This window comes from Pseudomonas sp. ACM7 (genome assembly GCF_004136015.1).
In the GTDB taxonomy this organism is placed as follows: Bacteria; Pseudomonadota; Gammaproteobacteria; order Pseudomonadales; family Pseudomonadaceae; genus Aquipseudomonas; species Aquipseudomonas frigoris.
The window spans coordinates 5,477,418-5,535,088 of sequence record NZ_CP024866.1; the positions used below are offsets into that span (position 1 = coordinate 5,477,418).

The 57,671-nt window shown below is 56.5% G+C and carries 48 protein-coding genes and 5 pseudogenes (2 of these 53 cut by a window edge); 25 read left to right on the forward strand and 28 right to left on the reverse strand.

The window, feature by feature from the left end; genetic code table 11:
* The 12 genes from CUN63_RS26120 to CUN63_RS26180 all read right to left on the reverse strand — a co-directional run.
* Positions 1-305, reverse strand: partial view of an IS4 family transposase gene (locus CUN63_RS26120; protein WP_129443721.1) — the 5' portion only. It extends 865 nt beyond the left edge of the window; 305 of the gene's 1,170 nt are visible here — the first part of the coding sequence; the start codon lies at positions 303-305; the stop codon falls past the left edge of the window.
* A gap of 293 nt (positions 306-598) precedes the next feature.
* Complete coding sequence (locus tag CUN63_RS26125; protein ID WP_129443722.1) at positions 599-1,630, reverse strand: IS110 family transposase; 1,032 nt, start codon at positions 1,628-1,630, stop codon at positions 599-601.
* A 278-nt stretch (positions 1,631-1,908) separates the two neighbouring features.
* Positions 1,909-2,760 carry a hypothetical protein gene (locus CUN63_RS26130; RefSeq protein WP_178082674.1) on the reverse strand — a complete coding sequence of 284 codons (852 nt, stop codon included), beginning with the start codon at positions 2,758-2,760 and terminating at the stop codon, positions 1,909-1,911.
* Positions 2,761-2,844: 84 nt separating this feature from the next.
* A complete protein-coding gene (locus CUN63_RS26135) occupies positions 2,845-4,011 on the reverse strand; it encodes an XdhC family protein (protein WP_129443723.1) in 1,167 nt (388 codons plus the stop codon).
* Between the two features lie 134 nt (positions 4,012-4,145).
* A complete protein-coding gene (locus tag CUN63_RS26140) occupies positions 4,146-5,534 on the reverse strand; it encodes an amidohydrolase family protein (protein ID WP_129443724.1) in 1,389 nt (462 codons plus the stop codon).
* A gap of 12 nt (positions 5,535-5,546) precedes the next feature.
* Entirely contained in the window at positions 5,547-6,902 is a 1,356-nt protein-coding gene (locus CUN63_RS26145; RefSeq protein WP_129443725.1) for a nucleobase:cation symporter-2 family protein, read from the reverse strand.
* Positions 6,903-7,150: 248 nt separating this feature from the next.
* Positions 7,151-8,188 carry a GTP-binding protein gene (locus CUN63_RS26155; protein ID WP_129443726.1) on the reverse strand — a complete coding sequence of 346 codons (1,038 nt, stop codon included), beginning with the start codon at positions 8,186-8,188 and terminating at the stop codon, positions 7,151-7,153.
* The gene (locus CUN63_RS26160; protein ID WP_129443727.1) at positions 8,185-8,796 is read right to left on the reverse strand and encodes a UbiX family flavin prenyltransferase; all 612 of its coding nucleotides are present in this window, start codon (positions 8,794-8,796) and stop codon (positions 8,185-8,187) included. The genes CUN63_RS26155 and CUN63_RS26160 overlap by 4 nt, the downstream gene beginning before the upstream one ends.
* Positions 8,793-10,178, reverse strand: coding sequence for a UbiD family decarboxylase (locus CUN63_RS26165; protein ID WP_129443728.1), 1,386 nt, complete (start codon positions 10,176-10,178; stop codon positions 8,793-8,795). The genes CUN63_RS26160 and CUN63_RS26165 overlap by 4 nt, the downstream gene beginning before the upstream one ends.
* A 117-nt stretch (positions 10,179-10,295) precedes the next feature.
* Positions 10,296-11,201, reverse strand: coding sequence for an amidohydrolase family protein (locus CUN63_RS26170; RefSeq protein ID WP_129443729.1), 906 nt, complete (start codon positions 11,199-11,201; stop codon positions 10,296-10,298).
* A gap of 4 nt (positions 11,202-11,205) precedes the next feature.
* Positions 11,206-12,135: an amidohydrolase family protein gene (locus CUN63_RS26175; RefSeq protein ID WP_090183042.1), complete on the reverse strand. Its 930-nt coding sequence runs from the start codon at positions 12,133-12,135 to the stop codon at positions 11,206-11,208.
* 311 nt (positions 12,136-12,446) lie between these two features.
* On the reverse strand, positions 12,447-13,337 hold the full coding sequence (locus CUN63_RS26180; RefSeq protein ID WP_129443730.1) for a LysR substrate-binding domain-containing protein: 891 nt from the start codon (positions 13,335-13,337) through the stop codon (positions 12,447-12,449).
* Positions 13,338-13,455: 118 nt separating this feature from the next.
* Here CUN63_RS26180 and CUN63_RS26185 point away from each other — a divergent pair, with 118 nt between their 5' ends.
* Genes CUN63_RS26185 through CUN63_RS26195 form a run of 3 tightly spaced genes read left to right on the forward strand, consistent with a single transcriptional unit; the run spans position 13,456 to position 17,059 of the window.
* A complete protein-coding gene (locus CUN63_RS26185; protein WP_129443731.1) occupies positions 13,456-13,920 on the forward strand; it encodes a (2Fe-2S)-binding protein in 465 nt (154 codons plus the stop codon).
* The gene (locus tag CUN63_RS26190) at positions 13,920-16,133 is read left to right on the forward strand and encodes a molybdopterin cofactor-binding domain-containing protein (protein ID WP_129443732.1); all 2,214 of its coding nucleotides are present in this window, start codon (positions 13,920-13,922) and stop codon (positions 16,131-16,133) included. The genes CUN63_RS26185 and CUN63_RS26190 overlap by 1 nt, the downstream gene beginning before the upstream one ends.
* A gap of 5 nt (positions 16,134-16,138) precedes the next feature.
* The gene (locus CUN63_RS26195; protein WP_129443733.1) at positions 16,139-17,059 is read left to right on the forward strand and encodes a LysR substrate-binding domain-containing protein; all 921 of its coding nucleotides are present in this window, start codon (positions 16,139-16,141) and stop codon (positions 17,057-17,059) included.
* Between the two features lie 32 nt (positions 17,060-17,091).
* Here CUN63_RS26195 and CUN63_RS26200 read toward each other — a convergent pair.
* Positions 17,092-17,375 (reverse strand): annotated as a pseudogene (locus CUN63_RS26200) (IS5/IS1182 family transposase); the annotation flags it as partial.
* A gap of 159 nt (positions 17,376-17,534) precedes the next feature.
* On the opposite strand from CUN63_RS26200, the pseudogene CUN63_RS32405 reads away from it, so the two are divergent.
* The 5 genes and pseudogenes from CUN63_RS32405 to CUN63_RS26230 all read left to right on the forward strand — a co-directional run.
* Positions 17,535-17,609 (forward strand): annotated as a pseudogene (locus CUN63_RS32405) (VOC family protein); the annotation flags it as partial.
* 442 nt (positions 17,610-18,051) lie between these two features.
* On the forward strand, positions 18,052-19,176 hold the full coding sequence (locus CUN63_RS26210) for an HDOD domain-containing protein (RefSeq protein WP_129443734.1): 1,125 nt from the start codon (positions 18,052-18,054) through the stop codon (positions 19,174-19,176).
* A gap of 267 nt (positions 19,177-19,443) precedes the next feature.
* Positions 19,444-23,994: a PAS domain S-box protein gene (locus tag CUN63_RS26215; protein ID WP_129443735.1), complete on the forward strand. Its 4,551-nt coding sequence runs from the start codon at positions 19,444-19,446 to the stop codon at positions 23,992-23,994.
* Complete coding sequence (locus tag CUN63_RS26220; RefSeq protein WP_129443736.1) at positions 23,994-24,941, forward strand: diguanylate cyclase; 948 nt, start codon at positions 23,994-23,996, stop codon at positions 24,939-24,941. The genes CUN63_RS26215 and CUN63_RS26220 overlap by 1 nt, the downstream gene beginning before the upstream one ends.
* A gap of 341 nt (positions 24,942-25,282) precedes the next feature.
* A complete protein-coding gene (locus CUN63_RS26230) occupies positions 25,283-25,441 on the forward strand; it encodes a transposase (protein WP_256657595.1) in 159 nt (52 codons plus the stop codon).
* A gap of 174 nt (positions 25,442-25,615) precedes the next feature.
* Here CUN63_RS26230 and CUN63_RS32810 read toward each other — a convergent pair whose 3' ends face one another.
* From CUN63_RS32810 to CUN63_RS32420, 4 genes are all read right to left on the reverse strand, one after another.
* Positions 25,616-26,176 carry a hypothetical protein gene (locus CUN63_RS32810; protein WP_178082651.1) on the reverse strand — a complete coding sequence of 187 codons (561 nt, stop codon included), beginning with the start codon at positions 26,174-26,176 and terminating at the stop codon, positions 25,616-25,618.
* Positions 26,177-26,320: 144 nt separating this feature from the next.
* Positions 26,321-26,452: a hypothetical protein gene (locus CUN63_RS32415; RefSeq protein ID WP_256657596.1), complete on the reverse strand. Its 132-nt coding sequence runs from the start codon at positions 26,450-26,452 to the stop codon at positions 26,321-26,323.
* Between the two features lie 230 nt (positions 26,453-26,682).
* Positions 26,683-27,150 (reverse strand): PRC-barrel domain-containing protein, encoded by a 468-nt coding sequence (locus CUN63_RS26240; protein ID WP_129443738.1) that lies wholly within the window; start codon positions 27,148-27,150, stop codon positions 26,683-26,685.
* Between the two features lie 529 nt (positions 27,151-27,679).
* Positions 27,680-28,303 carry an MBL fold metallo-hydrolase gene (locus CUN63_RS32420; protein ID WP_256657597.1) on the reverse strand — a complete coding sequence of 208 codons (624 nt, stop codon included), beginning with the start codon at positions 28,301-28,303 and terminating at the stop codon, positions 27,680-27,682.
* A gap of 106 nt (positions 28,304-28,409) precedes the next feature.
* Between CUN63_RS32420 and mnmH the strand changes: the two are divergent.
* A pseudogene (gene mnmH / locus CUN63_RS26255) lies at positions 28,410-29,229 on the forward strand (tRNA 2-selenouridine(34) synthase MnmH); the annotation flags it as partial.
* 49 nt (positions 29,230-29,278) lie between these two features.
* Here mnmH and CUN63_RS26260 read toward each other — a convergent pair.
* Positions 29,279-29,824: a class I SAM-dependent methyltransferase gene (locus CUN63_RS26260; RefSeq protein ID WP_256657598.1), complete on the reverse strand. Its 546-nt coding sequence runs from the start codon at positions 29,822-29,824 to the stop codon at positions 29,279-29,281.
* Between the two features lie 678 nt (positions 29,825-30,502).
* On the opposite strand from CUN63_RS26260, the gene CUN63_RS26265 reads away from it, so the two are divergent.
* Positions 30,503-30,790 carry a metal-sensing transcriptional repressor gene (locus tag CUN63_RS26265; RefSeq protein ID WP_129443739.1) on the forward strand — a complete coding sequence of 96 codons (288 nt, stop codon included), beginning with the start codon at positions 30,503-30,505 and terminating at the stop codon, positions 30,788-30,790.
* 132 nt (positions 30,791-30,922) lie between these two features.
* Here CUN63_RS26265 and CUN63_RS26275 read toward each other — a convergent pair whose 3' ends face one another.
* The gene (locus CUN63_RS26275; protein ID WP_129445159.1) at positions 30,923-32,230 is read right to left on the reverse strand and encodes an MFS transporter; all 1,308 of its coding nucleotides are present in this window, start codon (positions 32,228-32,230) and stop codon (positions 30,923-30,925) included.
* Positions 32,231-32,590: 360 nt separating this feature from the next.
* Here CUN63_RS26275 and CUN63_RS26280 point away from each other — a divergent pair, with 360 nt between their 5' ends.
* The 3 genes from CUN63_RS26280 to CUN63_RS26290 are packed head-to-tail and all read left to right on the forward strand — an operon-like array spanning position 32,591 to position 34,063.
* The gene (locus tag CUN63_RS26280) at positions 32,591-32,866 is read left to right on the forward strand and encodes a metal/formaldehyde-sensitive transcriptional repressor (RefSeq protein ID WP_034139899.1); all 276 of its coding nucleotides are present in this window, start codon (positions 32,591-32,593) and stop codon (positions 32,864-32,866) included.
* Positions 32,867-32,877: 11 nt separating this feature from the next.
* Positions 32,878-33,837: a CDF family Co(II)/Ni(II) efflux transporter DmeF gene (gene dmeF, locus CUN63_RS26285; RefSeq protein ID WP_129443740.1), complete on the forward strand. Its 960-nt coding sequence runs from the start codon at positions 32,878-32,880 to the stop codon at positions 33,835-33,837.
* Between the two features lie 43 nt (positions 33,838-33,880).
* On the forward strand, positions 33,881-34,063 hold the full coding sequence (locus tag CUN63_RS26290) for a DUF1289 domain-containing protein (protein ID WP_129443741.1): 183 nt from the start codon (positions 33,881-33,883) through the stop codon (positions 34,061-34,063).
* A gap of 211 nt (positions 34,064-34,274) precedes the next feature.
* On the opposite strand, the gene CUN63_RS26295 is transcribed toward CUN63_RS26290, so the two are convergent.
* The 8 genes from CUN63_RS26295 to CUN63_RS26330 form a co-directional block, all read right to left on the reverse strand.
* Positions 34,275-34,742, reverse strand: coding sequence for a DUF411 domain-containing protein (locus CUN63_RS26295; RefSeq protein WP_129443742.1), 468 nt, complete (start codon positions 34,740-34,742; stop codon positions 34,275-34,277).
* Positions 34,743-34,907: 165 nt separating this feature from the next.
* Entirely contained in the window at positions 34,908-35,972 is a 1,065-nt protein-coding gene (locus CUN63_RS26300; protein WP_178082675.1) for a copper resistance protein B, read from the reverse strand.
* Positions 35,944-36,192 carry a hypothetical protein gene (locus tag CUN63_RS26305; protein ID WP_178082676.1) on the reverse strand — a complete coding sequence of 83 codons (249 nt, stop codon included), beginning with the start codon at positions 36,190-36,192 and terminating at the stop codon, positions 35,944-35,946. Before CUN63_RS26305 ends, CUN63_RS26300 begins: the two co-directional genes overlap by 29 nt.
* Before the next feature lie 12 nt (positions 36,193-36,204).
* Entirely contained in the window at positions 36,205-38,157 is a 1,953-nt protein-coding gene (locus tag CUN63_RS26310) for a copper resistance system multicopper oxidase (RefSeq protein ID WP_129443743.1), read from the reverse strand.
* A gap of 220 nt (positions 38,158-38,377) precedes the next feature.
* Positions 38,378-38,584: a co-regulatory protein PtrA N-terminal domain-containing protein gene (locus CUN63_RS26315; RefSeq protein ID WP_129443744.1), complete on the reverse strand. Its 207-nt coding sequence runs from the start codon at positions 38,582-38,584 to the stop codon at positions 38,378-38,380.
* A 336-nt stretch (positions 38,585-38,920) separates the two neighbouring features.
* Positions 38,921-39,121 carry a heavy-metal-associated domain-containing protein gene (locus CUN63_RS26320; RefSeq protein WP_129443745.1) on the reverse strand — a complete coding sequence of 67 codons (201 nt, stop codon included), beginning with the start codon at positions 39,119-39,121 and terminating at the stop codon, positions 38,921-38,923.
* Positions 39,122-39,233: 112 nt separating this feature from the next.
* Positions 39,234-41,588: a heavy metal translocating P-type ATPase gene (locus CUN63_RS26325; protein WP_129443746.1), complete on the reverse strand. Its 2,355-nt coding sequence runs from the start codon at positions 41,586-41,588 to the stop codon at positions 39,234-39,236.
* A gap of 2 nt (positions 41,589-41,590) precedes the next feature.
* A complete protein-coding gene (locus tag CUN63_RS26330) occupies positions 41,591-41,845 on the reverse strand; it encodes a DUF2933 domain-containing protein (RefSeq protein WP_129443748.1) in 255 nt (84 codons plus the stop codon).
* A 358-nt stretch (positions 41,846-42,203) separates the two neighbouring features.
* Between CUN63_RS26330 and CUN63_RS26335 the strand changes: the two genes are divergently transcribed.
* The 6 genes from CUN63_RS26335 (at position 42,204) to copD (ending at position 48,384) form a co-directional block, all read left to right on the forward strand.
* The gene (locus tag CUN63_RS26335; RefSeq protein ID WP_129445161.1) at positions 42,204-42,893 is read left to right on the forward strand and encodes a heavy metal response regulator transcription factor; all 690 of its coding nucleotides are present in this window, start codon (positions 42,204-42,206) and stop codon (positions 42,891-42,893) included.
* Positions 42,890-44,278, forward strand: a complete 1,389-nt coding sequence (locus tag CUN63_RS26340) for a heavy metal sensor histidine kinase (protein WP_129443749.1) — start codon at positions 42,890-42,892, stop codon at positions 44,276-44,278. Before CUN63_RS26335 ends, CUN63_RS26340 begins: the two co-directional genes overlap by 4 nt.
* Positions 44,279-44,408: 130 nt before the next feature.
* Positions 44,409-44,966 (forward strand): hypothetical protein, encoded by a 558-nt coding sequence (locus CUN63_RS26345; RefSeq protein ID WP_306108936.1) that lies wholly within the window; start codon positions 44,409-44,411, stop codon positions 44,964-44,966.
* Positions 44,967-44,977: 11 nt separating this feature from the next.
* A complete protein-coding gene (locus CUN63_RS26350; RefSeq protein WP_129443751.1) occupies positions 44,978-46,456 on the forward strand; it encodes a multicopper oxidase family protein in 1,479 nt (492 codons plus the stop codon).
* Between the two features lie 602 nt (positions 46,457-47,058).
* Positions 47,059-47,442 carry a copper homeostasis periplasmic binding protein CopC gene (copC, locus tag CUN63_RS26355; RefSeq protein ID WP_129443753.1) on the forward strand — a complete coding sequence of 128 codons (384 nt, stop codon included), beginning with the start codon at positions 47,059-47,061 and terminating at the stop codon, positions 47,440-47,442.
* Positions 47,443-47,445: 3 nt separating this feature from the next.
* On the forward strand, positions 47,446-48,384 hold the full coding sequence (gene copD / locus CUN63_RS26360) for a copper homeostasis membrane protein CopD (protein WP_129443755.1): 939 nt from the start codon (positions 47,446-47,448) through the stop codon (positions 48,382-48,384).
* A gap of 1,233 nt (positions 48,385-49,617) precedes the next feature.
* Here copD and CUN63_RS26385 read toward each other — a convergent pair.
* Positions 49,618-49,824, reverse strand: a pseudogene (locus tag CUN63_RS26385) (DUF5329 family protein); the annotation flags it as partial.
* 7 nt (positions 49,825-49,831) lie between these two features.
* Between CUN63_RS26385 and CUN63_RS26390 the strand changes: the two are divergent.
* The 6 genes and pseudogenes from CUN63_RS26390 to CUN63_RS26415 form a co-directional block, all read left to right on the forward strand.
* Positions 49,832-50,020, forward strand: a pseudogene (locus CUN63_RS26390) (DUF5329 family protein); the annotation flags it as partial.
* Positions 50,021-50,172: 152 nt separating this feature from the next.
* Entirely contained in the window at positions 50,173-52,317 is a 2,145-nt protein-coding gene (locus CUN63_RS26395; RefSeq protein ID WP_256657599.1) for a bifunctional DedA family/phosphatase PAP2 family protein, read from the forward strand.
* Between the two features lie 291 nt (positions 52,318-52,608).
* Positions 52,609-52,950: a hypothetical protein gene (locus tag CUN63_RS26400; protein WP_129443757.1), complete on the forward strand. Its 342-nt coding sequence runs from the start codon at positions 52,609-52,611 to the stop codon at positions 52,948-52,950.
* Between the two features lie 99 nt (positions 52,951-53,049).
* The gene (locus CUN63_RS26405; RefSeq protein ID WP_129443759.1) at positions 53,050-54,306 is read left to right on the forward strand and encodes a TolC family protein; all 1,257 of its coding nucleotides are present in this window, start codon (positions 53,050-53,052) and stop codon (positions 54,304-54,306) included.
* A complete protein-coding gene (locus CUN63_RS26410) occupies positions 54,303-55,787 on the forward strand; it encodes an efflux RND transporter periplasmic adaptor subunit (RefSeq protein ID WP_129443761.1) in 1,485 nt (494 codons plus the stop codon). The genes CUN63_RS26405 and CUN63_RS26410 overlap by 4 nt, the downstream gene beginning before the upstream one ends.
* Positions 55,784-57,671, forward strand: the 5' portion of a protein-coding gene (locus tag CUN63_RS26415) for an efflux RND transporter permease subunit (RefSeq protein WP_129443763.1). The gene runs 1,271 nt beyond the window's last position; 1,888 of the gene's 3,159 nt are visible here — the first part of the coding sequence; it begins with the start codon at positions 55,784-55,786; the stop codon falls past the right edge of the window. Before CUN63_RS26410 ends, CUN63_RS26415 begins: the two co-directional genes overlap by 4 nt.

Sequence of the window (57,671 nt, forward strand, 5' to 3'; positions counted from 1 at the left end):
ATCAGGTACCCGCAAAGGTCCTGTAATGGCCGGTAGTCACGTTTGTTCAAGGCATCGGACATTGTCGAGCGGGCAATAGGGTCGGCTTTAAGATGGTAGCTATGCGGGCCGAAATTTTCGGAGATGGTCGCCAAGGACCGCAGGCTTGAGGCTTGGGTCAAATGGCCGCGGATCAGTGTCACCAGCAATTGCCAGGTCGTGCAGCGTTTGACGTAGCGATCAGCTTGGTGTGTTTCGATGGATTGCTGGAAAAACTGGCGCGGGATCGCACTGAGTAGTTGGGTTAAACGGGTGCTGGAAAACATAAGTCAAAATCGAGTCTGAAAAGTCCGATTATGCCTCACAGCCGCCAACAGCAAGGGGGAGCAAGCTCCCCCCTCGTTTTTTACCGGACACTAGTGGGCGTTCTCACGGATCGTGTGAAGCGCGCCGCGGACATTGTCGCCAGTATCCGTCGCACCTTGGCTCTCAACCCTCAACGTCAACTCCATCAGGGCCGCCTCTAAGCAAGCTGGTTTTGGTATAAACGTTCGAGAACATCGGGTAGCGAGTATTCAGTGGGCATCGTTTCGAGGGGGGGGCTCCTGGGATGAATGGGTCAGGCCGCTGTCCGATCCGGTTGGTAATCAGTGCCGTTGCGCAGCATCGCCCAAGCCATGCGTGCGGTTTTATTGGCCAGTGCGATAGCGGCCACGTTGGGATGTGAGCGCTCGGCTAAACGGACAACCCACCGGCTGAGTCGATCGTCTTTGGACTTGGCCGTGCGCAGTACCGACCGCGCACCGTGGATCATCAGCGTTCGCAGATAAGCATCCCCACGTTTACTGATGCCAAGCAGTCGATCCTTGCCGCCAGAGCTGTGTTGCTTTGGCGTCAGCCTTAGCGAGGCGGCCAGTTGTCGGCCGTTAGCAAACTGACTGGTATCACCGATGGCAGCAACAAGCGCAGTGGCAATCATCGGGCCGACGCCACGCAGCTGTTGCAAACGGACGGCCGATGGCTCACTTGCAGCGATCGCAGATATCTCGCCATCGAGTTCGCTCACGCGCTCATCAAGTGCGCGCAGGTCATCCCACAAGCCATTCAGCAGACGACGAAAGCGTGCCGTCAAACTGTTATCTGCATCTTCTAGCCAGCACGGTATTGCGCGACGTAGCATCAGTAATTCCTTCGGCGCAACAAGATCGTACTCGGCGATCAGCCCACGAATCTGATTGGCTTTGGCCGTCCGCTGTTCGATTAAGCCGGCCCGAATGCGATGCGTCGCCTGAATATCCTGTTGTTCGATGGTTTTGATGGTGACGAAGCGCATGCTGCGACGGCTCATCGCCTCACAGATTGCCTCGGCATCGTTGGTGTCATTCCTGTTGCTCTGGACGTATGGCTTGACGAACTGCGGCGCGATCAGCCTCACCCGAAATCCACGTGCCTGTAGCTGCGGCGCCCAATAGTGCGCACCGCCACATCTTTCCATTCCGATCTCACAGCCGGGCTCGATCTTCTCCAGCACTGTTTGAAGCCAGCGATCACGAGGTAAACGCTGCTGCCAGACCGGCTGCTCATGACGATCCACGCCGTGAATCTGAAACACGTTCTTGGCCAAGCCGACCCCAAAGCGCATAAGCTTCATGTGTAGACTCCTACTCACGGTTGACTGCGGTTCGCACCTTCAGTCTGGCACTCAAGATGCCGAGGTGAGGAGGAGTTCCCACCGCTTATGGCCAGTAGCTGCCTGTCGCAGACCTCATTGAGGTTTAGCCGTATGAGTCCGGTCAGCACACCGCCCGGCTTCCGGCCCGAGGCTAAGTTGTAGGATCAACTCCCACGCATTAGTGCGGACATTATCCATGGAGTCGGTAAGCTCAATGCAACTGTCCGTGTAAGACGGTGTGCCTTCTGATTGGAGCATTACAGATGCCATTCCAGATTCAGAAACGGCGTATTGGCCTCGGTGCCAGGTGTGTTAGCTGAGTTGTTACCGAACTTGTTCTTCCAGTATTCGTAACCCACCCCGGCAAAGAAGGTATCTTTCTTGCCGAAAGTGAGCTCGCCCACGTCCACAAGTAATGTGGCGTGCACGAGCGTTTCGCTCACGGTGTCGTTACCGAAGCCGTCCTTGCCCTTGGGCGGCATGAAGTTGGCAAAGCCCTTGAACTTGAGCGGTACTGAGCCTAGCTGGAATGGAATCTCCCAGGCGGTTTCCAGGTAGTACGTGTCGTTGAAGCGAATATCGTGCTCCTGGGCGAACGGCAAGCCATTGTGGTTGCGCTCGGAGCGGTACATCAAACTGAAGTCCCGAAAACCTGTCACGTTGAAATTGATCGTCGGGCCGATGACGAGCATGCGTTTTGCCGGCGCGAAGGCAGTGTTTTTGGTGTTCCAGTCGACGCCACCCGAAAGTGACCAGTCCCGAATGGGTCCCCACTTGAAATCCTGGCCGGATATTTTATTCAGTGAAAGTTGATGGTGATATATCGCATACACCTCGGTAGCGCCGTCGCCGTCGGCTAGATCGTCTTTATCGGAAAACAACACCTGCACGTCGAGGAAGTTGCTGCTGTATTTGTATCCGTCAACGTGAGTGAACTCAACGATGTGCTTGGCGATCGGGCCATCGATGCCCGGCTCAGCGAAGTGGGTGCCATACCAGTAACTGATTGAGTTATCGCTCCAGTCGGCAGCTTGCAATGAAGTGGCCGTCGTCAATAACAGAGTACTGATGGCAAAGGTCTGCCGAACGAGAAACGTGCGGTTCTGCATCCTTCATTTTCTTGAGTAGTCGTCCACTTCAGCTTGAGGGACTTTTTTATAAGTGCCGAGAAACTGTCGCCGTTTGAAACCAGCTCAATCGACCGCTGCCGCTGCCTCCAACTTTTCACACACCAGCAAATCCACGTAATGAATCGGCTTGCTCCGATGCATGAGCATCCCGCCGTTACGCAGATTCAACGCCGCCGTCATTTCCGCCAGAATCGAGAGCGCGACGCTTTCGGGCGCATCGCCGCCAAGGTCCAGGCCCATTGGGTAGTGCAGCTGTAGCAATGCATTCGGGGCAGGATTATGTTGGCGAATGTCGGTCAACAAGCGCTCGGTCCGCTCGCGGGGGCCGAGTTGGCCGATGTAGGCCGGTGCGCTTTGCAGCAATTGGCCGAGCCAGTGTCGGTCCTGGCGGTAGCTGTGAGTCATGACGGCCACCGCGGCCCCCTCGATCAACGGTCCGAGGACGATGGAGGCGTCGAGGTTCGCGACGATGACCGCATCGGCCTGCGGAAAGCGTTCAGGGCGGGCAAAGTGGCTGCGGCTGTCGATCACGCTGACGTGCCAGCCCAGCAGTTTGCTCATGCGCACCAGTGGCTGGGCGTCGTGGCCGGCGCCGAAGATCACCAGGCGCGGGGGCGGAGCCACGTATTCGAAGAACACTTCGACTTCTCCACGGGCGTCGGTGTAGAGCCGCAGAGAGGATTTTTTCTCGGTGAGTGTTTTGCGCAGGTCTTTGCGGATGCTGCTGTCGAGTGCGGGATCGCGCAGCGCGGGGCTTGCGTGCGACAACACCCGATCGCCAACCCGCACTGACGTGTGGCGTGACGTGGCAATGATGGTCGCCATGGCCGCCGGTTGCAGGCTGTCACGCACCTGCCGCAACAGATCGATGGCCAATGACGGGGTTTTCGCGCGCAGGCGTTCGAGCATGACGAAAACCGTGCCGTTGCAGCCGAGGCCGAAGGTCAGGGCGCTTTGCTCGTCGTCTTCATCCTCGGTGGCTCCGGTGCTGTAGCGGCGCACCACCGGCTCGCCAGAATCGGTCAGCCACCAGGCTTTTTTTGCCAGGTCCTGTTCCAGGCATCCGCCGCTGACGGTGCCGATGGTTCGGCCGTGGAGGGGGATGAGCATGCGTGCGCCCGGACGGCGGTAGGCGGAACCTTCGACCTTGACCACGGTGGCGAGGATGGTTTCTTCGCCTTGCCGGGCGCTGGTTTCAATGGCTTGGAGGAGGTCGTTGAGGCCGGACATGGTGTGTTTCCCGAAGGTTGGTGTGTAACGTGTTGGAGCCGGCTTGCTGATGAGGGGCATTTGCACCTGGCACTGACCTTCAGGCCGTCATCGCTGGCAAACCAGCTCCAACATAGGGGGCGGGCGCGGTTAAATCAGTCGACGACATGCATCAACTGCTGCACCCCCTCCCACGCTTCAGCGCGCATGCGCTCCAGGTCCAGTCCCGGAATCACTCCGTCGTCAACCACCAGCCGCCCCCCGACCATGCTGTACCGCACGGCAATCGGCTCACCCGCGACCACCGGCGCCACCGCGATATCGTGGAAGCCAAAGAACCGTGGATGATCGAGGCCATAGATCACCAGATCCGCCGCCTGGCCTATTTCCAGCGTGCCGACCGAGCCCAGCCCCAACACCTGCGCGCCTCCGGCCGTACCCCAATGGATCACGTCCTCGGCCGTGGTGGCCGACGCACCTTGCTCCGCACGATGGATCAGCCACGCGGTATGCGCTTCACCGACCATACTCCCGGACTCGTTCGACGCCACGCCATCCACCCCAAGCGATATCGGCACCCCGGCCTCATACATTTGTGGTACCGGCGCGACGCCGCTGCCCAGCCGTGCGTTGCTCACCGGGCAATGAGAAATGCCGGTGCCGGTTTGCGCGAGCATGCGGATTTCCCCCGGCTGCAAATGCACCGCGTGGGCGAACCAGACGTCGGGGCCGAGCCATTCGTGTTCGGCGACGAATTCCACCGGGAGGCAGTTGTATTTCTCGCGACAAAAGTTGACGTAGTTCTGCGTCTCCGAAAGGTGTGTGTGCAAGCGCAATCCGAGGCCGCGAGCGGTGTGCGCAAGCTCGCGCAGCAAGGTGGGCGGCAGCGAGAACGTTGGCGTCGTCGGCGCCACCACCACTCGACGCATCGCATCCGGAGTGTCCTGGTGGTACAGCGATTTGAGCCGTTCGATGTCACCGACCATCTGCTCCAGCGTCTCCGGTTGCAGCGCCGTTTTCGAGAATCCCGGATGAGCGCTGGCGGACTCCAGTGCGCCGCCCCGGCACAGCACAAAACGCATCCCGAACGCGTCAGCCGTGTCGAACAGCAGGTCGCCGGTCTCGGTTGTGCCGTTGGCGTGATAGAGGTAATGGTGATCGGCGCAGGTTGTCACCCCCGACAACAGAAGTTCGGCCATGCCTAATTGCGCGGCGATCTGCGCCAGTTGTGGTGTAAAGCGGTTGAGGCGCGGGTAAGGCACGCTCGCCAGCCAGCCTTGCAAGTCTTGATTCAAACCTTCGGGCACGGCTTTGAGCAGGTTCTGGAACAGGTGATGGTGGGTGTTGATCCAGCCGGGATAGACCACCGAGTTTCGGGCGTCGATCACTCGCTCACCGGGTTGCGCAACCAAGCCCTCGGCCATTTCGGCAATGCGACCGTTGACGATGCGGATATCGACGCTACCGGCCCGTGCACGCGTGCCGCGCAGGCCGGTCATCACCGCCAGCGGATTCTTGATCAGGGTGTTTTGAAGTTGAGTCATGGGCTTCTCCAGTCAGAGGCTGTGGGACGCGGGCTTGGTGGCTGCGCTGTCGGGAACGCTGACGCCGTTGAGCGCCGCGTTGAGCAGCACCGACACCAGGCAGGCAATCACCACGCTGCTGTGCAGGAACGGCTGGGACCACTCAGGCATTTGCTTGAACAGGGCCGGCGCCAGCACCGGCACCAGGGCGGCGGCGATGGTGAACCCGACGATCAACACGTTGAAGCGGTTGCGCTCGTAATCGACTTTGGCCAGGGTCTGAATGCCCGCTGCGGCGACCACACCGAACATGGCAATTCCGGCACCCCCGAGGGCAGCGCTCGGCATCGACGCGATGATCGCCCCGGCCTTTGGCACCAGCGCCACGGAACACATCAACAAACCGCTGATCGCCACTACCCAGCGGCTGCGCACGCCAGTCAGAATCACCAGCCCGACGTTTTCCATGAAGGCAATGAACGGAAACGCTGCGAACATCCCGGCGATGGTGCTTGCCAGTCCGTTAGCCCGCAGGCCGTTGATCACCTGTTTTTCTTCCACCGGTTTGTCGACGATGTCGCCGATGGCCACGAACAGCCCCATGGACTCGACCATCTGCACAATCATCACCACCACCATGGTCGCGATCGGGATCAGGCTGAAGGTCGGCAGGCCGAAGTAGAACGGGTAGGGCACGGTAAGCCAGGGCGATTCCTGCACGCTGTGAAAACTGCCCATGCCCAGACCGTAAGCCAGTCCCGCACCCACCAGCATCCCGACCAGCACCGCCATGTTGCGCATCAGCGGGCTGCCATAGCGGTTGACCAGCAAAATGGTCGCGAGCACCACGGCGGCGACGGCCAAGTACGACGGCGCCCCGAAATCGCTGGCATTGCGGCCACCACCGACCCACTCATAGGCAATCGGGAACAGCTGTAAACCGATTACTGTGACAATGCAGCCGGTGACCACCGGCGGAAAAAACCGGCGCAATCGGCCCACGAACGGCGCGACGAGCATCGTAAAGATCCCCGCGCCGATCACCGCCCCGCAGACCCCGGCGAACCCCACCTCCGGGTTGGTGCCGATGGCGATGACCGGGCCGACGCTGCTGAACGCCACGCCTTGCAGAATTGGCAGGCGCACGCCGAATTTCCAGAAGCCGACAGTTTGCAACAGAGTGGCGATACCGGAGCAGAACAGCGTGGTGCTGATCAGCACCACGGTGTCGGCCTGGGACATTTTCAGGGCGCTGGCGACAATCAACGGCACGGCGATGGCGCCGATGTATGAGACGGCCATGTGTTGCAGGCCAAGGGTGAGCATTTGGCGGACCGGCAGAATCTGGTCGACCGGGTGGACCGTGGAAGGGGTAGTGGCTGACGACATGGAGAATCACCTCTTGCTGTTTTTATGCTGTAGAGAGGGGCATTCGTTCTGATGCCAGGCCGCGACGGATTGAACACTGCGGTCCACTGTGGGAGCGGGCTTGCTCGCGAAAGCGGTGGATCAGGCAACGATGATGTCGACTGACCCACCGCATTCGCGAGCAAGCCCGCTCCCACAGGTTTTGCACCTGGCCTCAGGCATTTCGTACTGTGTGCCCGGAGCCGCCATCCACCGACTCCGGGCCTTGTTCAGCCTGCCAGGCAGGCGGCAAAGCCTTGGTTCAACGCCGCGCGGTCCAGGTCGCGGCCGATGAACACAATCTTGCTGGAGCGTGGTTCGGTGCCCCATGAGGTGGAGGCACGGAACTCGACAAGACTGTGCACCCCTTGCAGCACGTAGCGCTGATCCTGATCCACGACCGCCAACACGCCTTTCATGCGGTAAAGGTTGTCGGCCTGCTCGGTGCGCAGCGTGCTTATCCAGCGGTGGAACGCGCCCAGGTTCACCGCGCCGTCCACGGCGATGCCGACTGAAGACACGCTGGGGTCGTGGTCATGATCCAAATCGTGATGATGTTCATCGGCGTGGTGATCGTGCTCCGAGCCGATTTCCATCAGTTTTTGCGTGGACTCGAAAGCACCGATACCAAGGATCTTCGACAGATCGATCTCGGCGTAGCTGGAGGTCACCAGATCTGCGGTGGCATTGAGACCCCGGATCTTGCCGCGCAGCACCTCCACCTCGTCCTCGCTGACCAGGTCGATCTTGTTTATGACGATCCGGTCGGCACAGACGATCTGGTCCACCGCCTGGTTATCGACGCCATCCAGTTGCAGGTCTTCCAGATGCTGGGCGATGTGCTTGGCGTCGACCATGGTCACGATGGCGTCCAGTTCCACTTCATCGGCAATCGGGTCGTTGATAAAAAAGCTCTGCGCCACCGGGTACGGATCGGCCAAACCACTGGTTTCGATCAAGATGTGATCCAGCCGCACCGGGCGTGCCACCAGTTCGCGGACGATGCGCACCAGGTCCTCGCGCACCTCGGCGGTGCAGCACACGCAACCGTTGACCATCTCGTAGATTTCTTCGGTCTCGGAGCTGAGCACCAGGTCGCCATCGATGCCGACTTCGCCGAATTCGTTTTCGATCACGGCAATCTTGCGGCCGTGGTTCTCCTTGAGGATGTAGTTGAGCAGGGTGGTTTTGCCGGCGCCGAGGAAACCGGTAAGGATGGTCACGGGAATTTTGCGGTTCGGGGCAGGGGCGTTGAATGGGCTGTTCATGCGAGCTCCTTTGTTGTTGCGAAATGGCCGGTGGCCGATGGGCCGGGTTCACCCCAGCGCAGCGCGGTCCCGGCGTCGAGGCCGAACAGGTCGAGGACACGGCCGAGGCTGTGATCGACCATGTGCGAAAGGGTTTGCGGGCGGGCGTAGAAGGCCGGCACCGGTGGGGCGATGATCCCGCCCATTTCGGTGACGGCGGTCATATTGCGCAGGTGGGCGAGTGTCAGCGGGGTTTCCCGGGCCATCAACACCAAGGTCCGGCGTTCTTTCAAGGTGACGTCGGCGGCGCGGCCGATCAGCCCCGAGGAGGTGCCGGTGGCAATCTCCGCCAATGTGCGCATGGAGCACGGCGCGACCACCATGCCCAGGCAGCGAAACGAACCGCTGGCGATTCCGGCGGCTACGTCGTCGGAGCGGTGATAGTGGCTCGCCAGCGCGGTGACGTCCGCCAGTTTGTAGTCGGTTTCATGGGCCATGGTCAGCAGCGCGGCGCGGCTAATGATCAGGTGGCTTTCGATGTTCAGTTCAGTCAGCAACTCCAGCAGGCGCACGCCGTAGATGAACCCCGACGCGCCGCTGATGCCGACCACCATGCGCTGGCGGTTCATGACGGATAACTCTTCAGCAGATTGAGTGCGCGCGCGACCACGTCCTGATCCAGTTGCGCCTTGATCCCGTCGAACCCCGAACCGCGTGTGGCATCGAGGCCCATGCGCGACGTGGTGCCGTTGACCGAGGACGACGGGTCCAGCGGACTGCCGGGCAAACCGTCAATAACGAACATATCCTGATGCGGCTGAAAGTGCGTGGCCAACGCCCACAGCACCTGGCTGTCATCGGTGATGTCTATGTCGCTGTCCACCGCGATCACGGTTTTCAGGTACGGATCCCAACCGAGCAAGGCCAGCATGATCTGCCGCGCCTCGCCGTCGCGGCTTTGATCCAGCGCCACGTAGCAATGAAAGTGCGTGCCGGAGTTGGGGTAGTGCACGGCGGTGACGGCGGGAAAGCGTGCCTTGAGTTTCTCGCTCATCTCCGCTTCCCGGGGCAGCCGCGCCAGGGTCAGGTGTTCGGCGTAACGCCCGCCGACCACGTCCACCAGCCAGGCGTCCTTGCGACGCATCAGGGTGTCGACCCGCAGCACATTATTGGTCGAACGGTCCGAGGAGTAACCGCTGAACTCGCCGAACGGACCTTCCTCGGCATAGGCCGCCGGGTCGATGGCGCCTTCCAGGACGAACTCGGCATAGGCCGGTACGCCGATGCCATAGCGCGGTGTTTTGACCAGCTCCAACGGTGCGCCGAACAGGCCGCCGGCCACTTCGCGTTCATCGCTGCCGAACGGTAAACGTGCTGCTGCGGCAAGCATAAACAGCGGGTGTGCGCCGACCACCATCGCCACGTGCAATTCTTCGCCGCGTTCGCGGGCGGTTTGCAGCATGCGCCACAGGTGACCGCGCGAATGCAGGCTGGTGGCGAGAGTCTGCCGGGCATGACGCATCGAGCGGTGATAGCTCATGTTGGCGATGCCGGTGACCGGGTCTTCGGCAATGATGATGGCGTTGGTGATGTACGGTCCGCGATCACTGTCGAAGTGCTTGAGCATCGGCAGCAGCGCCAGGTCCACGGCTTCGCCTTCGAAAATCTCATCCAGCACCGGACCGGTTTCCACGTAGCGGGGCGCAATCGGATGATTGGCGCGGGTCTGGAAAGTCTCGTGCAACTGCGCCGGGGGGACGCCGAAGATCCGCGCGATGCGGGTCCGGGAAGCGAACAAATTGGTGGCCACCGGCACGCCGAGCGTGCCGACATTTTCGCAGATCAGCAGCGGATCGCGACCTTGGGTGGCCAAGGCATCGACCAGTGCGGTGACGTCCTGGTCTGCCGAAAGCGATTGGTGAACGGTCAGCACATCGTCCGGGTATTGCCGGCGATAGGCGTCGATGAAATCGTGGAAGTCCTGGGTGTCGCCGAGCGTAGAGAGGGTCATGGTTTCACCTCGTAAAAAGCAGGCGCGCAGGGCTGAGGGCGACGCTCGATCGACAAGCCGTTGGCCTGCCGGTCGATCGAACGCCGGTTCTTCTGTACGCCTGAAAAGCTTCGGTTGTTACAGGTAAGTCGTGGTCAGACGAATGTCCGCCTCGATCAGGTCCTTGGGTGGCGGTGTCGGTTCGATGCCGCACAACCGGGCGATGTTGTTGCCCAGGTAGTCCTCAAGGTGATCCTCATCGATCCCCAAGCCCTGCGGTGCCGGCGAACACAGCACTTCCAGTTCCCGCAGCCACATGCCCGGTTCGTTCGGTGGCGAGTCGGTGCCGAAGACGATCTTGTTGCGCGGCAGCTCCTTGGCGAACTCGACGATCCGTGACTGGAAGCACCAGCCGGATTCGCAGTACACGTTCGGCGTGTCCATGGCCATCCAGAACGCTTCGAACGAGTAGTTGCCGCCGGTCTGGATGCCGAAGTGACCGATGATGAAGTTGACCATCGGGAACTCCCGGATGATCGGGTAGAACATCGTCGGGATGGTGTACGGGCCGTCGCCGGTATGGATCAGCACCACGATGTTGTACTTGGCGCAGACCTTCATTGCCGGACGCAGCCAATCGAGCGCGCGGTCCGGGCGATAGCCGTGCATGTTGGCGTGCAGCTTGAGCATCTTGAAGCCGTATTCCTTGATGTGGAACTCCAGCTCCGCCGCACCGTTTTCCGGTCCCCAGCGCGGGTTGAAGTTGAAGTTGCCGATAAAACGGTCTGGGTATTTCACGCAGAGTTCGGCGATGTACGACATGTAGTCGCGCACGCCTTCGCGGCCCCGGCGGTTGCCGTCGCGGTAACCGGTGTTGCCCGGTGGCGGCTGGATGAAACCCATGTCGATGCGGCGCGGTTTGCCGTTGATCATGTACGGGCCGTCCATCAGCTTGAGCATGCGCTCGCCGGTAAACGGTTCACCGGTGTGGCGCCAGGCCTCATCGACCAGGTTGGTGGGGTGCAGATGGGTATCGATAATCATCGGTTCAGCTCCTGGCCAATTGGGTGGTGACTGGGCGCTTGAGTTGCGCCTCGGCTTCGGACACGGAACGCGGCGGCGGGGTTGGCTCGAGGCCGATCATCCGTGCGGTGTTGTTGCCCAGGTATTCTTCGAGGGTGTCCTCGTCGAGGTTCAGTCCTTGGGGCGGCTCATGGCAGAGCACTTCAAGCAACCGCAGCCACATGCCCGGCTCGTTCGGCGGGGTGTCGGTGCCGAAGAGGATCTTGTGGGTCGGCAGGACCTTGGCGAACTCGACGATCCGCGATTGCAGGCACCAGCCCGATTCGCAGTAGACGTTGGGCAATTCCATCGCCCACTGCATTGGTTCGAACACATAGACGCCGCCGGTCTGCACCCCGAAGTGCGCCATGATGAAATCGACGTTGGGGAATTCCTTGATCATCGGCACCCATTCCGACGGGATGCTGTAAGGCCCGTCGCCGGTGTGCAGCTTGACCGGGATGCCCAGCTCGGCGCATTTCTCGAAGGCCGGACGGACCCAGTCCAGCGCGCGATCCGGGCGATAGGCGTGCATGTTGGCCTGCATCTGGACCATCTTGAAGCCGTGTTCCTTGACGTAGCGCTCGATTGCCTCGACGCCGTTTTCCACACCGCAGCGCGGGTTGTAGACGAAGCAGCCAATGAAGCGATCCGGGTAGGTCTGGACCATCTTCAGCGTGTAAGCCATGTAGGCATCGATGGACTCGCGTCCGGTGAGGTCGCCGTCGGTCCAGGTGTAAATGGTGTTGCCTTGTGGTGGCTGGATGAAGGCTTTGTCGATGCGGCGAGGTTTGCCGTTGACCATGTAGGGGCCATCCATCATCTCCAGCAGACGCTCGCCGGTGAACGGGTCACCGTCATGCCTCCAGGCGAGGTCCACCAGGTCGGTGGGATAGCAACTGATATCGATGATCATTGAAGTCGATCTCCTGATAGCGGGGAAGGGAACCTTGCGGTTCGCAGCAGCCATGTCCCGGGCAATCGGCCATTTCTATGCGCATTGCTGCGCATTCCCTCGCCTGGTCGCACCCGGCTCGGGACGCTGGCTGCTTGGGAAGGAGTATTGGAAGGGGGGATCGGATTCGTACAATATTAATTGGGCGAGGGGTTGATACGTGTTCGATATCGGGCAGGTTTTTGTGGTGGATGTTCGGACCTTTTTCGCGAGCAGGCTCGCCCACAGGGAAACGCATTCCAGATGTGGGAGCGGGCTTGCTCGCGAAGGCGTCAGATCAGTGTTTGCAGAGCCAGCGTCTTGATCACCTCAACCACCGGCGCCACCCGCTCGGCCTGTCCCGGCGGCCACACGGCGTAGAGGTTGTAATGCGCCGCAATCTTCGCGTCGTTCAGTTCCACCAACCGCCCCGAACGCAACGCATCCGCCGCCAGCAACCCGCGCACCAGTCCCGCGCCAACCCCAGCCTCGGCGGCAGCAATCAGGTTCGCCGCATTATCAAAAACCACTCGCGCCCCCGGCTCTGTCGGGGTCATTCCCGCGGCATCCAGCCAGGGAATCCACGACCGGCGCGTGTACCCCAACAAAGGTAATTCCAGCACCTGCGCGGGAGTAATCGGCACCTGCAAACCATGCCTTTCCAGCAACGCAGGCGATGCCACGGCCCGGACGCTATCGCCACAAATCTGCGACATCTCGCAGTCTTCCCAGTCGCCATATCCGTAGCGCAACGCCAGGTCCACCCGCTCGAACGAACTGCGATCCGACCGCGGCATCGACAGCAATACCACTTCATGGTCAGGCAATAAATCGAGCAGTTCCGGTAGCCGTGGATTGAGCCAGCTCTGGGCCAACTCGCTGTCCACATCGATCGTCAACCGTTGCGCGACGCTGCGGTTTTTCACCGAGGACAGGGCCCGATCAATCTGCGCCAACCCATCGGACAGCACGCTGGCGAACAGTTGCCCGGCATCGGTGAGGTTGCTGCCGCCGCCTTCGCGGACGAACAGCGGCTGGCCGATGAAGTCTTCCAGGCTGCGGATCTGCTGGCTGATCGCGCTGTGAGTCAGGTCGAGCTTGCGCGCGGCGCTAGAGAAGCTTCCGCTGCGAGCCGCCTGGATAAAGGCACTCATGGACTGCACCGACGGGTATCGCTTGTACATGCTGTTAGTCCTACTTACACAGGATGGCAGAAATCGTCGCTGGCCCGATTTCTCAAGGCTCCCAATAATCCGATCACCAGGCCCGCACAAAGACGGGCCGCTCTCTTGGAGCCTGACAATGATCGAATTCACGGTAAACGGCGAACGACACGAGTTGGTAGAGCCATCGCCCTCCATGCCCTTGTTATGGGTGTTGCGAGACCACTTGAAACTCACCGGCACCAAGTTTGGTTGCGGCATGGGCCTGTGCGGTGCCTGTACCGTGCACCTGGACGGTGTCGCGGTACGTTCCTGTCAACTGCCGGTCGCCGCCGTGGCGGGGCACAGCATCACCACCATCGAAGGCTTGTCGCCCACCGAACAGCATCCGCTGCAACTGGCCTGGGTTGCCGAAGATGTCCCGCAATGCGGTTACTGTCAATCCGGTCAGATCATGTCCGCCGCCGCGCTGCTCAACACCGGGGCGGCGGTCACCGATGACTCAATCCGTAACGCCATGTCCGGCAACCTGTGCCGCTGCGGCACTTACGGGCGAATCAACAAAGCCATCAAGCGCGCGGCTGCTGCGCCGAAGGAGGCGTGATGTCTTTTATCGACGACACTCAGGTCGAACTGCCGCGCCGCATTTTTCTCAAGCAAGCCGCCACCGTCGCGTCCGGTCTGGCGATTGCGTTTTATCTGCCCACGGGCTTAGCGGCGACGGATCCAAAAGTGCCTGCACCTGCGGCTGAATTCGAGCCTAACGCCTGGGTTCGCGTGCTGCCCGACGGCACGGTGAAACTGGTGGTGCACAAGCACGATTCCGGCACCGGCACCCAGACTGCATTGGCTGCTTGTGTGGCTGAGGAGCTGGATGTCAACCCGATGACGGTGCAGGTGATCACCCCGGAAAATCCGTTCTTCGAGGCCTACATTCATCCGATCTGGAAAGTCTATTCCACCGGTGGCAGCACCAGCGTGTCGCTGGAATACGATCGCTTGCGGATGGCCGGCGCGACGGCCCGCGCACTGTTGATTGCGGCGGCGGCCAAACAGTGGAAAGTCAGCCCGGACAGTTGCAACACAAAAGAGGGTCGCGTGGTGCATACCGCCAGTCGGCGCAGCCTTGGTTACGGTGAATTGGTGGGTGTCGCCGCGCATTTGCCGGCACCCGCCAAGGTCACTCTGAAGGACCCGGCGCAGTTCAAGTACATCGGCAAACTGCGGCACAAGCGCGATGCGTCGGCCAAGGTCTGCGGGCGCTTCAAGTACAGCATCGACGTGGAATTGCCGGAGATGCTGGTGGCGGTGATTCAGCGCACGCCAGTGGTTGGTGCGAAAGTGCTGGCGTTGGACTCCAGCGCTACCCTGCAAGTGCCGGGTGTGCGGAAAGTGATTGCGATTCCTGGCAGACCTGACGTGCTGGGCGGTAATCAGGAGGGGGTTGCCGTGCTGGCCGACAACTACTGGGCCGCCCATCAGGGCCGCGAATTGCTCAAGGTGCAATGGAGCGACTCGCCCCTGGCCGGATTCGACAGCGATAAACTGGCGACGGCCCAAGCGGCGGCCATTGACGACAAGACCACACAACGGGTGTCAGCCATGGCGGCGGGAGATGTAAGCGCTCAATGGCCGAAAGCCGCGAAGCTGCTCGAAGCCGACTATCGCATGCCGTACAAGGTGCAGAACCCGCTGGAGCCGATCTGCATTACAGCCGAGGTGAAGAATGACGCCATTACCTACTGGGGCGGCGTTCAGGTGCCATCCTCGGCGCTGGAAGCTGCGCAAACGGTGTGCAAGATCGCCAAGGACAAGGTCACCATCAACGAGTTGGTGTCCGGTGGCAGCTTCGGGGCGCGGGAGGCCAAGTACTGGTTGTTCGAAGTGGCATACCTGGCGCAGCAGGCCAAGGTGCCAGTCAAGTTGATGAACAGCCGTGAAGACGAAATGCGTGCGCTGTTCATGCACCCGGCGACTCTGCATCGAGTCAAAGGTGCGCTGGATGCTCAGGGTCGGTTGACCGCGTTGCAGCTCAATGCGGTGTCGCCCGCCTCGCCGGAGCAGTGGGAGCCGGGCTATTTCGAACGCCCCGACCACATGGACTACAGCACTACCGAGGCTATCACCGCGTGGGACTTTGCTTATCGTCCTGCGAATCTGGACCTGGTCTGGGTCAGGCACGAAAGCAACGTGCCCAGCGGCTGGTATCGCTCCGTGAGTTTCATTCCCAATGTGTTTGCCGTGGAAAGTTTCATGGACGAACTGGCCCACAGCTCGGGACAGGATTCGTTGGCCTTTCGCCTGGCCAACATGCAAGGCCGGCCCCGGCACGTCGCGGTGCTGAAGAACGCCGCCGAACGTGCCGGTTGGGGCCAGCCATTGCCGGAAGGGACAGCCTTGGGGATCGCCACCAATCAGGGTTACACCAGCTTCATCGCGGTGGTCGCCAGACTTTCGAAAAAAGACGGTGTGATCAAGGTCGATAAGCTCACCTGCGTGGTCGATTGCGGCTTGGCGGTGTCGCCGGGCGGTGTCGAAGAGCAGATCTACGGCGGCTTGATGTGGGGCCTCGGCCACGCGCTGTTCGACCGCATGGACATTAAACAGGGCAGGGTGGTGCAGAGTAACTTCCATGATTACCGGGTGCCCCGGATGTCGGACATGCCGGCGATAGATATTCTGGTACTGGACGGCGAGCCGAGCAAACCTGGAGGTGTCGGTGAACTGGGCAGCCCGTCGGTGGTCCCGGCCATCGCCAATGCGCTGTTCAGCTTGACTGGTGTGCGCCAGCGCTCGACGCCACTGACCCTGGGATAGCCGTCATGGACTTGCGATTGCTGCGGTATTTCATGGCCCTTGCCGAGGAGTTGCACTTTGGCCGGGCCGCCACGCGCTTGCACATCTGTCAGCCGCCGCTGAGCCAGCAGATTCGTCTGCTGGAAGAGGAACTGGGTACGCCGCTGTTCGAGCGTAGTCATCACCGGGTCGAGCTGACGGCAGCCGGACAGATGCTCAAGGAACAGGCGCCGCTGGTGTTCGAACAACTGAACCGCGCGCTGGACCTGACGCGTCAGACCGGTCGTGGTCAGTTGGGCGAGCTGGAAATCGGCATGATCAGTTCGGTGATGGTTGGCGTGCTGCCGCGGGCCTTACACCTCTTCCGCGAGCGCTATCCTCAGGTGTCCTGGCGGCTGCATGAAATGACGCCGGCGGCACAGGTCATAGCGTTGAAGGAGAAACGCATCGATGCCTGTGTGTTCCGGGTCGGCTATGACGATCCGCAGTTGCGCAATGAACTGCTGATCTACGAGCCGATTCGCGTGGTCATGCCTGTCGATCATCCTTTGGCTCGATGCGAAAGCCTGGCGCCGGCGGACTTGGCACAGGAGCCTTTTGTGGCGCTGGAACTCAAGCAGTCGCGATTTGCTGATTTTCTCTATCAGTGCTGCATCAAGGCCGGTTTTACCCCACAAATCCGCCAACAGGTGATCGAGGTTCAAACCTTGCTCAGCCTCGTGCAAGCCGGTTTCGGTGTGGCGTTATTGCCAGCGTCCATCGAGCAGCTGGCGCCAGCCGGCCTGGTGTTCCGCCGCCTGACCCCAGCGTTGCCGGAAGTGCCGTTGTACGTCACTTACCGCGCAGACGATGACTCGCCGGTGCTCAAACTGTTTCTCGATACGTTGCGCGAACGAGTTCTCGAAGAACGCCAGCAACCCCTTCTCAATTCCATAACGCGGATTTGATTTATTGTGAATATCGACATTGCCGTCAAAAAGACGCTGGAGAAACGCCAAATCAATGCCTGGCCAGCCGGACAAATGTATTCATTTTTTTGAAGCGTCGTAGATGAAGGCATCATTGTTAAAACGCCCGTCGGCTTGGCTGCTGAGGTCATTGGCTTGGGCACATAGGCGGTGATATTAGCGTCGTGACAAGCCAGGATTTCCCCGCTTTTGAAGTAACCGCGGTCAGCCACTACCGACAGCATTTCTGACGCCATCGCCTCGCGGGCCTGCTTGGCCATTGGGTGAGCTGATCGCGGTCGGAACGCGCTGAAGTCCTCAGAAATCATAGCAATGGTTCGCGAAGGTGCTTATACACACCTGACGAAGGAATTATCACGTCCAACCACCTCACCCGGATTGAGTACTTCCGCTACCTGCAAGGCCCCAAAGAAGCAAACGTGCTGCGCGTCGTGCTGCCTGACGGGGGTTCCAAATTGAATACGAAAGGCCTGAAGACAAATTCACTTTCCTGTCCTTTCAAGGGAGTCAATTGATGCTGGAGCAGGATGATTTGTGTCCATTCGACACGGCCCCCTCAGTAGGGGGCAGAACAATCCCTCGGGCGTTGAAATATAACCATTCGGAAAAAAATGGGTCGAGTGTCGCTCGGGCCGGTAGGCAATACCATTTGAATCCAGCATATTTTAGGGGCCGGGAGCAGGGAGCAGCAGGACGGAACCACTCGAGCAATTCCGCTATCGCAGCATTCATGAATCCCCGCCTGCCTATTTACCTGCGAGCTGTTTGCTTGCTTGTTTAGTTCGCCGGTGAGGAATAGATTCGGTTTTGAGCGTTTTCACACCCAAAATTGAAATGGATATCGCCGTGACTCAATTCCGATTGCTCGTTCAGAACTGCACTCCTGACGCCAGCGACCTCTACTTCGTCGTCCAACAAGCCCGGGCCGCTAAGCCTTGCGAAATGGTGCATCAATCCAGTGCGGTGACCGAATGCGCGTGATGATTCTGGATGATGACCCCTGGATAGCAAACCTTCTGGAACAGCTGGTTTTGAGCATCCGTCCGCTGGCGCAAGTCGATTGCTTTGGCGATGTTGCCAGTGCCTTGTATGCCTGGCAGCAGAGTGCCTACCAGATGGTCATGGCCGACTGGAATCTACCGGATGCCAGCGGTGTAAGCCTGTTGCAAACGATTCGTGCACAGGATCTGAAAATACCGCTGATTATGATCACCGGACGTTCCGATCGAGAAAGTGTCTTGGCAGTCAAGTCTCTCGGGATCAGCGCGTTTTTTACCAAGCCGTTTCAAGTGTCGCGTGTCGTTGATTGCCTCAAAGCGCTCCTTCCTGCCGATACGGCTGTGCAAGTGCCCGCTGTTATTGATGAAAACCTGATCGACTATCTTAGTGGATTATCCACCCATGGGCTGGATCTGCCGTTACTCGCTCAGGTGAAGGAAAAACTCCAGCGTGGATATGGGGGAGAGCAGCTGGATATTCGCGATTTGGTCCAGGATTGGCAGCATGATCCGGCGCTGTGCGCTCATCTGATTGCGGCAGCCAACAGCGCGGCGTATCACGGGGTGGGCCAACCCTGCACCAGTTTGATCGATGCCATTAAACGATTGGGCGGGCTTACCAGTGTGAATCTGGCGTTAAGCCAGGCCCTGCGACAGACCAATACCCAAACCAATGGGGTGCTGATGACCTGCATGCAGTCTTATCTGGATGATGCCGAGGGTCTGGCTGAACAGGTTGTTTTCCTGGCTCGACGATGCAAGCTGGATCCGACGCCACTACAGAGTGCTGCGTTGCTGCACCGGATGGGCGAGCTTTGTGTGCTTTACCAAATCCAGAAGTGGGAGGGCCAGGGGCATAGGGTGGATGAAGAACTGCTCACCCATGCCCTGCGTGATTTCGCCGCCCCCTTTGCCATCAAGTTGAAAGCCGCTTGGGGACTCCCTCAAGCACTGCGTGAGTTGATAGGTGCGATCTATGCGTTGCCTCCCATGCAGATACGCCGCGAACAAGTGGTCATGCGCCTTGGGTCTGCTATGAATAATGGAGAGCCTGAAGCGGACCTCAAAAGACTGCAACGATTGGCGGGCCTGGCCTGAGCGCATTCGGGGACACCAACAGGACATCTCACCGCCGAAAAGCCGGGCGAGGATTTTTTGTTATTAGATACAAGGGATTTGCGAGGGCCAAAGGAATGTGCGACAAGACGTTTATCTATATTTCCGTCCTATTCCCTTGGCTCAAATATGCACATTTTTATCCACGGGGTTCAGGGTTAATGTGATGCATACGAACTAAGTTGCAGACGCTCTCAACAGGGTTCTAATTTTAATATTGAAGGCTTGAAGGTCTTCTGTAATGGGACAATGCGGGTGAGAAAACATAAGTTTTTTGCATTGAGCTGGGGCGTAACCATCACTCTGGTGGTGGGGTTAGGGGTAAGCATTCTGGGTGGCTGGATCCTCGAACGCATCAACGAGCAGCAGGCTCAAGAAGCGATCGCCGCCGCCACCGAGGAAGCCGCGGAGTTGGTTTTAACTCGCCTCGGTCTTTACCAATACGGATTGCGTGGCGCTCGTGGCGCGGTGCTGACAGCGGGTGAGCATGGCATCAGCCGCGAAGTTTTTGACCAATATCACCAAACGCGCGACCTCGCTGCCGAGTTCCCCGGCGCAAGTGCTTTGGGCTTTATCAGGCGAGTACCGGAGCGCGATGAACGCGAGTTTCTCAAATACGCTCGGGCCGATGGCAAAGCCGATTTCTCCATTCGTCAACTCTCACCCCATTCAGGCGAGCGTTACGTTATCCAGTATGTCGCACCAGCTGAGGGAAACCAGGCTGCAATTGGTTTGGACATTGCGTCGGAAACCGCACGGCGAGAGGCTGCCCAATCCTCGATACAAAGCGGTAGGGTACGGATTACCGGGCCCATCACTCTAGTGCAGGACACAGGGAAACCGCAGCAGTCTTTCCTGGTGTTGATGCCCATCTTTCGCGGCGCAGAGACACCGGCGACCGCTGTTGAGCGAGAGGCCGCAGCGTTTGGCTGGAGCTATGTCGTGTTGCGGACAGAGCAGGTACTGAGGGGCCTGCGCATAGAAAATGAGGCGGTGCATCTGCGGCTGAGGGATATCACCGTCCCAGGGCGAGAGAAGCTGTTTTATGAAAGCACGGACGACTCGACTAGCCATGAAACGCTGATGACCCACCAGGTGGAGCGCGAGGTATACGGGAGGCAATGGCAAGTTGAACTCAGCGCGCACCCGTTGTTCATCCAGCGCCTGCATCAGGTTTCACCAAAGGTCGTCCTGTTGATGGGTGGTTTGCTTACTCTACTTCTGGCTACGCTGGCTAGTGTCGTGAGTGTCAGCCGTCAACGCCGGCGGCAGATATTCGCCGAGCAGGCAAGACTGGCTGCCATCGTCGAAAGTTCGGCCGACGGCATTATCGGAAAAACACTCGATGGCATCGTCACCAACTGGAACAAAGGGGCCGAGCACCTTTTTGGCTATACCGCCGAGGAGGCTGTGGGCCAGACACTGGTCAGTCTGGTTGTTCCTGAGGAGCGTGTCGCTGAGGAAGATCATATCCTTGCGCGCATAAGGGCCGGGGAGCGTATCGCCAGCTTTGATACTCAACGCCGTCGCAAAGATAGCCGGCTGATCGATGTCTCCGCCAGCATTTCACCGATTTATGGCGAGGGTGGTCGCGTCATTGGCGCCTCCAAGACGTTAAGGGATATCTCGGCAAAAAAAGCAGCAGAGGCCCGAATTCTCGAACTCAATTCCAACCTGGAGGAACAGGTTGCGCAACGAACTTCCGAGTTGCGGCATCTCAATCTGTTGTTGGGCACTGTGCTGCGCTCGGCCACCGAGGTTTCGATCATTGCGACGGATCTCGATGGCGTTATCCGTGTGTTCAACAAAGGTGCCGAGCATTTGTTGGGTTATGACGCCGATGAGTTGCTGGGTCAGCACACACCTGAATCGATCCATGTACCAGAGGAAGTCGCTGCTCGCGGCGTTGAACTGAGCGAGGAGTACGCTCAGGCCATCGACGGTTTCCGTGTGTTGACCCATAAACCTGAGCTTGAAGGTGCAGAAACCCGGGAGTGGACTTACATACGTAAGGACGGCTCGCGGTTTCCTGTCACGCTGGTGGTCACCTCCATGCGTGATGGCGACGGGAAATTGAGCGGCTACCTGGGCATCGCGGTGGACATCACAGAACGTAAAGCGGCGGAAAGGGAGCTGGCGGCGAGCCTGGAGACGACACAGAAACAACGTAGTGAACTGATGGCGATTCATGATCAGTTGCTGATGGCTGCTGAAGTAGCCGAACTGGGCGTCTGGTCCTGGACGTTGGCGGACAATGCCTTGCAGTGGAATGACCGCATGTTCGAGTTCTACGGTCAGCCACTGACGTTGCGCAATAATGGACTGAGTTATCAGCACTGGTATTCGCGAGTTCACCCCGACGATGCGGTGTCAGCGGCTGAAAAGCTGAGTGCCGCCGTCGAGGGGAGTGGTGTGTACGACACCATTTTCCGTGTCGTCCGCCCGGACGGCCAGATCCGCTTCATACAGGCAGGTGCGCAGGTCGAACGCAGTCCGAGCGGTGCGGCGCTGCGTGTGACGGGTATCAATCGGGACATCACCTCCCAACGCGAGCTGGAGTCACACCTGCTCTACGCCAAGGAACAGGCCGATACCGCGAGTGCGGCCAAGTCTGCCTTCTTGGCCAACATGAGCCATGAAATACGCACGCCGATGAACGCCGTGCTGGGCATGTTGCAGTTAGTGCAGAACACTGACCTGAATGGTCGTCAACTCGACTATGTGACCAAAGCACAGTCTGCTGCGAAATCCCTGCTGGGCTTGCTCAATGACATCCTTGATTACTCCAAGATTGAGGCCGGCAAGCTGCAACTCGACGTGCACCCGTTCGAACTCGAACCGCTCATGCGTGACCTCTCCGTAGTGCTGGCCGGCAACCAAGGTGAGAAAGAAGTCGAGGTCATGTTCGACTTGGACTCCAATCTACCCAACGACCTGATCGGCGATAGCCTGCGGCTGCAACAGGTGCTGATCAACCTGGCGGGTAACGCCCTCAAGTTCACCCTGGAAGGCCAGATCGTGGTCAGCGTCGAGCAACTGATGCGCACGGAAAACTCTGTGAGCTTGCGCATCGCCGTTTCTGATACCGGTATCGGTATCAGCCCGGAGCAACTTCAGCGCATTTTTGAAGGATTCACTCAGGCCGAGGCTTCAACCACCCGCCGCTTTGGCGGCACCGGTCTGGGCTTGGTAATCTGTAAGCGGTTGGTCAGCTTGATGGGCGGTGAACTTCAGGTGGAGAGCCAGCGGGGTATGGGAAGCCGCTTCTGGTTCGATATCACCCTGGATGTAGCGCCCAGTTCGCTGCTGAGATCTGACAGCCCTGGAGTCGATGTGTCCATACGGATACTGGTCGTCGACGACAACGCCATGGCGGGTGAATTGCTGTTGCGAACCGTTCATGCATTAGGGTGGCAGGCCGACCACGTGAGTGGTGGCACGCTAGCTGTGGAATGGGTGAAAAACGCCCAGGCGAGAGGCGAAGCCTACGACGTGGTACTGATGGACTGGCGGATGTCCGATATGGATGGGCTGAGCGCTGCGCAATTGATCCATCAGCAGGGCAACGGCGTACCTCCTCCAATGATCATTATGATTACCGCTTACGGCCGTGAAGTGTTGGCCGACGCAAGCGAGATGGGAGACGCTCCCTTCGTGGGGTTTCTCACCAAGCCTGTCACGCCTAAGCAGTTAGCCGACGCTGTTCAGCGAGCACTCAACGGCAAAGGCCTTGCGCAGCCCCTCCCGTCCAAGTCAACTGTTGGCAGGCCGCAGCGTCTGGCTGGGCTGCGGCTATTGGTGGTGGAAGACAACATGCTTAATCGGCAGGTTGCCGATGAGTTACTGACAGGGGAAGGCGCTCAGGTGATGCTGGCTGAAGGTGGGCTGGAAGGTGTGAGCAGGGTGATGGCTGAGAAGGTGCCCTTCGACGCCGTGTTGATGGATATTCAGATGCCGGATATTGATGGCTTGGAGGCGACCCGTCGCATTCGATCGAATCCACGCTTTGCAGCGCTGCCGATTGTGGCGATGACCGCCAATGCCTCCAATACCGACCGTGAGGCCTGTCTTGCTGGGGGGATGAACGAGCATGTCGGCAAGCCTATAGATCTGGAACAACTTGTCGCAACGCTGCTGTTTCAGGTGGGCCGCGAGGATAGCCAGGCATCTCTAGCCTTGAGGGAAGCCAAGATAGGAGAAGGCGTCATCGAGTCTCGTGCATCGATCATTGATCGTTTTGGCGGTGACCTCGAGTTGATCCGCAACGTACTGCGTAACTTTGGCCCGGAGCTAGAAAAACAGCTTGTCCGGTTGCACGATCAGATCCAGCGGCAAGACGCATCGGGGGCCGCTTTCGTGCTCCATTCCATTAAAGGCAGCAGCGGGACCATGGGTGCCAAGGCGGTGTCGCTACTGGCCGGCGACCTGGAGCACACACTAAAACACGGCGATGCAGAGTCTGTAGCGAGCCTCTTTGCTGACGCAACATGGTTTGACGAATTGAGCAGATTACTGCAACAAAGCCTTGAGCAGATGAATGTCGACTTTGGTCAGAGCCCGAGCGCAAAGGTCTGTGTTGACTCCGAATTGATGTCGCTCACGCAATGGCGAGAATCCCTTGAAGAGATTTTGCTATTGCTGGACGCGGGTAACCTTCAAGCCATAGAGCTGGCAGACGCATTGGCGTCAAAAACGCCGCCATCCCTGCGCCCACAGTTCGACGAACTGGTTGTCATGGTGCAGTCACTAGACTTTTCCGCTGCGATGCCGATTGGTCGTGACCTTTTGAGATCTGCCTGATGGAACAATCGATGGAAACCTGGTTACCACATCCCCATAACCGCCCAAAACTCCTCATTGTTGACGACCAAACGATTAATATCCGGGTACTCCATGAGTTGTTTCGTGAGGACTGTGATGTGTTCATGGCCACCAGCGGTGAGCAGGCGATCACGGTATGCCAGACCCAATCACCCGATCTGATTCTGTTGGACGTGGTTATGGAGGGCGTGGACGGGCATGAAGTATGCCGTCGACTCAAGGCTGACCCTGCGACCCAGGACATCCCCATCATTTTCATTACCGCACAGCAGCAGGAGTCGGATGAGGTACTAGGTCTGGAACTTGGCGCGGTGGACTTCATCAGCAAACCCATCAACCCAATCATTGTCAGAGCCCGTGTGCGAACACACCTGACTCTGAAACTACAGAACGATCTACTGCGTTCCATGGCATTAATGGATGGCCTTACTGGAGTGGCTAATCGACGCAAATTCAATGAGGACATATTGGCGGATTGGCGCCAGTGCTTTCGAGAGCAAAAGCCGCTGTCGCTCATCATGGTGGATGTTGACTTTTTCAAACGCTACAACGACCAATATGGGCACCAGGCTGGGGATGGCTGCTTGAAATCTGTTGCCCAAGCATTGTCTGAAACGGTTAGACGCCCCTACGACCTGGTCGCTCGGTATGGTGGCGAAGAGTTTGCCTGCATCCTACCCAATACAGATCTTTGCGGAGCGGTCCAACTGGCAGAAAAAATGCAAGAGCATATTCGGGCGCTGGGTATCGAGCATTCTGCATCTGATGTAGCTCGTGTGGTAACTCTTTCTCTAGGCGTCGCCACATTGACGCCCACTGACGACCATGAATTTCACACGTTGATAGAGGCTGCGGACAAGCAACTCTATGAAGCGAAGAAAGCTGGTAGGGCCCGGGTATGTTCATCTGCAATGTCGTCCAGTTAAGGATTTTTCCCTTTGCTGACCGCATTTTCAGCTCGGTGTACTGATCGTTGAGAGTGTTGGTGCGGTAGTGCCTACATGGGGGCTGTCGACTAACCTTCACCAGTCCTGACAGCGCGAAAAAGGTTTGAGCTGACTTTGTCTCTGACGGTGCCGCAGAGGTCACCTTGAGAATCCTGGTCAAGCGCACGTGCTACCTCACGGAAGCTTTTCCCAAAACCTCACCACTCTCGCGTAAAGCGTATCCGTCCGGCCAAGTCACCTTCCAAGCCCCGCAAAGCCAAGACATGGTGTGCACTTAAATTTAAGTGGGCACCAGTTCTAGCCTTTTAAGCGGGTATTTCATGCAGCCAACACGCCGTTCCTATTCCAAGTCCTTCAAGGCTCAGGTCATTCAAGAGTGTGCCCAGCCCGGCGCTTCGATTGCTAGCATTGCCCTTAGCCATAGCCATAGCCATAGCCTCAAGCTCAACGCGAACGCCCATTTCATAGTGTATTTCTGATGGCCGCTGAACTCCACGCCGGCCAGGCCACAAAGCAAGTAGGCAGAGGCCACAAGAGGGCTGAGCAAGTGGACAGGTTGGCCCACCAATGACGCTCGTCCGATTTCTGCAGCGGAGATGCCATAGGCCGCTGCAGCTTTGGCAAGAATTGGCAGGACACCATAGTAGAAGGCGTCATTGGACATGAAGAAGGTGTCCGGAATACTCGCCAACGCAGTGATCGGAGCCATGTATGGGCCCCAGGTCTCTGGCAGCATTGGCAGGAAGCTTGCTGGCATCGCATTGACCATGCCGGTTCCGGACAGGATGCCTGCCAGGATGCTGGCCGCGAGGAAGATCGCGATCTGATTCAAGGCCGTCGGCGCGTGGGCAGAAATTCGGCAACGTTGATCCTGCATGTGCAGTTAGTTGATCGGAGAATGCGACCATGAACAAAATGGAGAGTGGCAACACCTCTGTTACCAGACCAGCCATCAAGCCCACCGTCAGACAGGGGTTTAACCAGAACAGCTTTGGACGACGCAGTTCGGCACTTTCATCTGACATGGATGGCAGACCTTCGTCGTCAGCCTCATCGTCAAACACGGTGGCGGCAGCGCCCACCGATAAGCGCAGCGTGCCCAAGCGTTGACGCTCAAGAATACCGATGAAGTAAGCCAGCGCCATAACCCCCAGGAAGCCCACCACCATGACCGGAATCAGCGGGACAAACAGCTCGGAGGTATCAACCTGCAAGGACGCTGCGGCACGGGCCAGTGGACCGCCTCACGGCAACAGATTGGTCACGCTCGCCGCAAGTATCACCACACAGGTGAGTGATAACGGCGAGTCGCAGGCGCTTGAACAGCGGCAGCATCGCGGTGACGGTAATCATGTAGGTCATTGAACGTCACCATCCAGGAATACTAGACCTGCCAGCAGCGCGGCAAAAACCACGGCCTTCATCGGGTCGCCGTTGATCAGCTTGATGAATTTGCGAATGATCGGATCGAACAGACCGGTATCGAACATCTACGGCGCAAGGCGCGAGCACGCCAGTGGTGCGTTTTTTGAACTGGCGCTGGCTGGGACCGAGCCTTGGATTCGGCGGCGGTCAGCAGAATCCACCCTAACCCTTGCTGCCGCCGACACAGCCATTTGTCACCGCAATGCGCGCCTTAGGGTTTGGCACCCCCAACGCCAGCCTAAGCATGTCGTTGTTTTGCTCGGCGCGCATCACTCTTCGTTTTGGATAGGGACGGTTAGCTCCTGTCGATACTTTGTCTCTGGACAGTATCGTAATCGAAGGGTTTAGTTCCATAGAAAGAATGGATTTCTGTTGCCCAAGACTTGTCGGCCATATTAGGCCAACTGTCCTTGTCAAAGCCTGGTGCATTTTCCAAGCGCTCTTTCTCTATATTGAGTACGAAGCGCTTATTGAGTGTATCGAGTGACAATGCATTCCAAGGTACCGCAAACAGTTTTTCTCCCATGCCAAGAAAGCCACCAAAGGATAGAACGGCATAACTCACTCTACCGCTGCGAACATCCAGCATGATTTCCTTAATATCTCCCAAGTCCTCTTCATTATGGTTATAAACATCATTTCCAATGAGCGTGTCTGCACCCATCAGGTCGGGCCCAGGCCCAGGCCCCTGTTCCTCGGAGCCGGAATCTCGTAGGAGGTTGGTTTTGTACATGCCATAGGTATCGCGATCTTCATAGTTCATTGCTATCTCCTATCAACAATCAACAATCAATCAGAAAATGTATATGCAGCCTTTATGGCTGTATTATTGAGAGTCACCCGCTTTTGAAAAGTTTGAATTTTTTTTCGAGTGACGACGAATGGTAAGTTGGAAATAAAAATAATATTTAATCAGCTTTTAATTAGGATGCTTTGTGTTGTTTTATATATTGGCATTCACCTGCATTGCTTATCCTATAGACCTGAATAAAGCGATTTCCTGTTGTGGCAACTATGTCTCCAGCTTGCATATAACCTCATAAATATGACGATTAAGTTTTGCCCGCAACTGTAACCAAGCTCAGTCAGCGAAGCGAACTAATTGAGTGATAGTCCATATAGGGAACTCCAGTAAAGTCCGGAGCAGGACATCAAAGCGGCAGGCGAATGTCCGCTTCTGGTCGATTGTGTTGAAAAAGTCGGTCCATCCAGACTGCCTGCATACTGACCGCAGAAAACGCCTTTTTTGCGCGTTGCTACGCGAAATCTGAGCGCGGAATCCTCTGCTCAAATTAAAGATTTTCAATCTCAAACGCGTACTTTTCTGCCGTAGAAACCATGGCCGACTTTTTCAACAGAATCGGCCGATTGCTGCCTGTCGTGACGGGCAGTAACCCAAAGCAGTCAGTCATGAAGGGCAGAAAACGGCCGTTTTTGTTGATTCGACTGAGACATGGAACGGTTCTTTTCTGGTCAACGTCTGAGTCCAGGTGCCGTTGCGTGGTCTTCGTGTTGACGCTCACGCATTCGCCAAACACGGTCACGTCATATACCTTTTCGCGTCCGATAGTGGCCTGCTGGTGCATGAGCCGGATCGTGCCTTCGGTGGCATATACAGTGGCCCCTGGGAACCGCTCGAGGATCTGTTCAGTGCCGAACCAGTGATCGCCATGTCCGTGGGTCACGTAGATGTATTTCAAGTGCTTACCGGATTGCGCAACCCAGTCGCTGACCTTTTGCGTTTGCTCACGGCTCATTGGCGGATCGATCAGCACAGCGTCGGTTTTCCCGAAGATCAGGGTTGAGGTGATCGGCGATGAAACGATGCGATCACCATTGGGTAGGCGTTTATCGCTAGCCCTAGTTACCCCGTCAGTAACGAGTACTTCATAGGACAATGCCGAAGGGTGGGACATATCGTTCTCTCCTGTACTTTTCGCTGCTGTGGACTCGGCAGCGCCTGATAAACAGGAGGCCGTGACCAAGATAGTGGTGAGCAGTGCTCGAATGGAGTTGCTGGGCCTGCACTGTTTTCGGGGCGGGTTGCGCTCACAGATCGTCCAGCAGTGGCTCAAGGAAGCCGGTATCAAATACCCACGGGTGATCGGTGGCTACAAGGCCATGCGTACCTTCCTGCTGGAGACCATTGAGTCGGCAGTTGAGCAGTGTGAGTTCGTCGTCGGTGGCATGACCGGCACTGGCAAGACTGATGTACTTGCGCAATTGCCCAATGCTCTGGATCTGGAAAGTCATGCCAACCACCGAGGCTCTAGCTTCGGCAAGCGCGTCACCGACCAGCCAGCGCAGATTGATTTTGAGAACCTCGTGGCCCTAGACATATTCAAGAGGCGTGCGGCGGGTATCAAACAATTCGTAGTGGAAGACGAAAGCCGCCTTGTCGGCACCTGCAATGTGCCGCTGGAGTTGCACCACGGTATGCCAGCGCTACCCGTTGGTGTGGCTGGAGGACCGCTTCGACAACCGCGTCGAGCGTATCTTGCGCGATTATGTGGTGAATCTCTGCGCCGAGTTCGTCACGCTCCACGGGGAAGAGAGCGGTTTCAGCCTGTTCGCCGGGCGTTTGTTGCAAAGTCTGGACAAGATCAACAAGCGCTTGGGCGGTCAGCGCCATCAATGGTTACAGGCGATGATGCATTCCGCTCTTGATGTGCAGCAGCGCAGCGGGTGGAGATGCACCGTGGGTGGATCGAAGGTCTGCTGCGCGAGTACTACGACCCGATGTACGCCCACCAGCGCGAGAAGCAAAGCCGGTCGTATCGGATTTGCTGGCGAGCAAGACGCGGTCATCGCTTACCTGGCTGAACGTAAAGCCAGCCGTTAGGCCGTGGTTGATACTGCTAGTCATTCGGTGCTGGATGTCACTAGGGGTGTCAGTCGCGTTGGTACGCTTTGAGCTTTCCTAAGTCCTCTTGTGCTCGCTTGCGGAAGTAGCAATATAGAAATTTCTGAACAGCTCCGCTCGGAGTGTGGTGCTCTTCACTCGCATGGCCGAGCATCTCAAACTGGGCGCCAAATTCCGCGGCTAGGTGGTCAACATTGTAACGCTGGGCCGGAAGGCCGCTGCACCGATCCGGACCCTCTTCGGCAAATGTGCCAACGACTACGAAGCCTCCTGGTTTGAGCGCTCGGTCCAGCGCATGCAGGTAGCGCGCGCGATCTCCCGATTCGGTCAAGAAGTGAAAAACGGCGCGGTCATGCCACAAGTCATACTTATGCTTAGGAAAAATCGCTGTAGTAACATCAGCTTCCAGCCAGTGCACCGAGGCTGCATGTTCACCAAGTCGATTGCGTGTGACGTCCAGCCCGGAGACGGAAATATCTAGCACAGTCAAGTTCCGGTACCCGGCCTTGAGGAGGTCATCGATCAGGGTCGAAGCACCGCCACCGACATCGATAAGCACCGCATCAAGACTCAATCGCCGTCTGGCGAATTAACGCCAGCGACATGTCGGCATGCTCCTGGTACCAGCTAACAACGTCAGATGCCTTCTCGGTGTAAACATTTTCCCAATGTCTTTTACTTTGCATGTAAGTCCTCACTGGTGCTTTACGTTTATGGGGCCGCCACATATACCTGCTTAGGCGATCAGCTCAACGTCAGGGATTGCTGCTGTGGTCTCCTTAAGTAACGATAAGAACTCCACAGCGTACGGTTTATCACTTTCCGTGGGTGATGTGGCGGTCCAGATGTCTGAGATTAGTCCATCGTGTGTGATGGGTTTAGCAGTGACATATTGGCGATGGAGGTAACTTTGCACCGCCCAGCGCGGCAGAGCAGCAGCACCTATGAAGGTAGTCACCTGCCGCGACCGCCACGCCGACTGAATAGAATATTTTGAGCTACTGCCGGACGGACAAACTCGCAACGGAGCGAACTGTGGCCAATGCACCGAAACATGGCCTGTGCTTTTAACTTGGCCATGCATCTCGTCTCAAGCAATCAACATAGTCATCAAGTTCAAAGCCTCTTTTTCTCTGGGTTTTCTGGCCTGAGTGTTCGCATTTCGATTCGTTTTCATGATTGAAATACGTTTGGATGTATCCCCTAGGGGGGATATGATGTCGGCGTATTTATCGGGTCTGAGGCTCAAGTCATGAGTGAACACGATCATCCCCATACGCACCGAACCCATGAGGCGATTATCAAGCGCCTCAAGCGGGCCGACGGTCATCTGCGCAGCATCATCACCATGATCGAAGACGGTCGTGAGTGCGTCGACATTGCTCAGCAACTGCATGCCGTGGAAAAAGCGGTGTGTCAGGCCAAGCGAACGTTCATCCAGGATCACATTGATCACTGCCTGGAGGACACCGTCTCGGCGTTGAACAATGGCGAGCGCGCACCACTGGAAGCGTTCAAGCAAATCACTAAATACCTCTAGGTCTGTCATGACCTACAAGGTTTGGCCAGTGGGGCAGTGGGGCCACTGGTTCTATCCGGGCCATCTTGCCGCTCTGCAAGCTCTACGGTTTCTGATCTGAGGGTTGGCAAAATCTTAAGAACTAAAGCCCCCTCAACTTGGCCAGCGGCGATGCTGATCGTCAATCACATATGGGTGTTCGTGATCCGCCCCATCTTGGCCGTCGAGGTGAGTGTGATCGTCCGGCAGGTTCTCATGGGTATGTTTGATCGACTCTTGGTCATGAGCAGGACGCCAGATCACTATGCTGACCGCCAATGCGCTACCAGCCACGACAACGAGCCCAACAAACGATGCCGTGAGGCTGATGTTGGCACCCAGCCATCCCGCCAATGGGTAGGTAACCAACCAGCAGGCATGGGATAGAGCAAATTGGGCGGCAAACAGCGCCGGGCGATCTTCAGCATGTGCCGAGCGACGCAATAGCCGACCGCTTGGGGTCTGGGCCAAGGAATAGCCCATGCCCAGCAGTATCCACAGAGGCAGCAGGAAGTTGTAGGTCGTCAGGTTGATACCAAGGCCTAGGCCGACGACCAATATTGCTCCGCCGAATAGCATGGCCGTCCGGTCTTTGATGTTTTTCAACAGCCGGGGTAAGACCAAGGCTGCGATCATAGAGCCGCCACCAAACGCGGCCAGCGCCAATGCCGTAGAACTCTGAGGCAGAGCGAAGCGCGACTGCACCAGCACCACCGTATTAACGATGACCATGGCACTGGCGGCAGCTACTGTCAGATTAAGAGCCAGCAGCCCCCGTAGGCGAGGGGTGGCCAGGAATATGCGCATGCCACGGGTAGTTCGTTCGTAGATGCTGCGTCGCGGCGTCTCCTTCGCCTTTGGCAGCAGCACTGTGGCGACCAAGGCCGCTGAGGCAAGGAACCCGATGACAGTTCCGGCGAACAGGTTATGGAAGCTAATCACGGTCAGCAACGCGGCGGCGAGCATCGGGCTGGCGACACTTTCAAGATCGTAGGCAAGACGCGATAGCGACAAGGCGCGGGTGTAGTCGTCTTCATCCGGCAGTATGTCTGGAATGGTCGCCTGGAACGTGGGGGTGAACGCTGCCGAAGCGGACTGAAGGACGAAAATCAGCACGTAGATTTGCCAGACTTCCGTCACGAACGGCAGTGCGAGCGCGACCAGCGCTCGCACTAGATCCAGAGAGACCAGCATTGCCCGACGAGGTAGATGCGTTGCAAAAGCCGCTGCAATCGGCGCAACGCCGATGTAGGCCGTCATTTTGATCGCTAACGCCGTACCGAGGACGGCTCCCGCTTGGGCGCCTGCAAGGTCGAACGCCAGTAGGCCCAGCGCGAGAGTGGCAAGACCAGTACCTACGAGCGCAATCACTTGGGCGAGAAAGAGATGACGGTAGGTTCGGTTGGCTAGGATTTTCAGGATGAAATATCTCAAGTGGCGAAGTGCGTGACCAGGCGGCTACCGAACTTTTCACGAAGAGACGCAATCAGCTGGTTTCGTCTCTGTTGAGTGCGAATATCCCCCCTGGGGGGATATAGTTCGATCCTAAACCATAGACCATGGCAGCTCAAGAAATAGGCGCTACGCCATCTATCGAATTATTGAAGTGCGGGCCCGCCCATACGGCTTGTATTGGTTCTGCACGGCGAGGCGACGTGCTCAATGTTTCGATTGCAGCATTCAAATGCTGCGACGCTGCCGGTCGGATGTATTCCCTCCCTGGCTTGTATGGCTAGTTGGAACGTGTGATCATACTTTCATTATAGGTAGGGGGGGTATGGTATGGGTCATATGAGATCGAGCAAAGACAATCTTCTTAAACGCGTAAAGCGAATCGCTGGGCAAATCCAGGCGATTGAGCGAGCACTCGACTCTGATGATGACTGCTCGAAAACCTTGCTTTTGGTCGCTTCGACCCGTGGCGCTATCAATGGGCTGATGGATGAAATCATCGAAGACCACGCTCGTGAACACGTCGCGAATCCGACACTCAGCAACGAAGAAAGAGCGAAAGGTGTCGATGAACTTCTCGAAGCCATTCGCCGCTATTCCAAATAGGATTTGCTCAGATGAGTAATTCGTACACCGACTATTCCCACGACCATATGTTCCTTGGGAAATCACATGAAGAAAACGCCAAGCGAACCTTGTGGGTGGTGGCCCTGACCGTCGTAATGATGGTTGCTGAAATCACCGCAGGTTATCTCACTGGCTCAATGGCGTTGCTTGCTGATGGTTTTCACATGGCAACGCACGCTGGAGCACTTGGCATAGCCGCAGCTGCTTACGGTTACGCAAAAAGACATGCCTCAAGTGCTCGCTACAGTTTTGGAACTGGCAAGGTGGGAGACTTGGGTGGCTTCGCCTCTGCTCTGATATTGGGACTGGTCTCCTTGGGAATTGCCGGAGAGTCGCTATTCCGTCTCTTTCAACCGACTCAAGTGCAATTCCAGACAGCGACTCTTATCGCAATTGTCGGATTAGCAGTGAATGTGGTGAGCGCGCTTTTGCTGTCTGGCGGTCATGATCATCACCATGGGCATGACCACGATGAATCTCACCATGCGCATGGTCAGGACAATAATTTGCGCTCTGCTTACGTTCACGTCATTGCAGATGCACTGACTTCGGTTCTGGCCATCGCAGCACTGCTTGCTGGTCGATACCTTGGTTGGGTATGGCTCGACCCTGCAATGGGGATTGTGGGTGCAGTTGTCATTGCACGCTGGGCTTGGTCGTTGATGCGGGTGACTGCGGGTGTATTGCTCGACCAGACAGATGATCATGTCGCTGAAGAGATTCGTGAACTGGTTGAGCGACCGGGAGATGCTTCGATCATTGATCTTCATGTCTGGCAGGTGGGGCCGCAAGCCCGTGCCGCGATTGTGAGTGTTCTGGGCAGCCCAGCAGTGAATGCAGAAAACATACGAGAACGGCTTGCGACGGTTCATGAGATCACTCATCTGACAGTTGAGTACCGCACGAAGTTGGGCGCTGATTCACCCGATCAGGTCGCCGTTCTGGCTTAGCCATGAACCCGTAGCACGCGTAAGTTCGACGAGGAATTGAACAATGGCCAAGGACATCGAAAATCCCTGTATTTCTGTTTGCCAGCTGAACAGCGAACTGTGCGTCAGCTGCGGTCGCACCAAGGAAGACATCAGAAAATGGAAGCGAATGAAGCGTCCAGAAAAAATGGGCGCTGTACAACGCGCGACCCTGCGTCTGAAAAGCCTGCAAAAAAAGAACTCTTAAACCACCGTCATTTACGTTTTCTACTTTTTCAGCCGAAACACAAATTGTTATTGAGGACAGCGGTACGGGGTTATCCGATGCGGTGCAAGCGCGCCTGTACAACTGTTGCTGATCGTCCTTGGCGAATTGCTTGAGAATGAAATCGACAGAGCATGTCCCGCTGCATGGCCATGAACGGTGACCATGCCGTGATGGGATGGATGGGGCGGGATTAGTTTTCGGGGTATTCAGCAATGGCCTGATCTGTGCCGGCTTTGGTCAGGCCGATTATCTGATAAGCCTCATGTACTCCATCGACTTCCATTCCTGGAGAGCCTAGCGGCATGCCAGGAGCGGCGATCCCGAGAAGGTCGTCACGTTTACTCATCGCAATTATTTGCTCAGCGGGAACGTGGCCCTCAACAAACTTCCCGTTGATCATCGCGGTGTGACAAGACGAGAGTCGTGGAGCGACACCGAGGTCCTGTTTGACAGCACTCATGTTGGTTTCTACATGATCAATGACGTTGAAGCCATTGGCCTCAAGATGCTGAATCCATTTCTTGCAGCATCCGCAGTTTGCATCTCGATGAACATCGATGGTCAGGGCCTGTGCCGCTTGAGCGGTTGAAACGATGAACAGCGCGGCGAATGTTGCGATACGCATAAATCGATTTGAGAGTCGGAAGCTACCTTTCATGAATATTTCCTTTTACCTTGGCCGCGTTGGGATATCCCGCGAAAAAGCAGAGCTCTCACCCGAGCTTTCAGTACGGCTGCTTAGGTTTGGTTGATGGTCTCACCCTTGAGTCGGGGAGGTGGTTCCCCGATCATTCAAAGTTCTTGATGGTGTTGCTAGATAGAATCAGAACCACATCCGAATACCTGCTACAAATCGAGCCTCGTTGGTCTTTTCTCCTTCATCGCTGGCCAGGTCGGCGGTCTTGCCGTAGGAGCGATTCCAGGTAACCCCGACATAAGGGGCAAATTGGCGAACAATCTCGTAACGCAATCGGAAACCTACTTCGGTGTTGGCCAGTCCAGACCCAATGCCGCGCTGAGGATCATTTTTTCCGTATAAATTTACTTCGGCTGTTGGCTGCAAGATCAAGCGATTGGTCAGCAGAATGTCGTAGTCACCCTCAAGTCGAGCAGCGGTTTGACCATTCTCACCGATGTAAGCAGTTGCTTCGGCTTCAAAGTTATAGAGGGCCATGCCCTGAATACCGAGCGCTCCCCATGTTTGGGGCGACCCAGGCTTGAAGTCTTGTCGAACTCCGGTGACGACATCCCACCATGGACCGATGGCGTGCCCCCAAAGTGCTTGGAGTTCAGCGTTTTCCGTTACGCCATTGGTACGCTCACCTTCCGAGCGCAACCACAGACGATCAACGTCACCACCGATCCATCCTTTTGCATCCCAGGCCAACGCACTACCGTTGTCAGCATCCTGGTACTCAAATTTATCCAGTAACATGAAGGAATTGAGTTTTTTGTCGTGGACACCATGACCAGCCACATCTGGAAAGGCGGCGGCACGGTCAGCGTCGGTAAGTACGGGCACCGGGGTTCGGCTCGTGGTAGTCGCCCCTCCATCCATGCTTTCCATGCCGTCCATTTGCCCGTCGTCCATGCTCATCTTGCTGTGATCCATAGCCCCCATCTTGCTATGGTCCATGGTTCCCGTTGAGCTGTGGTCCATCTTGGAGTGATCCATCGCGCCATCTTTCGCTGTGGTTGGCTTGGATTTTTGCGCAGTCGAAGGCTTTGAGTCCGCACTTGATGGCATCGCCATCGACGGATCCATCTCTTCAGCGGCTTGGGCCATGACAAAGAATGCAGGACTGGTAGAGACTGCCAGTGCCATCAGCATTGAGCGTAGAAAACTACTGGTCATGATCTCAATCTGCCTTTTTGGTTTTTTGGTCATGATCCATCGACTCATGGCTCATCTTGCTGTGGTCCATTGACCCGTGATCGGGCTTCGAATCGTTCGCCATAGTCGCAGGCTTGTCCGTTGCTGTAGCAGGAATAGTAGGTGAATGATCGCTACCATTTTCCCCTGCCAGCACCGTGGACGAAAGTCCACCCAGCAGGCCAACGGCAAAGAGGCAACCCACCAGCGATTTACGATTTAGGTATGTGCTCACAGATCGTCTCCTTTACTCATCAACCCGAACTTCACGGAACATGCCCATTTCCATATGGAAAAGCAGGTGGCAGTGATAGGCCCAGCGACCTAGGGCATCAGCGGTGACTCGATAGCTGCGCTTGGTACCTGGCGGCATGTCAATCGTGTGCTTGCGCACCATGAACTTGCCGTTCTCATCCTCAAGGTCACTCCACATGCCGTGAAGATGGATTGGGTGGGTCATCATGGTGTCGTTCACCAGGGTGATGCGCAGGCGCTCGCCATACTTCAGGCGAAGCGGCTCGGCGTCAGAGAATTTAATACCGTTGAATGACCACGAAAACTTCTCCATGTGACCGGTCAGATGAAGCTCGATGGTGCGATTGGGCTCACGACCGTCAGGGTCCTGAAATGTGCTTTTCAGGTCAGAGTAGGTGAGCACTCGACGACCATTGTTTCGTAACCCGATGCCAGGATCGTTTAGCTTTGGCGTGGGGTTCATGGCTTGCATGTCGACCAAGGGGTTGTTGGTTTCAGAGGCTGGGTGAGTCTGCATTTCTCCACCCATGCCGCCCATGCCAGCCATTCCCGACATATCGCCATGATCCATCCCTGCCATCTTGCTGTGATCCATGCCGGCCATGTTGGACATGTCGCCTTTGTCCATGCTCGCCATCTTGCTGTGATCCATACCTGCCATGTTAGTCATGTCACCGCTGTCCATGCCGGTCATCCCGGTCATGTCACTTTGGTCCATGCCAGTCATCTTGCTATGGTCCATGCCGGCCATGGTGGACATGTCACCTTGTTTCATATCACCGCCGCCCATACCAGCCATGCTGCCATGGTCCATGCCCGCCATACCGCCCATTCCCATGTCATCCATGGTCAAAAGAGGCCGAGGGTCGAGGGCAGGCACCTGTGCCTTTAATCCTTCGCGAACTGCCAGGGTTCCCCGTGCATAACCGGTTCTATCCATAGACTGGGCGAAGATGGTGTAGGCCTCTTCATTGGCAGGTTCTACGATTACATCGTAGGTTTCTGCTACGGCGATGCGGAATTCGTCGACGCTGACCGGGTTGACGTGCTGGCCATCGGCGGCGACAACCGTCATTTTCAAACCAGGGATACGAACGTCGAAGTAGCTCATGGCCGAGCCGTTGATAAAGCGTAGGCGCAGCTTCTCACCCGGTTTGAAAATCCCGGTCCAGTTACCGTTAGGAGCCTGGCCATTCATGAGATAGGTGTAAGTATCCCCACTGACGTCTGCGAGATCGGTGGGGTTCATTTTCATTTCAGCCCACATCTTTCGGTCGGCTACGGCAGCAGACCAACCTTGCTTGCTGACATCGTCGATGAAGTCTCCCACGGTACGTTTGTGGTGGTTGTAGTAGTCCGATTGTTTCTTGAGCTTGGCCATGACGCGACTAGGATCCTCATCGGTCCAGTCGGTCAGCATCACCACGTAATCGCGGTTGTATTGAAAAGGTTCAGGCTCTTGTGAGTCGATCACGATTGGACCGTAAACGCCTGCCTGTTCCTGTAATCCAGAGTGGCTGTGGTACCAGTACGTACCGTTTTGATGAACCTTGAACTTGTACTCATACATGCCATCGGGTGCGATGCCATGGAAACTCAAGCCCGGTACACCATCCATGTTGGCGGGCAGAATGATCCCGTGCCAATGAATGGAGGTGTCTTGATCCAAGCGATTTTTCACACGCAGGGTGACCGTTTCCCCTTCACGCCAGCGCAGCAGTGGTCCCGGCAAAGAGCCATTGATGGTCATGGCTGTGCGCGGCGAGCCGGTGATGTTTACAGGGGTTTCACCAATAAACAGATCAAATTCGTTGCCGGTGAGTACGCTCGGCAGACCAGGACTGCTCACTGCCCACACAGGAGTGCGCCACAGACCAAGACCACCGAGAATGCCGCCTGCGGCCAGGCCTTTAACGAATGTCCGCCTAGAGGTTTTGGAGTGCATGCCGTTTATGTCCAATCAGTCAAAAGGGAAGCCGTGATAAACAACTAATGAGTTGCTCATACAGGTTGAAGGCAATATCTCGGGAAATCGTGCTTAGCCCGGATGAGCTTCGCACACCGTTGCCAAAGACGAATGGATACGGCAAGCGGACTCAGAAATTGCCACATCTGGACCATCACGGTGATTACATTTCTGTCAGCTTGGGAACACTCCAAGCTACTCAGCAACTGGCGTGGTCGTCACCTTTGTCTTTGCTCTCTGCTACCGGGGTTTGAGTGCCTTGCTTTTGGGCTACCTGGTACGCTTCCATGGAGTTCTGTCTGGCTGCTTCCATGCGTGCGAATACGCGATCACTGCCACCTTCGGCCAATGCCAGAGAAGAAACGGCCAAGGCTGCGATGACAAATAGGGTTTTCATGGATTTCATATGGGTATCCTCGGATAAGATTTGGCTACCCCCGTTGAACCTACATCAAGACGTAATTCGTGGGGGCTAAGCTCAAGACGCGACGCAATCTTAAAACCCGCAACCTGTCAGAAGCCTTAAGTGAGTATTACGGTTGTGTCAGGTTGTGATTTCCTTACGGAATAGCCTCCTGACTGCACTCGGAGTAGGCATCTCGTCTTGGTGGTCTGAAGGTTTCCATACAAAGCTAATTGATCAGAGTTGGATCAAGCCATCTCCGTTGCGCGCTGGTATATGAAATGAACGCTAGAAAAAAGTGTTCATGAGAAACGTGAGCGCGCAGGTCGACCGGGGCTCTCAGATGCCGATTTTGGAAGGGAAGCCAAGTGCCTCAACAATTGAACGCAAGCGCTCTGGGCTTTCGTTGCTTTCGACGTTGACCTTGCCGGCGGCACGATCCACCGAAACGGTTGCCTGGTTATCCAGCGACTGAATGGCTTTGGTAATTTTACTGACGCAGCCTCCACAACCAATGCCTGAAACTTCTAAGACGAACATAGGTATTCCTCTTGTGTTGAGCAGCCCCATTTAGCCGCAACCACAGCATCAACGCTGACATGATGGGAAGGTCAAGAGTTGTCTACGTTGTGGCTTAAATAAGGCATTGATCTCAATCTACTTGAGTGTTCCTCAGCCTCAGTGCATTGAAAACGACGGATGCGGAGCTAACGCTCATGGCAATGGCCGCGATCATCGGCGATAAGAGATGTCCAGTCAGGGGATACAGCAGACCCGCGGCGAGTGGGATACCCATCGAGTTGTAGATAAAGGCGAAACCCAGATTCTGCCGCATGTTTTTTACCGTCGCGACAGAAAGGGCCCGCGCCCGGAGAATCCCCATCAAGTCACCCTTTACGAGAGTAAGCTGCGCACTGTTCATCGCGACGTCTGTCCCTGTCCCCATCGCGATGCCTACATCTGCTCGGGCCAGAGCAGGAGCATCATTGATACCGTCGCCCGCCATGGCAACGCGTCGCCCCGTTTTTTGGAGGTCTGCGACCAGACGCTCCTTGTCTTGGGGTTTCACCTCACCGTGTACCTCGTCAATACCCATTTCCTTGGCGACAGCCCGTGCCGTGGTGAGGCCATCTCCGGTGGCCATGATGATCTTTATATGGTCGGCTTTGAGTTTGGTGACAGCCTCCTTGGAGGTCGGCTTGATCGGATCTGACACCGCCAGCAACCCCGCCAGTATTCCATCGACCGCCAGGTAGATGATGCTGATGCCCTCAAGGCGCAATTGCTCGGCGCGGTTCTTGAGGGGGCTGATGTTCACACCTGCCTCTTCCATCAAGGCGGTATTGCCCAACTGGATTTTCTTGCCATCGACCATGCCACTGACCCCGATCCCGGAACCGGACTCGAACGACTCAGGTTTGGTTAGGACCAGATTCTCAGCAAGGGCATGATCAACAATGGCGTGAGCCAGCGGATGCTCACTGCCTTGATCAAGGCTAGCGGCCAGTTGAAGTACATCATTGGCAACGAACTTCTGTGTGGCTTCCACACTGTGAAACACCGGACGACCCTCTGTCAGGGTTCCGGTCTTATCCACAATCAGCGTGTCGATCTTGCAAAGGTTCTCGATGGCGCCGGCATCTCTGAACAGAACCCCCATGCTGGCCGCTTTACCGGTGGAAACCATGATTGACATGGGTGTCGCAAGCCCAAGAGCGCAGGGGCAAGCAATGATAAGCACAGCGACAGCGTTGATTAGGCCGAAGACCCAGCCAGGCTCTGGGCCAAACAGCCCCCATCCCAACAGAGTCAGTAGGGCAATCGCGATTACGCCCATCACAAAGTAACCCGCGACGACGTCGGCCATGCGCTGCATGGGGGCTTTAGAGCGTTGGGCACGGGCAACCATCTGAACGATTTGCGACAGCACGGTTTCAGCACCAATTTTCTGCGCTTCCATCACCAGGCTGCCATGGGTATTGAGCGTGGCACCGATCAGGCTATCACCGCTTCTTTTCATCACAGGGACTGGCTCGCCGGTCAGCATCGACTCATCGACCGCGCTTTCGCCTTCCAGCACTGAGCCATCGACAGGAACCTTTTCACCCGGTCTGACCCTGAGGTGATCGCCCTTGTGTACATGCGTTAGAGGGATGTCTTCCTCTTTGCCATCGGCATTGATCCTGCGTGCGGTTTTCGGAGACAGGCCAAGTAGCGACTTAATAGCCAAAGACGTTTGTGATCGAGCTTTGAGTTCAAGCATCTGACCGAACAAGGTCAGCGAGATGATTACGGCTGCGGCTTCGAAGTAGACGCCGATGCGACCCTCTTGGATGAAGGTGGTGGGAAAACTCTGGGGAAACAGCGTGGCTACGACGCTGTAAAGATACGCAGCTGCTGTGCCCAGGCCAATCAAGGTCCACATATTGGGGCTGCGATGACGAATCGAATCGATGCCCCTCACAAAAAACGGCCAACCAGCCCATAAGGTTACAGGGGTTGCGAGGATAAGCTCGATCCAGTTCTGGATAGCCCCATGGAAGAGTTGCAACGAGTGTCCCGCCATGGCGAGTACCGTCACGATCACAGTTAATGGCAACGACCACCAAAAGCGACGGGTGAAATCCTTGAACTCGGGGTTTTCTTCCTCTTCCAGCACTGGCATGACCGGTTCCAATGTCATGCCGCATTTAGGGCAGGTACCGGGGCCAGGCCGACGTATCTCTGGATGCATAGGGCAGGTGTACTCAGTAGCTTCCTGCGTTTCAGCTGCTGTTGAGGTATTGCTGGAGTGATCGGTATTGAAAGGTGGAGCGGTAAAACGCTGCGGTTCTGCTCGAAATTTCTCTTGGCACTTCAGGCTGCAAAACTTATACGTCTGCCCCTGGTAAATCTCGCTGAACTTGATTGGTGGGGTAACTGCCATGCCGCACACCGGATCGCGTAGACCTTCATCCAGGACCTTCGCAGGATGGGTGTGGTCTAGGTGACTTGTGGCGTTGGGCATGACTAGTTTCCTTTCTCATCTTTGTTGGTTTTTGCCGAGTCGGCATGTCCACCATGGTGCCCATGGCCGTGTCCAAAAAAATGCATCAAGGGGCAGAGCAAAAGGATCAGATAGGGCAGATAAGGCGAAACATGGCCGAAGTGTTCCCGAACCAGGTAGAAGGCGCCAATCGCAATCAGCATGATGAGTACGACACCCATTTTGCTCCTCCAAAATGGAGGGTCCGCGTTTTCAACAGAATGCTGATGAGGGGTCATGATGTAGCTCCCACTGTTATGGCAAGAGTTGCCGTGAGTCTGATACTTGAGCGTAGTCAATGCTCGTTTTAAAACTGTGACCTCGATCAAGTCACGCGTACTACACATTACGCTGAGTGACCATTCAGACCGGTGGTGGCTCCGAAGGGCCGGTGCTTGTGTGGAAAGGGCTCGATGGGCTCTTGATCAGAACTTGGTCGCGGACGTTGCGGACGAGTGTATGCAAGTATTCATGCTCGTCACGAGGCAACGCTCGGCCGACATCCACCTGAAGCCAAGATTACTTTTCTGTCAGTTTCTGATGGAGCAGGCTTATTCGTTGCAAACTCAGCCTAGTTATCAATTTGAGATCCGTCCCATGAGACTTTTGGTTGCTGAAGACGAACCGACATTAGGTATCTATTTACAGCAGGGGCTGACGGAGGCTGGATTTAGTGTTGATCGATTCACCGACGGCGCGGAGGCCCTTCAGCACGCCTTGAACGAGGGATATGACCTGCTGATTCTTGACGTCATGATGCCGGGTTTGGACGGATGGGAAGTCCTACAGAGGGTGCGTGCATCAGGTAAGGATGTTCCTGTACTTTTTCTGACTGCGCGAGACCGTGTTGAAGATCGGGTCAAGGGGCTTGAGCTTGGAGCAGATGATTATCTGATTAAGCCCTTTGCGTTTTCTGAGTTGCTGGCTCGGGTGCGAACTCTGCTGCGTCGAGGGAGTGGCGCGCCATCGCAAACCCATATGAAACTGGCCGATCTTGAGGTTGACCTGCTCAAGCGCCGGGCTATCAGAGGAGGCAAGCGTATCGATCTCACGGCCAAGGAGTTTGCGCTGCTGGAGTTGCTCCTCCGTCGTCGGGGCGAAGTACTCTCGAAATCACTCATTGCCTCGCAAGTCTGGGACATGAACTTCGACAGCGATACCAACGTGATTGAGGTTGCGGTGAGGCGACTCAGGGCGAAGATTGATGACGACTTTGAGGTCAAACTCATTCAAACCGCTCGCGGCATGGGCTACATGCTCGATTCACCAGACACGGAACTTGAATGAACCGCCTATCCCTGACAACACGCCTGAGCTTGATGTTCATGCTTTCGGTGACGGTTGTCCTCACCGTTGCCGGAGTCAGTTTCAATCACCTCAGTCAACGTCATTTCGAAATGCTGGATCAGCAAACCCTGGACGAAAAACTAAGCTCGGCCCAAAGGATTTTGGGTGAGATGCGCAGCATCGATAAATTCAGTGAGCTAAAGCCGCAGTTGGAGGCTTTGCTAGGGGCTCACCGTGATTTGACCGCGATCATTCTGAACCGCGACGGAAAGCTGTTTTTCTCTGGCCCAGGGCCGGTTGATGTCCCAGAGCAATTCCGCACACGGTTAGGTAACACGATGTGGGAGTGGCGGGACGAAGATCATATTTACCGAGGTGTCACGGCCCAGGCAATGGTTTTCGGGCAGGACCAACCACTGACGGTGATCTTGATCTTTGATGTTACGCAGCACATGTTTTTCTTTGAGACCCTTCAGCGATGGTTCTGGATAGGGCTCGTGATCAGCGCACTCGTTAGTGCGGGGCTGGGATGGATGGTTGCCCGCAGCGGTATGCGTCCTATTCGTCAGGTAACCATGGTCGCCGCATCCATGTCTGCTAAATCACTTAAAGAGCGCATCCCATTGGCGCCCGTTCCAAAGGAGCTTCAACAGATGGTGTCGTCATTCAATGCGATGCTGTCACGTCTGGACGATGCTTTTGTGCGACTGTCGAATTTTTCCGCAGACATTGCTCACGAACTGCGGACCCCGGTCAGCAATCTTATGACCCACACTGAGGTGGTGCTCTCAAGAAAAAGGAACATCGAGGACTACGAAGACAATCTGTACTCGAACCTGGATGATTTGAAGCGAATGTCTCGCATGATCGATGACATGCTTTTCTTGGCTAAGTCCGATAATAGATTGCTCATGCCAGAGAACGATCAGATAGACCTACAGGAGGAGGTGGGGAAGCTGCTTGAATACTACCGTCTGGTGGCTGATGAGCGCAGCATTGAGCTTAGCGTTTCGGGGGCAGGAAGTGTCCGGGGTGACGTATTGATGTTACGCAGGGCGATCTCGAACTTGCTTTCAAATGCGCTACGGTACACGCCAGAGGGGCAAACCATCCGTGTGGATATCCGTCAGAAAAATACGTCGACATTGGTGACGGTGCAAAACCCCGGGAAGACCATTGCGCCTGAACACCTTGAGAAACTATTTGACCGTTTCTACCGCGTAGATCCTGCACGACGTGAAGGAAGTCCTAGCAACGCTGGGCTGGGTCTCTCGATCACTCGATCAATCATTGAAGCTCATGAGGGCAGGATCTGGTGCACCTCGTCCAATGGAACAACTGGCTTTCATATTGAACTCCCTAGTGCCGGACTGAAACGCGCCTGAATTTGGAGACGCCTCTTAAGTCGGCTCCACGCCCAAGAACTCCATCCAACATGGACGTTAGTTTTGCAGGATGTGCGCTTCTGTTTGACCTATATCAACGCTCCGAAAACAGGCGAGAGCTATTCTTAAATTGGCAGAGAGCCAATTTTTAGATTCGAAGCATTCATTCTGGCAGACGCCCTTGAGGCTGATCTTTGGTTTGTTTCTGGTGTCTGCCTTTTTTGCGTTCCACGGTAACCATGCGAGCTTTCCCCTCTTACCCTTGGAGATCGTCATGCAAGCACCACTGAAGTTTGTTCTAGCGCTCCTACTCACTAGCGCTGCTGTACTCGCTAACGCCACTGACACTCATCATCCAGACGACGCTCAAACGCCCTCAGCCCAGGCAAGCGGGCAGACCAAGCCTGCCACGGACAAAGCCGTGGCTGAGCAAATGCAGAAAATGCAGGCCGCCCACGACAAGGTCGCCGCAGCCAAGACTCCGACAGAGCGCCGGGCTGCCATGCAAGAGAGCATGCAAACGATGAAGGGGTCCATGGCCATGATGCGGGACATGCACTCAGGTGACCACTGCAAGGGTATGGGTATGTCTAAGTCAGAAAACGGCAGTGGCACGGGGATGATGGACATGATGATGCAAATGATGGATCAGCAGTCCAGCATGATGAACATGCAGATGTCCAAATGAAGGCGTACCCAATGCAGCGCCGAACCTTCCTCGGCGGGGTGGCAGTTGCAGGGTTGGCGGCGCCTTGGCTGCAAGCGTGGTCAGCCGTAGATATGGCCTCGGCGCCTGTTGGATTACCATTGCTTGCATCAGATCTACTACCGGCTGGTGCCACACTGCGCGAATTACCCAAACTGGCTAATTCGAGCAGCACTCCAGGCCATTTTCAAGCCACTCTGACCGCTGCGCCGCTCACGCTGCCCTTGATCCCCGGACATGCATCGACCGAGTTCTGGGCCTATAACGACAGTTTACCTGGTCCGCTGATTGAGCTTTTTGAGGGTGACATGGTGGAGATCACCTTCATCAACAACCTCAAGCAACCCTCTACTATTCATTGGCACGGTCTGCCAATTCCGCCCGAGCAAGACGGTAATCCCCATGATCCGGTGCCACCTGGCGGACGCCATACTTACCGTTTCAATCTGCCGCAGGGGAGTGCGGGCACCTATTGGTACCACCCCCACCCACATCAGTACACGGCTGAACAAGCCTACCGTGGATTAGCCGGGCCACTGTTGGTGCGGTCGCGAAAGGATCCACTGGCCGAACTGCCGGAGCGATTGTTGGTGGTCTCCGACCTCAAACTCGACCGCTACGCCGCCATCGCCCCGAACGATTCCAATGATTGGATGAATGGCCGCGAAGGGCAGTTCGCCTTGGTCAACGCTCAGCGTCAACCAGTCTTGCCGTTTGACGCGGGAGGTCGTGAGCGTTGGCGCGTTTGGAATGCTTGTAGTGCCCGCTATCTGCAACTCACATTACCCGGTAGCACGCTGACCCTGGTCGGTACCGACGGCGGTTTGCTTGAAGCCCCTCAACCTGTACAGGCGGAATACCTATTGGCACCTGCCCAGCGGATCGAACTGATCGTCGATGCTGGCAGCCTTCGTGATCGCATAGAGCTGAACGCGAATATCTACTCACGCGGCAAAATGGGCGACGTCGAGCCTGACAAGGTCATGTCTCTGCTAACGGTCGATTTCACGGCGGTCAGAACAACAGCTCTGGCTGCCTTGCCTGGTAGGCTTGGTTCAGTAGCCGATCTCGGTCCGGTCGTAGCACACAAACAGGTGGTGTTCAGCGAAAAAATGAACATGGCCAATGGTACTCATCGCATGCAATTCCTGATCAACGATCAGGAGTACGACATGGGGCGGGTCGACCTCGTAAGCAAAATCAACGAGGTGGAACTATGGGAACTCGTCAATCGCTCTGATATGGATCATCCTTTCCATTTGCATGGCACCCAGTTCCAAGTAGTTGAGCGAGAGCTGGGTGGGGTGATCACGCCTGCTCCATTCCGTGCCTGGCAGGACACGGTCAACCTGCGTTCGAATGAGATCGTACGGATTAAAACTGTCCAGCGATGGTCCGGATTGCGTATGTTCCACTGTCACATTCTAGAACATGAAGCGACGGGAATGATGGGGCAGCTCAAAGTGGTTTGAACAATAGCTGCGCGTCGCTATGGACCACAGGACTGGCTGTAAGGGCAGGGAGTTGCTCGGGGTTGGCGAGGCCGAGGTAGCTGGTTCTGATCGATTGGTGCGCACATTACCTATCCCATGAAAAACGGATAGCTTTGAAGCTAGCATCATGTGGCTCGTTCACTCACCCTAATCGCGAGTCCTGTTCCAAACCTCAGCTCAGACTTCGGTGTAGAGACAAATCACGAGGCTTTCGATAGATACCCGTCCAGTTTCATTGGCTGTAGTATCCAATCGATGGAGTAACAGGTAACGCGACGCATCTCTTATTAGCCATTACCGTCCGTCCCGGTTGGGGTCGTCCGAGTCGATTGTCACCACAATGCTGAGGCAGAGATCTGGGCACCAAGCTTACTGAATTGTAATCGACCAGTCGGCTGCAATGTGGCATCGTGGCTCAGCTCTAAGACACAAGAGTCTTTGATCAATTACCTAAGTTCAGTTAATACCATGACGGTTTATGCATTTGGCTGTGTTATGTGGTTTTAGCCTGATCGAAAATATAAAACTAGATCTTCCCCGCCAAACCTCGAATCTACAGCTTATGCTGTGAGGAGTCTTGCATGTCACCTTTTAAAACTACCACCGTGATGGTTGCACTAACCGCAGGGTTGCTTTTGAGTGCTGTGGCACAAGCGCATCCAAAGTTGGTGTCTTCTAGCCCTTTGGAGGGCTCGACCGCCGGAGCACCTTCCAAGATCGAACTGCACTTCTCGGAGAACCTCACGACTCAGTTCTCAGGAGCGAAACTGATCATGACCGACATGCCGGGCATGCCGAACTCGCCGATGGGAGTTAAGGCTGGCGTCTCAGGCGGCGACGATCCAAAAACGATGGTCATCACGCCCGCTGCACCATTGACCACTGGTACTTACAAGGTCGAATGGCGTGCTGTTTCTTCAGACACTCATCCCATTACAGGCAACGTTACATTTAAAGTGAAATGATTTATGAGCGACTCAATCAACATCGCCCTTCGTTTCGCTCTTTATTTGGATCTAATGCTGCTGTTTGGATTGGCAATTTTTGGATTGTACAGCCTCAAGGGAAAAGAGCGAGTATCCGGCGCTGTCTTGAATTTTGAGTCGCTCCTTTTAGGTGCGGTAGTTATTGGTACCGTTTTATCCCTTGCTGCTATGTTGTTTCTTGCGAAAGCGATGAGCGGTGTTTCAGAGCTAATGGAGCTGCATCACCATATATTTGAAATGGTTCTTATGGGAACCGACGTCGGTTTGACGTGGATGGTGCGAATAGTTTCCCTTGTGATGGCCGGTATAGCCGTTACACTTAACAAGCGTTTCCCAAGTATCAGCCTATGGGCTGTCACCGTCTTTTCTGCGATTGCTTTGGCGACTTTGGCATGGACAGGACATGGCGCGATGGACGAGGGCGGCAGTCGTTATATGCATTTCACCAGCGACATATTTCACCTTTTGGCCGCAGGGGGCTGGATGGGGGCTCTCGCTGCATTCGCTTTACTGCTGCGTGAGAAGATACTTAACGGTGAACAAGAAATACGAGTTCTTTCCCGGGTTCTGACTGGATTTGAATCAGCGGGAGCGCTAATTGTCGTAACTCTAGGTGTTACCGGCATAGTAAATTACCTTTTTATTGTAGGTCCGGCCTTGGACGAGGTGATGCTTAGCACTTATGGTATATTGCTGCTCTTGAAGGTTTTGCTATTTGCAGGGATGGTTATATTGGCGTCTCTAAACCGCTTCCATTTGAGCCCCCTGTTAGAGCGCTCAATCAAGAGAGGAGACCATGCCGTCGCCGTTAATGCCTTACGACGTAGTATGATCTTTGAGTTCTCCGTTGCAGTGATTATCGTGTGTCTTGTCGCTTGGCTAGGAACCTTGAGTCCGGAGATGGATATGAGTTCGGTATAGACCTGAAAGTTTAGAGTTGCTTTCTTCTACGCGTCTATCTCGCGTTGTTTGTATGAAATAAACTCATCGCGTAATTGGCTGTTTTCTCCCGATTATCATGCCGGTAGAGGAGGGGCGCATCAAATGTTCTCTACGTCTGAAGAGGGCTATCTAAGCTGCTGCCAAGTACTCCCACCATCACTGCTCTTTATTAAATCGACAGGATTGAATAGGGCTCTACCACTGGCCGGATGACCAATGGTATAGATGGCTTAGCCGGACGCATAGTGCGCCAGTTAAAGCTGGCGGAGGTGCACATCGGGAAGTCCTTCGCACAGAAACTGGGAGATCTCAGCGGTGCCCGGTGCGCAAGCACCGGGCGGAGCAGGAAAGGCCAAAAGCCGTAACCCTGCTGTCCACGTTGCTGAGAAGTCGAATACGTCCGTAGTACCTGAGAAGCCATCGAACAAAGGGTCTAGCCCTGCGGAGATAGTGGAGGAAAGGGACGTAGCCAAGGGAAACACTGACATGCCCCCCGCGCCCCGGACACTGAGCCGGATCAGTTGCGCGTCGATGGGACTTGAAGGTGTACGTGAAGTAGCCCGAAGGAACAAGGGCATGCAGTTCACGGCATTGCTGCACCACATCACACCGCAGTTATTAGCGCAGAGCTTTTATGCGCTCCGCCGCGATGCGGCGGTGGGGGGGACGGCATGTCGTGGCGAGAATATGAGGAAGGCATTCTCCAGCGGGTTAGCCAGTTGCACGCAAGGCACCATAGCCGGGCCTAACCACTACTCCATCAGGATGCCGTCGCCTACCTGGAGCAGAGTCTGAGTAATGCTCAGGAGTGGGCGATGGCGACGATCAAGCGTGATGTCTATCTGCCGCAGAACGAAGGCAAGATCTGGAAAGCTATCGCGCAGGCGCGGGGTAGAAATTGGAATAACCGGCGAACCTTCAGGGTGTGAAAACCGGTTGTTCCGAGTTGAGCCCACCCCGCAGTAAAGTGATGCGATAGAGTTAGTCTCAGCCATACACCATCAGTTTTACCGGTGTCTTGCCTGCCAGCAGCCCGTCCACACGGATAGGTTTCTTGCAGCGATGCGGAATCCAAAGCAACGATGTCGGAATCGGAAAATGATTGTCAATCGGTGATTGGCGTTACGTAGTCGACCGACGAGCTAGAAGTCAAGAATGCTTTCTCTGGAAGCTCAGCGAGCTTTTATTAGCAAGTCGCCTGGATGCATCGGTTGCCCGAGCCCGGAGACCTGGGAATTCGCTCCCGTTACGCACAAACTGACACTCACTGTGCTCGACAAAGTCCAGCAAGCCCTTTATCTCTTGAGTGGTTTGAGGTGTGGTTTGAGCCTGCGCGTTGGTTATGATTGCGATAAGGCTAATACCAGTTGCAATCAGCAATTGGCTGATGGGACGAGCCGCCACTATCCACATCTGCATGATTCAGCATCTGGAGAAGAAACTGAATTATCTCGTAGGCAAGAACATGGTGAGCAGCGCAGAAGACTTCATCGACCTTGCTGCGACTAAAAGCAGTATGAGTGGCCGCGCCTATGAAGTGCGATGTCCAAGAGGCGTTCAACCAGCAAGCACCTGGCTGAAGACAGAGTTACAGAGGCAACGGCAGCTTCATTGAGTTTGTCTCAAGTCGAAAAAACTCAGAATGGCGTTGGGCTTTTCGCCTACTACGGACGTTATAGGCAGGAGACCGCATCTTGCACGATAGTTCCTTGCCGTTTTGGTGAGTGACCTCCGATCAAACGCAGCCAGTGGACGGAGCATTAGCAAATGAGTAGCTATGCTTGGTCTGTTGCAGAAATTGTTTTTGCAGCTGGCAATTGCCGAAACGCGCATCAATGGCCTCATCACCGGCACTCTATGGGTAGCCCGCCAATTATGACGTCCTTGGTCTCATCGGTCATCGAGTTCCTGACGGCGCATCCGCATGTTGCCTATCTGGCGGTGTTTCTCTTGGCACTTTCCGAGTCAATCCCGATCATTGGTGTCGTCGTTCCCGGTACAGCCGTGATCCTTGCCCTCAGCACCTTGGTGCCGAGCGGCGTCTTATTGCTCTGGCCGTTGCTGGTCGCCGTCACGTTAGGTGCAATCGCGAGTGATGGTCTTTCGTTCTGGCTCGGGCATCGATACCACCGCGAAATTCTTGGCCTCTGGCCATTGAGCCGTCACCCTGAACTGATTCAGCGTAGCGAGGCCTTTTTCGAGCGTCACGGTGCCAAGAGTGTGTTTCTCGCGCGCTTCGTACCAGGCGTCCGTGCCTTCATTCCGCTCCTTGCCGGTATGCTGGGAATGGCGGTCAGTCGGTTCTATGCCGTCAATGTTGTCTCGGCGCTCGCTTGGGCGCCGTCGCATATCCTGCCCGGTGTGCTCGTCGGCGCAACGTTCAGCTTTCTCGGTGCGGCCGCAAAGCCGCTCGCGATTTTGCTGGTCGTTCTGGCTGCGGCGGGTTGGGCAGTCCTGCAAATCGTGCGCTGGACGTTGCGTTACGGCATCCCGTACCTCATCGTCGGAGTGGCGCGGCTACGGAGTTGGGCCGGCACCCACGACACCTGGTTGAGCCGGCGGCTCAGCACCTTGCTCGACCCTTCACGGCCCGAAGCACGGGCTCTCGTACAACCGACTGTCTTTCTCGTCGGTGCCGCCTGGCTTTTCTTCGGTGTCCTTGAAGATATCGTCAGCGGTGACCCGTTGCTGCTCGCAGACAGCGCGATACATCGTGCGCTTCAGGATCTTCGTACAGCGCCAAGTGATGCGGCGATGATCGCCATTACAGAACTCGGCGACACCAAGGTCGTGGTGGCGGTCACGATTGTTGTCTTGCTGTGGCTCATGTGGAAACGCGCCTGGCGTACAGCAGCCTATTGGCTGGTTGCAATCAGTGGCGCTTCGGTGCTCAACACTGTCATCAAAGTAGCATTGCATCGAGCCCGACCCGGTGAGCTTCTCTACTCCGGGTGGAGTGCATTTTCCTTCCCCAGCGGCCATAGCACGATCAATGTCGTGTTATACGGTTTCCTCGCTTTCCTCATCGCGCGTGATATCCGCCCGGCATGGCGCCTCGCGGTCGTTATTGGCGCCGCAACCCTGATATTTCTGATTGCATTCTCGCGGCTCTACCTCGGTGTGCATTGGCTTTCCGACGTGCTCGGGGGGATGGCATTTGGGTCCGCTTGGCTGGCGTTGCTCGGACTCTCCTACTTGCGGCGGCAGGCCGAGCGCATCAACCCAGGGGGCCTGCTCGCCCTCGGATGTGCGGCACTTATCCTCGTCGGCGGCTTCAATATCTATCGTAGCCATGCGACCGACAGCGGTCGTTATGCCGTCAAGGTTGGGACGCCAAGCATGAGGGCCACTGATTGGTGGGCGTCGGATTGGCAGCAACTGCCGGCGCGGCGTATCGATCTCACGGGCGAGACGAATGAGCCACTGACGTTCCAGTGGGCCGGTGGCCTGCCGGACTTGCAAAATGTCCTTCAACTTGACGGGTGGCGCGACTCAGCGGCCTGGACACCGTTGAATGCCCTGAATTGGCTTACCACCCAGACCGACCCTACCGTTTTTCCAGTTATTCCTCTTTTCGCAAGTGGTCGTCTTCCCAGTCTGACCCTCGTCCGACCGTATAGCGATGGTGCACCTGCCGGTTCGCGCCTCGTGCTTCGATTGTGGGTCGTAGATTTTCAGCTCACAAACGGACGAACTACACCGCTCTGGATGGGCTCGATTGTCGAGGAGCGTTTTTATCATCTCCTATCTCTCGTCACATTGACGTCGACACAGCCCGATGTGAATGCACCGAGGAGCACGCTAGCTGCCGATCTTGACAGTGGACGGCTCCTCTCTCGGACCGAAGGAGCAGCAGATGCGGATTGGGATGGGCAGGTCTTGTTAGCTCGCCACAGTGAGAAACAGAAATGAATGACCGTTTCGAGGCGGTTTCTGGCCTTCAGTGCCTGCTTGCCACTCGGGATGATTGAAACGCCGACGTCTTGAGCCTATTCGAGTCGTGGGCCAGTGGCTTAGAGTGCGCAAAAATGCGCATGGACCATCAACAGACCTAGAGTCTGCTCGGAATGAGCTTCTATTTTGTGCCAGATAATGCTGGCTTAATTCAGGTTCGGTGTTATCGCCTGTCTTAGGCATTTCGGCAGGCTGTTTATGCCATGCGCCCAATTGTAAGAGCCATTTTCAGCGACTACACTCCAGCCCATGAAACGCTATCTGCGGTTTTGCATCATCTTCATGATTAGCTTGGCGCTTCCCCTCAGCGGGATGGCGGGCGTTCAGGCACCGACAGAAGCGTGCCCAATGAAGACGATGGGCATGGCGATGATGGACGACATGGGGATGGACTGCTGCAACGATATGAAAAGTCCTTCCGATCACGGTAAACCCTGCAAGCCGGGCCAGGAATGCAAGACAGGCGGCATGCTGCAAGTCTCGATCTTCAAGCCTCCTGTAACCGTATTCAGCCCCGTCGTGATTTCCTTCTTCAGCGATTCCCTACCCGTACAGACCCCGTCCGGGGTATGGCGACCGCCTCGCGTTTGATTCCTGTCCCACATTGAGCCTCATTCCGCATTAGTGGGATGGACTAGCTGCGTGCGTGTCTTTTGCCGCGCGCAGTGGATGATCACAGGAATCGTAAACATGAACTCCAAGTGCTATTGCACAGGCTGGTCCCTCGTGGCCGGTCTGGCGGCAAGCGTATTGGCATTGCCGAGCTTCGCTGCCGCATTGACACTCGATGAAGCGTTGCGGCTGGCCGAAAACAATGCACCGTCGCTGACCGCACAAGACGCCAAAATTCAGGCTGCCAGCAGCGCGGCTATTCCAGCCGGTGAGCTACCTGACCCCAAACTGCTGCTGGGTGTGCAGAACTACCCCATTGGCGGTCCGGATCGCTGGAGCATCGACCAGGACTTCATGACCATGCAAATGGTCGGGGTCAGGCAAGAGATGCCCAACAGCGACAAGCGCAAAGCGCGCATTGAGGTCGCCGATGCGGCCGTTGATCGCGCCGCTGCGGAGCGTCGAGTCGAACGCCTGAAGGTTCGTCAGTCCACGGCGTTGGCCTGGATCAGCAGCTACTCGGTTGAGCGTAAAGATGCGCTGTTCCAGGACTTCTACAAAGAAAACCACCTGTTGACCGATACTGTCCGGGCCCAGATTGCCGGTGGCCGCGCTCAACCCGCCGATGCGGTGACGCCCAAGCAAGAAGCGGCTCAACTGGCGGAGCAACAGGATGATCTGATTCTCCAGAGAGCGCAGGCCCGAGCAGCCCTCAAACGCTGGATTGGCTCAGCCGCCAACGACAAGCCTGTGGGCAGCTTGCCGGAGTGGCCCGTCGATACCTCAAGCTACTCTCATAAACTGCAACACCATCCCGAGTTGGCAGCGTTTGCGCCGATGACCCGTGAAGCGCAAGCCAAGGTTCGTGAAGCCGTGTCGGAGAAGCAGTCGGACTGGAGCTGGGAACTGGATTACCAGCGCCGTGGCCGTGAGTTTGGCGATATGGTCAGCGTGCAATTTTCCTGGGATCTACCGCTGTTTCCTGACTCGCGCCAAAACCCCAAAATCGCAGCCAAACAGGCTGAACTCAGTCAGCTTGAGGCCGAGCGCGAAGCCCTGTCACGCGAGCACACTCAGCAACTGGAAAACGAGCTGGCTGACTATGAACGCCTGAATCGTGCCGTGCGCCGAAACCAGGAAAGCCTGTTGCCGCTGGCCAAGGAAAAGGTCGAGCTCAGCATGGCCAGTTATCGGTCCGGCAAAGGCGATTTGAACGCCGTTGTTGCCGCCCGACGTGAACTCATCGAAGCCCGCCTCAAACAGATCGACGTGGAAGAGCAGCGAGCGCTGACCAGTGCGCGTCTGTATTTTGCTTATGGGGAGTCCAGCCAATGATCCTTAAAAAATGGAACGGGGCATTGCTGGTAGGTATCTCGATGGCATTGGGTGTTGCCGGTGGTTACTGGTTCGCTCACCAGCGCATGAGCGGAATACCCAGTACCACCCAGGAGAAGGGCCTCAATTCATCGGACGAACGCAAGGCTCTGTATTGGTACGACCCCATGTACCCCCAGCAAAAGTTCGATAAGCCGGGTAAGTCCCCCTTCATGGACATGCAACTGGTCCCGCAGTACGCCAGTGGCGCAGCGGACCGTGCGACCGTCACCATCGATCCAAGCCTCACCCAGAATCTCGGTCTGCGTTTTGCAGCAGTCACCCGTGGAATCTTTGACTCCAGCCTCGATGTGACAGGTGTGTTGGGATTCAACGAACGTGATATTGCTGTGATTCAGGCTCGCACAGTCGGCTTTGTGGAGCGGGTTTATGCCCATGCTCCTGGTGATGTGCTCAAAGCCAACGCGGCGTTGGCGGATATCCTGGTGCCTGAGTGGGCCGCTGCCCAGACAGAGTTCCTTGCCCTGAAGCGCAGCGGTGATGCTGACCTGTTGGCTGCGGCCCGCCAGCGTCTACGGCTCACGGGGATGCCGGCAGCACTGATTACTCAGGTAGAGCGTGGCGGTAAGGTTCAGCCGTACCTGACGCTCACCAGCCCTATTGGTGGTGTGCTGCAAGAGTTGAACGTACGCGCGGGTATGACCGTGGCGACCGGCGACACCCTGGCACGCGTCAATGGCTTGAGTAGTGTCTGGCTAGCGGTGGCCGTACCAGAATCGGATGCCGGATCGATCACCGTGGGACAGGCAGTCGAAGCGCGTCTGCCAGCTTTCCCAGGGACAATACTCAACGGCAAGGTCAGCGCGATTTTGCCCGAGACCAACCCGGACAGCCGCACTCTTCGAGTACGTGTCGAGTTACCCAATCCTGACGGACGCCTCAGACCGGGTTTGACGGCGCAGGTACGCCTGAATCGTTCGACCGAGAAGAGTGTGTTGTGGGTGCCGAGCGAGGCGGTGATTCGCACGGGCCGACGTGCCTTGGTGATGCTCGCCGAAGACGCCGGTCGCTACCGCCCTGTTGAAGTGCAACTCGGGCAGGAAAGTGATGGCAAGACGGCGATATTGAAAGGCCTGGAAGAAGGCCAGAAGGTGGTTACGTCTGGCCAGTTCCTGCTCGACTCAGAAGCCAGTCTTAAGGGCATCGTTGCCAGCTCGGAGGAAGAGTCACCACCCAGCGCAGCAGCCTCAAGCTTTCATGAAGCAGATGGACAGATCGTTGAGATCAACGACAAAGAAGTCACGCTCGCCCATGGCCCTTTCAAGACGCTGGGAATGCCTGGCATGACGATGACTTTTCCACTCGCCAACCCGGCTCTGATACAGGGCCTCAAAGCGGGCGACAAGGTCCGGGTCGCGGTGAGCCAGACCGATGATGGCTTGCGTGTTGAGCGCCTGGATAAATCGGGGAGCCAGCCATGATTGCCGCCCTGATTCGTTGGTCAGTGGCCAACCGATTCCTGGTGTTACTGGCGACGCTGTTCGTCACGGCTTGGGGTATTTGGTCGGTGCAGAGCACGCCCATCGATGCACTGCCAGATCTCTCGGATGTTCAGGTGATCATCCGCACCCCTTTTCCTGGACAAGCGCCGCAGATTGTCGAGAACCAGGTGACCTATCCGTTGGCCACTACCATGCTCTCAGTACCGGGCGCCAAGACGGTGCGTGGTTATTCCTTCTTCGGCGACAGCTTCGTTTACGTGCTGTTCGAAGACGGCACTGACTTGTACTGGGCTCGCTCGCGGGTGTTGGAGTATCTGAGCCAAATACAAAATCGGTTGCCTGCCAGCGCCAAGCCGGCGTTGGGACCAGATGCGACGGGGGTGGGTTGGATCTATCAGTACGCGCTAGTGGATCGCAGTGGCGGGCATGATCTGGCACAGCTTCGCGCACTTCAGGACTGGTTCCTCAAGTTCGAACTCAAGACCCTGCCCAACGTTGCGGAGGTGGCCACCGTGGGGGGCATGATCAAGCAGTACCAAGTGCAACTTGATCCGCTCAAACTGGCCAGCCTCGGTATCACTCAGGCTGAGGTGACCGACGCTATCGGCAAGGCCAACCAGGAAACTGGTGGCGCGGTGCTGGAGATGGCAGAGACCGAGTTTATTGTGCGTGCTTCCGGCTACTTGAAGACGCTCAATGACTTTCGGGCGATCCCGCTCAAGTTGGGTTCGGGTGGTGTGCCGGTGACCCTTGGCGATGTCGCCACGATTCAGTTGGGACCGGAAATGCGGCGTGGCATTACTGAGCTCGACGGAGAAGGCGAGACCGTCGGCGGCGTGGTGATTTTGCGCAGCGGCAAGAATGCTCGCGAGACCATTGCGGCGGTCAAGACCAAACTCGACGAACTGAAAAGCAGTCTGCCGGCCGGGGTGGAAATTGTCACCACCTACGACCGTAGCAAGCTGATCGACCGCGCTGTGGAAAATCTCAGCCACAAGCTGATCGAAGAGTTCATCGTCGTCGCGCTGGTCTGTGGGGTCTTCCTCTGGCACCTGCGCTCATCCCTGGTGGCGATCATTTCGCTGCCGGTGGGGGTGCTGATTGCCTTCATCGTCATGCGCTACCAGGGCATCAACGCCAACATCATGTCCTTGGGCGGGATAGCTATCGCCATCGGCGCCATGGTCGATGCCGCCGTGGTGATGATCGAGAACGCCCACAAGAAGATTGAGGCATGGCACGCGGCCAATCCGGGGGAAGAACTGAAGGGTGAACGTCATTGGCATGTAATGACCGAAGCGGCGGCAGAGGTAGGCCCGGCGCTGTTCTTCTGTTTGTTGATCATCACTCTGTCGTTTATTCCGGTGTTCACCCTGGAAGCTCAGGAAGGACGGCTGTTCGGCCCTTTGGCTTTCACCAAGACCTACGCCATGGCCGCAGCGGCGGGATTGTCAGTGACCTTGGTGCCGGTGCTGATGGGCTACTGGATTCGAGGACGAATTCCCAGTGAACAACAGAACCCGTTGAACCGGTGGTTGATTCGGATCTATCAGCCAGCGCTGGACGCAGTCTTGCGTCGACCAAAGATCACGCTGCTGGTGGCGCTATTGGTTTTTGTCAGTGCGCTATGGCCAATGTCTCGCTTGGGTGGTGAGTTTCTTCCGCCGCTGGACGAGGGTGACCTGCTCTACATGCCTTCAGCTTTGCCGGGATTGTCGGCGCAGAAAGCGGCGCAGTTGCTGCAACAGACCGACCGCCTGATCAAGACGGTGCCTGAAGTCGAACACGTCTTCGGCAAAGCGGGGCGCGCTGAAACCGCCACCGACCCGGCACCGCTGGAAATGTTCGAGACCACCATCCAGT

What these genes read in the sequence shown, in the direction of transcription:
- CUN63_RS26145 (WP_129443725.1), bottom strand. Translation starts at nt 6,902, where the DNA reads ATGTCGTCAGCCACTACCCCTTCCACGGTCCACCCGGTCGACCAGATT.
- CUN63_RS26230 (WP_256657595.1), top strand. Translation starts at nt 25,283, where the DNA reads ATGCAGCCAACACGCCGTTCCTATTCCAAGTCCTTCAAGGCTCAGGTC.
- copD (WP_129443755.1), top strand. Translation starts at nt 47,446, where the DNA reads ATGAGCGACTCAATCAACATCGCCCTTCGTTTCGCTCTTTATTTGGAT.
- CUN63_RS26400 (WP_129443757.1), top strand. Translation starts at nt 52,609, where the DNA reads ATGAAACGCTATCTGCGGTTTTGCATCATCTTCATGATTAGCTTGGCG.
- CUN63_RS26290 (WP_129443741.1), top strand. Translation starts at nt 33,881, where the DNA reads ATGGCCAAGGACATCGAAAATCCCTGTATTTCTGTTTGCCAGCTGAAC.
- CUN63_RS26320 (WP_129443745.1), bottom strand. Translation starts at nt 39,121, where the DNA reads ATGTTCGTCTTAGAAGTTTCAGGCATTGGTTGTGGAGGCTGCGTCAGT.
- CUN63_RS32415 (WP_256657596.1), bottom strand. Translation starts at nt 26,452, where the DNA reads ATGTTCGATACCGGTCTGTTCGATCCGATCATTCGCAAATTCATCAAG.
- CUN63_RS26325 (WP_129443746.1), bottom strand. Translation starts at nt 41,588, where the DNA reads ATGCCCAACGCCACAAGTCACCTAGACCACACCCATCCTGCGAAGGTC.
- CUN63_RS26395 (WP_256657599.1), top strand. Translation starts at nt 50,173, where the DNA reads ATGAGTAGCTATGCTTGGTCTGTTGCAGAAATTGTTTTTGCAGCTGGC.
- CUN63_RS26130 (WP_178082674.1), bottom strand. Translation starts at nt 2,760, where the DNA reads ATGCAGAACCGCACGTTTCTCGTTCGGCAGACCTTTGCCATCAGTACT.
- CUN63_RS26240 (WP_129443738.1), bottom strand. Translation starts at nt 27,150, where the DNA reads ATGAACTATGAAGATCGCGATACCTATGGCATGTACAAAACCAACCTC.
- CUN63_RS26210 (WP_129443734.1), top strand. Translation starts at nt 18,052, where the DNA reads ATGCGCGTGATGATTCTGGATGATGACCCCTGGATAGCAAACCTTCTG.
- CUN63_RS26170 (WP_129443729.1), bottom strand. Translation starts at nt 11,201, where the DNA reads ATGATTATCGATACCCATCTGCACCCCACCAACCTGGTCGATGAGGCC.
- CUN63_RS26185 (WP_129443731.1), top strand. Translation starts at nt 13,456, where the DNA reads ATGATCGAATTCACGGTAAACGGCGAACGACACGAGTTGGTAGAGCCA.
- CUN63_RS26140 (WP_129443724.1), bottom strand. Translation starts at nt 5,534, where the DNA reads ATGACTCAACTTCAAAACACCCTGATCAAGAATCCGCTGGCGGTGATG.
- CUN63_RS26180 (WP_129443730.1), bottom strand. Translation starts at nt 13,337, where the DNA reads ATGTACAAGCGATACCCGTCGGTGCAGTCCATGAGTGCCTTTATCCAG.
- CUN63_RS26155 (WP_129443726.1), bottom strand. Translation starts at nt 8,188, where the DNA reads ATGAACAGCCCATTCAACGCCCCTGCCCCGAACCGCAAAATTCCCGTG.
- CUN63_RS26300 (WP_178082675.1), bottom strand. Translation starts at nt 35,972, where the DNA reads ATGACCAAAAAACCAAAAAGGCAGATTGAGATCATGACCAGTAGTTTT.
- CUN63_RS26220 (WP_129443736.1), top strand. Translation starts at nt 23,994, where the DNA reads ATGGAACAATCGATGGAAACCTGGTTACCACATCCCCATAACCGCCCA.
- CUN63_RS26315 (WP_129443744.1), bottom strand. Translation starts at nt 38,584, where the DNA reads ATGAAATCCATGAAAACCCTATTTGTCATCGCAGCCTTGGCCGTTTCT.
- CUN63_RS26410 (WP_129443761.1), top strand. Translation starts at nt 54,303, where the DNA reads ATGATCCTTAAAAAATGGAACGGGGCATTGCTGGTAGGTATCTCGATG.
- CUN63_RS26265 (WP_129443739.1), top strand. Translation starts at nt 30,503, where the DNA reads ATGAGTGAACACGATCATCCCCATACGCACCGAACCCATGAGGCGATT.
- CUN63_RS26175 (WP_090183042.1), bottom strand. Translation starts at nt 12,135, where the DNA reads ATGATCATCGATATCAGTTGCTATCCCACCGACCTGGTGGACCTCGCC.
- CUN63_RS26330 (WP_129443748.1), bottom strand. Translation starts at nt 41,845, where the DNA reads ATGACCCCTCATCAGCATTCTGTTGAAAACGCGGACCCTCCATTTTGG.
- CUN63_RS26340 (WP_129443749.1), top strand. Translation starts at nt 42,890, where the DNA reads ATGAACCGCCTATCCCTGACAACACGCCTGAGCTTGATGTTCATGCTT.
- CUN63_RS26280 (WP_034139899.1), top strand. Translation starts at nt 32,591, where the DNA reads ATGGGTCATATGAGATCGAGCAAAGACAATCTTCTTAAACGCGTAAAG.
- CUN63_RS26125 (WP_129443722.1), bottom strand. Translation starts at nt 1,630, where the DNA reads ATGAAGCTTATGCGCTTTGGGGTCGGCTTGGCCAAGAACGTGTTTCAG.
- CUN63_RS26195 (WP_129443733.1), top strand. Translation starts at nt 16,139, where the DNA reads ATGGACTTGCGATTGCTGCGGTATTTCATGGCCCTTGCCGAGGAGTTG.
- CUN63_RS26310 (WP_129443743.1), bottom strand. Translation starts at nt 38,157, where the DNA reads ATGCACTCCAAAACCTCTAGGCGGACATTCGTTAAAGGCCTGGCCGCA.
- copC (WP_129443753.1), top strand. Translation starts at nt 47,059, where the DNA reads ATGTCACCTTTTAAAACTACCACCGTGATGGTTGCACTAACCGCAGGG.
- CUN63_RS32420 (WP_256657597.1), bottom strand. Translation starts at nt 28,303, where the DNA reads ATGTCCCACCCTTCGGCATTGTCCTATGAAGTACTCGTTACTGACGGG.
- CUN63_RS26190 (WP_129443732.1), top strand. Translation starts at nt 13,920, where the DNA reads ATGTCTTTTATCGACGACACTCAGGTCGAACTGCCGCGCCGCATTTTT.
- CUN63_RS26295 (WP_129443742.1), bottom strand. Translation starts at nt 34,742, where the DNA reads ATGAAAGGTAGCTTCCGACTCTCAAATCGATTTATGCGTATCGCAACA.
- CUN63_RS26135 (WP_129443723.1), bottom strand. Translation starts at nt 4,011, where the DNA reads ATGTCCGGCCTCAACGACCTCCTCCAAGCCATTGAAACCAGCGCCCGG.
- CUN63_RS26160 (WP_129443727.1), bottom strand. Translation starts at nt 8,796, where the DNA reads ATGAACCGCCAGCGCATGGTGGTCGGCATCAGCGGCGCGTCGGGGTTC.
- CUN63_RS26350 (WP_129443751.1), top strand. Translation starts at nt 44,978, where the DNA reads ATGCAGCGCCGAACCTTCCTCGGCGGGGTGGCAGTTGCAGGGTTGGCG.
- dmeF (WP_129443740.1), top strand. Translation starts at nt 32,878, where the DNA reads ATGAGTAATTCGTACACCGACTATTCCCACGACCATATGTTCCTTGGG.
- CUN63_RS26165 (WP_129443728.1), bottom strand. Translation starts at nt 10,178, where the DNA reads ATGACCCTCTCTACGCTCGGCGACACCCAGGACTTCCACGATTTCATC.
- CUN63_RS26335 (WP_129445161.1), top strand. Translation starts at nt 42,204, where the DNA reads ATGAGACTTTTGGTTGCTGAAGACGAACCGACATTAGGTATCTATTTA.
- CUN63_RS26405 (WP_129443759.1), top strand. Translation starts at nt 53,050, where the DNA reads ATGAACTCCAAGTGCTATTGCACAGGCTGGTCCCTCGTGGCCGGTCTG.
- CUN63_RS26215 (WP_129443735.1), top strand. Translation starts at nt 19,444, where the DNA reads ATGCGGGTGAGAAAACATAAGTTTTTTGCATTGAGCTGGGGCGTAACC.